At 69.8% G+C, this 46838-nt stretch carries 36 protein-coding genes and 1 CRISPR repeat array (1 of these 37 cut by a window edge); of the genes, 18 read left to right on the top strand and 18 right to left on the bottom strand.

Translation table 11 applies throughout. From position 1 onward, the window contains the following. Positions 1 to 43 precede the first annotated feature (43 nt). Positions 44 to 4553: a CRISPR direct-repeat array (repeat unit 37 nt; unit sequence GTTTCAACCCACGCTCCCCGCGTTCACGAGGAGCGAC). 182 nt (positions 4554 to 4735) lie between these two features. The 7 genes from cas2 to F8M74_RS13060 are packed head-to-tail and all read right to left on the bottom strand — an operon-like array spanning position 4736 to position 12336. After that, positions 4736 to 5035, bottom strand: coding sequence for a CRISPR-associated endonuclease Cas2 (gene cas2, locus F8M74_RS13090; protein WP_228559436.1), 300 nt, complete (start codon positions 5033 to 5035; stop codon positions 4736 to 4738). Then, positions 5035 to 6063: a type I-C CRISPR-associated endonuclease Cas1c gene (cas1c, locus tag F8M74_RS13085; RefSeq protein WP_141258607.1), complete on the bottom strand. Its 1029-nt coding sequence runs from the start codon at positions 6061 to 6063 to the stop codon at positions 5035 to 5037. Before cas1c ends, cas2 begins: the two co-directional genes overlap by 1 nt. Positions 6064 to 6075: 12 nt before the next feature. Next, entirely contained in the window at positions 6076 to 6717 is a 642-nt protein-coding gene (gene cas4 / locus F8M74_RS13080; RefSeq protein ID WP_141258606.1) for a CRISPR-associated protein Cas4, read from the bottom strand. Continuing rightward, a complete protein-coding gene (gene cas7c / locus F8M74_RS13075) occupies positions 6714 to 7628 on the bottom strand; it encodes a type I-C CRISPR-associated protein Cas7/Csd2 (RefSeq protein WP_141258605.1) in 915 nt (304 codons plus the stop codon). Before cas7c ends, cas4 begins: the two co-directional genes overlap by 4 nt. Before the next feature lie 38 nt (positions 7629 to 7666). Further along, on the bottom strand, positions 7667 to 9412 hold the full coding sequence (gene cas8c / locus F8M74_RS13070; RefSeq protein WP_141258604.1) for a type I-C CRISPR-associated protein Cas8c/Csd1: 1746 nt from the start codon (positions 9410 to 9412) through the stop codon (positions 7667 to 7669). Beyond that, positions 9409 to 10068, bottom strand: coding sequence for a type I-C CRISPR-associated protein Cas5c (gene cas5c / locus F8M74_RS13065; RefSeq protein WP_171410097.1), 660 nt, complete (start codon positions 10066 to 10068; stop codon positions 9409 to 9411). Before cas5c ends, cas8c begins: the two co-directional genes overlap by 4 nt. A 21-nt stretch (positions 10069 to 10089) precedes the next feature. Next, entirely contained in the window at positions 10090 to 12336 is a 2247-nt protein-coding gene (locus F8M74_RS13060) for a CRISPR-associated endonuclease Cas3'' (protein ID WP_228559438.1), read from the bottom strand. Positions 12337 to 12822: 486 nt separating this feature from the next. On the opposite strand from F8M74_RS13060, the gene F8M74_RS13055 reads away from it, so the two are divergent. Next, on the top strand, positions 12823 to 13536 hold the full coding sequence (locus F8M74_RS13055) for an esterase family protein (RefSeq protein ID WP_141258601.1): 714 nt from the start codon (positions 12823 to 12825) through the stop codon (positions 13534 to 13536). Positions 13537 to 13549: 13 nt separating this feature from the next. Here the strand turns inward: F8M74_RS13055 and F8M74_RS13050 are convergent, their stop codons facing one another. The 4 genes from F8M74_RS13050 to F8M74_RS13035 all read right to left on the bottom strand — a co-directional run bounded on the left by F8M74_RS13050 (position 13550) and on the right by F8M74_RS13035 (position 20430). Next, positions 13550 to 14944 (bottom strand): MATE family efflux transporter, encoded by a 1395-nt coding sequence (locus F8M74_RS13050; RefSeq protein ID WP_141279441.1) that lies wholly within the window; start codon positions 14942 to 14944, stop codon positions 13550 to 13552. 156 nt (positions 14945 to 15100) lie between these two features. Continuing rightward, positions 15101 to 17293 (bottom strand): beta-propeller domain-containing protein, encoded by a 2193-nt coding sequence (locus F8M74_RS13045; protein ID WP_141255679.1) that lies wholly within the window; start codon positions 17291 to 17293, stop codon positions 15101 to 15103. Positions 17294 to 17369: 76 nt separating this feature from the next. Beyond that, complete coding sequence (locus F8M74_RS13040) at positions 17370 to 18533, bottom strand: TIGR02266 family protein (protein WP_141255673.1); 1164 nt, start codon at positions 18531 to 18533, stop codon at positions 17370 to 17372. A gap of 70 nt (positions 18534 to 18603) precedes the next feature. Beyond that, positions 18604 to 20430 carry an Hsp70 family protein gene (locus F8M74_RS13035; protein ID WP_141255672.1) on the bottom strand — a complete coding sequence of 609 codons (1827 nt, stop codon included), beginning with the start codon at positions 20428 to 20430 and terminating at the stop codon, positions 18604 to 18606. 191 nt (positions 20431 to 20621) lie between these two features. Here F8M74_RS13035 and atpH point away from each other — a divergent pair, with 191 nt between their 5' ends. The 3 genes from atpH to atpA all read left to right on the top strand — a co-directional run bounded on the left by atpH (position 20622) and on the right by atpA (position 24593). Then, positions 20622 to 21170, top strand: a complete 549-nt coding sequence (gene atpH / locus F8M74_RS13030) for an ATP synthase F1 subunit delta (protein WP_011556945.1) — start codon at positions 20622 to 20624, stop codon at positions 21168 to 21170. A gap of 146 nt (positions 21171 to 21316) precedes the next feature. Further along, on the top strand, positions 21317 to 22795 hold the full coding sequence (locus F8M74_RS13025; protein WP_141255671.1) for a PAS domain-containing protein: 1479 nt from the start codon (positions 21317 to 21319) through the stop codon (positions 22793 to 22795). 250 nt (positions 22796 to 23045) lie between these two features. Continuing rightward, entirely contained in the window at positions 23046 to 24593 is a 1548-nt protein-coding gene (gene atpA / locus F8M74_RS13020; RefSeq protein WP_141255670.1) for a F0F1 ATP synthase subunit alpha, read from the top strand. Between the two features lie 78 nt (positions 24594 to 24671). Here the strand turns inward: atpA and F8M74_RS13015 are convergent, their stop codons facing one another. Further along, the gene (locus F8M74_RS13015) at positions 24672 to 25520 is read right to left on the bottom strand and encodes an HAD family hydrolase (RefSeq protein ID WP_141255669.1); all 849 of its coding nucleotides are present in this window, start codon (positions 25518 to 25520) and stop codon (positions 24672 to 24674) included. Positions 25521 to 25715: 195 nt separating this feature from the next. Between F8M74_RS13015 and F8M74_RS13010 the strand changes: the two genes are divergently transcribed. The 4 genes from F8M74_RS13010 to F8M74_RS12995 all read left to right on the top strand — a co-directional run bounded on the left by F8M74_RS13010 (position 25716) and on the right by F8M74_RS12995 (position 28882). Beyond that, on the top strand, positions 25716 to 25859 hold the full coding sequence (locus tag F8M74_RS13010) for a HAMP domain-containing histidine kinase (RefSeq protein WP_194857002.1): 144 nt from the start codon (positions 25716 to 25718) through the stop codon (positions 25857 to 25859). Between the two features lie 43 nt (positions 25860 to 25902). Continuing rightward, positions 25903 to 26265, top strand: a complete 363-nt coding sequence (locus F8M74_RS13005; protein ID WP_228559440.1) for a hypothetical protein — start codon at positions 25903 to 25905, stop codon at positions 26263 to 26265. 159 nt (positions 26266 to 26424) lie between these two features. Then, a complete protein-coding gene (locus F8M74_RS13000) occupies positions 26425 to 27936 on the top strand; it encodes a hypothetical protein (protein ID WP_216619671.1) in 1512 nt (503 codons plus the stop codon). A gap of 79 nt (positions 27937 to 28015) precedes the next feature. After that, positions 28016 to 28882 (top strand): hypothetical protein, encoded by an 867-nt coding sequence (locus tag F8M74_RS12995; RefSeq protein WP_141255666.1) that lies wholly within the window; start codon positions 28016 to 28018, stop codon positions 28880 to 28882. A 43-nt stretch (positions 28883 to 28925) separates the two neighbouring features. Here F8M74_RS12995 and F8M74_RS12990 read toward each other — a convergent pair whose 3' ends face one another. Next, a complete protein-coding gene (locus F8M74_RS12990) occupies positions 28926 to 29330 on the bottom strand; it encodes a response regulator (protein WP_140869163.1) in 405 nt (134 codons plus the stop codon). A gap of 332 nt (positions 29331 to 29662) precedes the next feature. Between F8M74_RS12990 and F8M74_RS12985 the strand changes: the two genes are divergently transcribed. Then, positions 29663 to 30598: a hypothetical protein gene (locus tag F8M74_RS12985; protein WP_216619670.1), complete on the top strand. Its 936-nt coding sequence runs from the start codon at positions 29663 to 29665 to the stop codon at positions 30596 to 30598. Positions 30599 to 30661: 63 nt separating this feature from the next. On the opposite strand, the gene F8M74_RS12980 is transcribed toward F8M74_RS12985, so the two are convergent. Beyond that, positions 30662 to 31351 carry an NTP transferase domain-containing protein gene (locus F8M74_RS12980; RefSeq protein ID WP_163884419.1) on the bottom strand — a complete coding sequence of 230 codons (690 nt, stop codon included), beginning with the start codon at positions 31349 to 31351 and terminating at the stop codon, positions 30662 to 30664. A gap of 513 nt (positions 31352 to 31864) precedes the next feature. Here F8M74_RS12980 and F8M74_RS12975 point away from each other — a divergent pair. Next, positions 31865 to 32752 carry an OmpA family protein gene (locus tag F8M74_RS12975; protein WP_141255664.1) on the top strand — a complete coding sequence of 296 codons (888 nt, stop codon included), beginning with the start codon at positions 31865 to 31867 and terminating at the stop codon, positions 32750 to 32752. A gap of 15 nt (positions 32753 to 32767) precedes the next feature. Here F8M74_RS12975 and F8M74_RS12970 read toward each other — a convergent pair whose 3' ends face one another. Beyond that, positions 32768 to 33295 carry a hypothetical protein gene (locus tag F8M74_RS12970; protein ID WP_225888313.1) on the bottom strand — a complete coding sequence of 176 codons (528 nt, stop codon included), beginning with the start codon at positions 33293 to 33295 and terminating at the stop codon, positions 32768 to 32770. Positions 33296 to 33486: 191 nt separating this feature from the next. On the opposite strand from F8M74_RS12970, the gene F8M74_RS12965 reads away from it, so the two are divergent. Further along, positions 33487 to 36462, top strand: a complete 2976-nt coding sequence (locus tag F8M74_RS12965; protein ID WP_216619669.1) for a hypothetical protein — start codon at positions 33487 to 33489, stop codon at positions 36460 to 36462. Between the two features lie 27 nt (positions 36463 to 36489). Beyond that, positions 36490 to 37683, top strand: coding sequence for an OmpP1/FadL family transporter (locus tag F8M74_RS12960; RefSeq protein ID WP_141255661.1), 1194 nt, complete (start codon positions 36490 to 36492; stop codon positions 37681 to 37683). A gap of 84 nt (positions 37684 to 37767) precedes the next feature. Here the strand turns inward: F8M74_RS12960 and F8M74_RS12955 are convergent, their stop codons facing one another. Genes F8M74_RS12955 through F8M74_RS12945 form a run of 3 tightly spaced genes read right to left on the bottom strand, consistent with a single transcriptional unit; the run spans position 37768 to position 41375 of the window. Continuing rightward, positions 37768 to 38985 carry a cyclic nucleotide-binding domain-containing protein gene (locus tag F8M74_RS12955; protein ID WP_141255660.1) on the bottom strand — a complete coding sequence of 406 codons (1218 nt, stop codon included), beginning with the start codon at positions 38983 to 38985 and terminating at the stop codon, positions 37768 to 37770. A 14-nt stretch (positions 38986 to 38999) separates the two neighbouring features. Beyond that, entirely contained in the window at positions 39000 to 40310 is a 1311-nt protein-coding gene (locus F8M74_RS12950; RefSeq protein ID WP_141255659.1) for a cyclic nucleotide-binding domain-containing protein, read from the bottom strand. A 24-nt stretch (positions 40311 to 40334) separates the two neighbouring features. After that, positions 40335 to 41375, bottom strand: coding sequence for an aldo/keto reductase (locus F8M74_RS12945; protein ID WP_141255678.1), 1041 nt, complete (start codon positions 41373 to 41375; stop codon positions 40335 to 40337). A gap of 142 nt (positions 41376 to 41517) precedes the next feature. On the opposite strand from F8M74_RS12945, the gene F8M74_RS12940 reads away from it, so the two are divergent. From F8M74_RS12940 to F8M74_RS12915, 6 genes are all read left to right on the top strand, one after another. Beyond that, positions 41518 to 42852: a sialidase family protein gene (locus F8M74_RS12940; protein ID WP_141255658.1), complete on the top strand. Its 1335-nt coding sequence runs from the start codon at positions 41518 to 41520 to the stop codon at positions 42850 to 42852. Between the two features lie 7 nt (positions 42853 to 42859). Further along, a complete protein-coding gene (locus F8M74_RS12935) occupies positions 42860 to 43468 on the top strand; it encodes a hypothetical protein (RefSeq protein WP_171410096.1) in 609 nt (202 codons plus the stop codon). Beyond that, entirely contained in the window at positions 43465 to 44718 is a 1254-nt protein-coding gene (locus tag F8M74_RS12930) for a YncE family protein (RefSeq protein WP_141255656.1), read from the top strand. The genes F8M74_RS12935 and F8M74_RS12930 overlap by 4 nt, the downstream gene beginning before the upstream one ends. Then, the gene (locus F8M74_RS12925; RefSeq protein WP_141255655.1) at positions 44715 to 45434 is read left to right on the top strand and encodes a c-type cytochrome; all 720 of its coding nucleotides are present in this window, start codon (positions 44715 to 44717) and stop codon (positions 45432 to 45434) included. Before F8M74_RS12930 ends, F8M74_RS12925 begins: the two co-directional genes overlap by 4 nt. 76 nt (positions 45435 to 45510) lie before the next feature. Continuing rightward, on the top strand, positions 45511 to 46812 hold the full coding sequence (locus F8M74_RS12920; RefSeq protein ID WP_228559442.1) for a DUF1444 family protein: 1302 nt from the start codon (positions 45511 to 45513) through the stop codon (positions 46810 to 46812). Between the two features lie 17 nt (positions 46813 to 46829). Beyond that, a protein-coding gene (locus tag F8M74_RS12915; RefSeq protein ID WP_140800352.1) for an endonuclease V crosses the window boundary here: on the top strand, positions 46830 to 46838 show its start. 486 nt of this gene lie beyond the right edge of the window; 9 of the gene's 495 nt are visible here — the first part of the coding sequence; the start codon lies at positions 46830 to 46832; its stop codon lies off the right edge, out of view.

The raw sequence follows: 46838 nt of genomic DNA, 5'->3' as shown, positions 1-46838 counted from the left end.
AGGAGCGACTGAAGCCCGACAACTCCTTCATGTCGAGCGACATGTTTCAACCCACGCTCCTCGCGTTCACGAGGAGCGACCAGCGCGTCGTAGACGGGCTCGCGCTTCTGCGTGTTTCAACCCACGCTCCTCGCGTTCACGAGGAGCGACCAGCGGCATCAACACGGTGGCCAACGTCGGGAAGTTTCAACCCACGCTCCCCGCGTTCACGAGGAGCGACCGCGGGGCCGGAGAGGTTGTCCACCAAGCGGGAGTAGTTTCAACCCATGCTCCCCGCGTTCACGAGGAGCGACTTGAGCTTGAGTTCGCAGTCCAGCAACTACTCACGGGTTTCAACCCACGCTCCCCGCGTTCACGAGGAGCGACCTTGTTCGGGTCCACCCCGGAGTTGCGCTCCACGCTGTTTCAACCCACGCTCCCCGCGTTCACGAGGAGCGACATGGGCCGATGCACGGGCGCTGCCACTGCTCGGTTTCAACCCACGCTCCCCGCGTTCACGAGGAGCGACCCGAGCTCGCCGAAGCCCTCGCGGAAGCGCCCGGTGTTTCAACCCACGCTCCCCGCGTTCACGAGGAGCGACGTGCCCTGCCCGTGCTTCCCCAGCTCTACGCCGGTGTTTCAACCCACGCTCCCCGCGTTCACGAGGAGCGACCCTGGTCGAGCGCGCCGCGTTGCATGTCGCGTAAGTTTCAACCCACGCTCCCCGCGTTCACGAGGAGCGACCAAGGCTGCGGAGGTTGAGAACGCGGACCCCAAGTTTCAACCCACGCTCCCCGCGTTCACGAGGAGCAACAGTCGAAGTTGGAACTCGTGCTGGAGCTGGCGGAGTTTCAACCCACGCTCCCCGCGTTCACGAGGAGCGACGCCGCCGTGGCGCTCTGCTCCTGCCCCTCCGAACGGTTTCAACCCACGCTCCCTGCGTTCACGAGGAGCGACCGGCATCGAACACCGTGGCGACCTCGGACTCCTTGTTTCAACCCACGCTCCCCGCGTTCACGAGGAGCGACGCCGGCCCCACCGGTCGAGCTCTGGACTCTGGCTGTTTCAACCCACGCTCCCCGCGTTCACGAGGAGCGACCACGTGATCATGGACGGCAACGACTTCAAGTCCGTGTTTCAACCCACGCTCCCCGCGTTCACGAGGAGCGACCAGCCCCCGCCCGCCCCGGCGCAGGGGGTGGTGGTTTCAACCCACGCTCCCCGCGTTCACGAGGAGCGACTGACCCCCGACGACGCGGACGACTGGCACAACAGGTTTCAACCCACGCTCCCCGCGTTCACGAGGAGCGACACGACGTCCTGGCGTGGCTGCGCGCGGGGATGCCGTTTCAACCCACGCTCCCCGCGTTCACGAGGAGCGACCCTCCGCCGGTACGCCGAGGCGACGGGCCAGGCGAAGTTTCAACCCACGCTCCCCGCGTTCACGAGGAGCGACACCAAGGCGCATGACGCCATCCGCGCGGACTTCGGTTTCAACCCACGCTCCCCGCGTTCACGAGGAGCGACGACACGTGGATGATGCGGATTTATGACAAGGTTAGAGTTTCAACCCACGCTCCCCGCGTTCACGAGGAGCGACCCAGGACGCCGGCCCCCATGCGGCCAGTCCACGTTTCAACCCACGCTCCCCGCGTTCACGAGGAGCGACGCTTGGCCGGCTTCTTCGCCTCGACGGCGTCGACGTTTCAACCCACGCTCCCCGCGTTCACGAGGAGCGACAGTAGCGGCCCTTCAAGTCCTTCACCCAGCGCCCGTTTCAACCCACGCTCCCCGCGTTCACGAGGAGCGACCGCCGGCCTCGCGTCAGCGCGGCCGACAGACTCCGTTTCAACCCACGCTCCCCGCGTTCACGAGGAGCGACTGACAACGTCCGCTCGATAGTCGAGCGTAACGCCGTTTCAACCCACGCTCCCCGCGTTCACGAGGAGCGACGGGCAAGCCGAAACCGGGCCCCGTGCATCTGCATGTTTCAACCCACGCTCCCCGCGTTCACGAGGAGCGACCGCGTCCTGGAAGCATCCCGCCAGCCCAGGCCGGTGTTTCAACCCACGCTCCCCGCGTTCACGAGGAGCGACCGCGTCCGACTTCGCGTTGTTCCGGCGGTTGGAGTTTCAACCCACGCTCCCCGCGTTCACGAGGAGCGACCCGAGCGGAGCCACCACCCGTCAGCCTGGAGCGCGTTTCAACCCACGCTCCCCGCGTTCACGAGGAGCGACCAGGCGCGTCAGGCACTGCCGGGCGGGGCGTAGTGGTTTCAACCCACGCTCCCCGCGTTCACGAGGAGCGACACCGGGCCCAGCGTAGTCGCGCGGCATCGGGCTGTTTCAACCCACGCTCCCCGCGTTCACGAGGAGCGACCCCAGGCTGCAAATCTCGTCCCCGACGCCATCACCGTTTCAACCCACGCTCCCCGCGTTCACGAGGAGCGACGCGCATCGGGATTGACCGCGGGGCCCGTGTCCACGTTTCAACCCACGCTCCCCGCGTTCACGAGGAGCGACGACCTGCCGCTGGACCTCATCTTCTCGCCTGACGTGTTTCAACCCACGCTCCCCGCGTTCACGAGGAGCGACACCGAGGGTCGACCGCAGATTGGGGAGCCGGGCGGTTTCAACCCACGCTCCCCGCGTTCACGAGGAGCGACCGCCTCGCCGTGCGAAGAGCACACCCCGCTGTAGTTTCAACCCACGCTCCCCGCGTTCACGAGGAGCGACTTCCCGTGCTTCTTCACGCCCCGCTTGAGCGCCTGTTTCAACCCACGCTCCCCGCGTTCACGAGGAGCGACTCTTGTGCGGGTGTCGGGGTGAGGTGGGCGAGTCGTTTCAACCCACGCTCCCCGCGTTCACGAGGAGCGACGTGGGGGTGGAAAAAGGAGCCCGGGGGCCGCAAGCGTTTCAACCCACGCTCCCCGCGTTCACGAGGAGCGACCGGGCGCTCGTGGTGAGTGTCAGCAGTGGAGAGTTTCAACCCACGCTCCCCGCGTTCACGAGGAGCGACTTTCGACGAGTTCCAGACGTCCGTTGCGCGGATGGTTTCAACCCACGCTCCCCGCGTTCACGAGGAGCGACTGGCTGCCCAAGACCGACCAGGCCAAGCGCGAAGAGTTTCAACCCACGCTCCCCGCGTTCACGAGGAGCGACTCGCCGTTATGGAGCGGCCCGGCGAGAGGTTCATCGTTTCAACCCACGCTCCCCGCGTTCACGAGGAGCGACTCTCCTTGGATGCGGCGCTCACGTGAGCGCCTGGTTGTTTCAACCCACGCTCCCCGCGTTCACGAGGAGCGACGGGCCGCTGGAGTAGGGCGGGCCCGGCAGTGAGTTTCAACCCACGCTCCCCGCGTTCACGAGGAGCGACCTCGCCATGGAGCACGTGGCGCCAGCGCCTTGTCATGTTTCAACCCACGCTCCCCGCGTTCACGAGGAGCGACCATCGTCGCAGCCAGCGGCGAGGTGGTGTTCACCGGTTTCAACCCACGCTCCCCGCGTTCACGAGGAGCGACCATCGCCGCCCAGGCCGCGCGGGTGCCGGGGCTGTTTCAACCCACGCTCCCCGCGTTCACGAGGAGCGACCCTGCGCAGGCGAGCCAGACAGCGACGGCAACTGTTTCAACCCACGCTCCCCGCGTTCACGAGGAGCGACGGCCAGTGCTCCGCTGGCAACGCGACGAAGCAGAGTTTCAACCCACGCTCCCCGCGTTCACGAGGAGCGACCAGATGACGCGTCAGACAGCCGCCACTCACCAGAGGTTTCAACCCACGCTCCCCGCGTTCACGAGGAGCGACGACGCACCACCATGCGTCGGGCGCGTTGAATGGGTTTCAACCCACGCTCCCCGCGTTCACGAGGAGCGACCACGAGCTCCACGCGCTCGTCCGTCCAGCCGTCAGAGTTTCAACCCACGCTCCCCGCGTTCACGAGGAGCGACTCCGTCTGTGACAAGGCGCTGGGTGGATGCGGGTTTCAACCCACGCTCCCCGCGTTCACGAGGAGCGACTTCGGCAGCCAAATCTCCGGGTCCTCAAGCGAGGTTTCAACCCACGCTCCCCGCGTTCACGAGGAGCGACCAAAAGTCCTCAGAATCGAGGAGTTTGCCCGTGTTTCAACCCACGCTCCCCGCGTTCACGAGGAGCGACGTCGGCGCGGTACGCCCATTCCAGGTTCACGCCGTTTCAACCCACGCTCCCCGCGTTCACGAGGAGCGACACAGCCCCCAGGAGAAGAGGCGCTCAGGCCGCGTTTCAACCCACGCTCCCCGCGTTCACGAGGAGCGACTTCGAGCGATCCACCAGCTGCTCCAGAGGCATCGTTTCAACCCACGCTCCCCGCGTTCACGAGGAGCGACAACCCGGAAGGTAATGGTGTTGCTGCCGGTCACGTTTCAACCCACGCTCCCCGCGTTCACGAGGAGCGACTGACTACGCGTTTCGTGCGAGTCGTCGAGCATGAGGTTTCAACCCACGCTCCCCGCGTTCACGAGGAGCGACGATCGAACGGGGCCAGCGTCTGCCGCACCTGGGTTTCAACCCACGCTCCCCGCGTTCACGAGGAGCGACCCTGCCCTTCCAACATACTGTTCTGACTACGGAATCCGGCCGAATTTCGCGAACCGGCCCGCGGGGCAACGAAAGCGCCCCGCCGTTCCTGCCCCGCACTCACCCAACTCCATGATTCTATTCGGGATTTCAATGAGCGCGAACCCTCGGCGGAGCGTACACCGGGATAGGTTCGCGGAGGCCTACAGGACCAGCGGCCCCTCGACGTCCAGGGGTGCCCTGGCGCCATGATGCTCCGTCTTTCGGGCATCGTCTTCCGACAGGAAGTAGAAGCGCAGGCTGTCGCATTCCGAATCGAATGCGCCGAGCAGGCGGGCGCGCAGGACGATCCAGTCCTTGGGCTCCAGGACACACTCGAAGACGGAGTATTGCACTCGCACGCCATGGTCTCTGCAAGCCCGCGCAATCTTGCGCAGGCGCCGAGGCCCCTGGGGGTCCGACACCCGCACGTCGTAACAAATCAACACGGTCAATCTACGCATCAGCGCATCACGAAGGGAGGGTAGCCGTCCAGTTCCCCTCGGAGGTGGCGTGCCAACAGCAGCGCTTGCAGGTGAGGCGCCATGCCCCAGGTCGTCTCCTGCCCCAGGAACGCGTGCCGCACCCCCACCTGCTTCGCCTCCTGGTACGCCACGAGGAACGTCTTGCGCGCATCATCCTTCAGCAACACGGCCCCCGCCGACTCCGTGCGGAAGTCCCCGGGCTTCAGTTGCCCCCGGTTCACCAGCGAGAAGACGAGCCGGTCCACCACCGGCGCACGGAACTCCTCCATCAAATCCAGCGCCAGCGACAGGCGCCCAGGGCGGTCCTCGTGCAGGAACCCCACGGCGGGGTCGAGCCCAACACCCGCGAGCGCTCCCGCGCAGTCCTGCGCCAGCAGCGCATAGCCAAACGAGAGCATCGCGTTCAGCGGATTCCTCGGTGGCCGGCGGTTGCGGCCATCGAACTCGAAGCCCTGGGCACTCTTCTTCAGCAGCGCGGGAAAGGACTCGAAGTAGTCGCGCGCCGCGATGCCTTCCAGCCCTCGCACCTGCTCCAGGTCCTCCACGCGGGTCAGCGCGCGCAGGTGCTCCGACAGCCGCCGCGCCGTCTCCGACAGGGCCTCCTGTCGCTCGGGCGCCGCGTCACGCCGCGCATGCAACACGAACTGCCGCGCGTTCCCGAGCTTCCCCACCACCAATGCCCGGGAGACGGCCACCGAGCGAGCGATGTCATCCGCCGCCCGGTACTGCTGCCGCCGCAACAGGACGTTGCCGCCCGGCACGCCCTCCACCCTCGCCAGGAAGCGCCCCGTCATCCCGAAGAAGGAGACATGGATGCCCGCCTCCAGACAGCTCTCCATCAACTCCGGCGTCAGCCACGCGCGCGTCAGGCACACCACCGAGCGTAGGTGCCGCAGGGGAACCTCCGCCTTCTTCTGGTCTTGAACCGTCACCACCACGCACTCGCCTTCCTTGTTCAGGCGAGTCCCTTCCGCGGTGATGAACAGCGTGTTCAGCGCGGTCGTCATGCGCTCCTCCGTTCAGCCGTCTTCGTCCATCCACCGCGCCAGGAAGTCCCGGGCGCTCCGCTGCCCCGCCGTCACTCCAGGGAGGCACAGCGGCTCCAGCGAGCACTTGTCACATCGTGGCGCGCGCGCCACGACAGGGACCTCCTGCCGGCGCAGCACCTCGTGCATGCGCGCGATGGCGTCCTCGGTCCGCTGGCGCAGCGCCGCGTCGAAGCGCACCGCCTCACGCTTGTGCTCCACGCCGTAGAAGAGCGCCCCCTCAGGGACGTCCACGCCGTGCATCTCCTCCAGGCACAGCGCCTGCGCGCAGAGCTGCACGCGGTCCGCCTCACCCGCCTTGCGCCGGCCGCGCTTCACCTCCACCGGGAAGGGCCGCCAGCCCGCCCCCTTCGCGTCCCGCTGGTACTCGACCAGGTCCGCGCGCCCGGACACGCGCAGCCGCTGCGAGCCCAGCAACACGGCCCGCTCCACCCGCCGTCCCCCCCGCGCGTCATGTCCCGGCAGGTCCACGCGCTCGTGCAGCAATCTGCCGGAGGCGGTGTTGACGTCCTCGCGCCATTGCCGCTCGACGTGGATGAGCGCAGCCTGCCGCTCGCAGTACAGCAGGTGCTGGAGCGCCGACAGCGCCACCCACGTCTCGCGGTCCGCGCTCATCCCGCCAACTCCAGCACCTCGATACCCTGGGGCAGCCCGGCCTTGTCCACACGCACCTTGTAGTCGGAGAAGCTCCGAGCTGGCTTCTCCGGCTGGGCGCGCTCCGCATGGACGCGGTCGAACAGCGCGTGGGCCGGCGCGTTGCCCAGCTCCGAACCATGCTTGAACACCACCACCTTGCGCATGGACATCAGCCCCCGCGCGGCGCTGCGGTCCAGTTCGAACATGTGCGTGAAGGACTGGAAGAGCAGCTCCAGGTCCGCCGTGCCAAACCCCGTCTGCTTCGCCAGGTGCGGCGAGACGAAGCCGTGCGCCCGGTAGAGCCCGTAGGGCACGGTGTTCTTCCGTCCCATGGTGCGGTTGTCACCGCCCTGTTTCTCGGCCTCGGCCTCCGTCGCCACGGCCATGCGGGTGATGGAGTGCTCCTGGGACACGATGGGGTCCACCGAGCGCGCGAACGTGAGCTGCACCGGCCCGCGCACCTGGCCCGCGTTGGGCCCCGTGGACATCACGGCGCCGAAGGTGCGGACGTCGAAGAACGTCTTGCACATCCACGCGCGGCCCTTGTCCACCTCGGAGCCCTGAGCGAACCCCTTGTCGTTGCGCTTCTTCCCGTCCTCGGCGCGCGCGGGCTTCTCGTTCAAGTCGATGCCCAGGCTCTTGTACGCGTCCGAGATGCGGTTGTTCAGGATGGCCTTCTCCTTCACGAAGATGTCCAGCCCCGGCTTGCCCTCCTGCGTGAGCAGGATGAAGTTGCGCACCTTGCGCTTGAGGCTCACGTCCGTCACCAGCCCGTGGCCTGTCTCCGCGTCGATGCGGGGCAGGTTGCCGGCGTCGGGGTCTCCATTGGGGTTTCCATCCAGCACGTCGAAGAACAGGACGAAGTCGTGGCGCTGCTTGAGGTCGGTCATGGCGCTTTCTCTGGGAATGAGGTGACGACAGTGGAACGTCAGGAGGTGGATGCGTCGGACTCACCTGGAGCCGACGCCTCGCGCTTCGTGAAGAACGCCTCGCGTTGGTGGTAGTAGCCGACGGCGAAGAGGCCCTGCGCTTCCAGGTCAAGCACTGGCGGGAACGGCCGCTGTGAAGGAAGCAGCGACATCACCTCTCCCTTCGCCCGCTCCAGCCACCTGCCATTCTCCGCTGCCTTGGAGGCGTGGTGGACGGAGAGCTGAAGCAACCGGGGAAAGACGGTGACGGGATTGCGAGACGCAGCGCCGAAGTAACGGTCGCGGATGGTGGCGTTGAGGTCCTTCAGCGCCGCGCCCTGCAGCCGCTCCAGCACGGCAAAGAGGCGGCCGAGCACATAGGGCTGTGAGGCGTTGTTCTTGTCCAGTGACACGGTGATCTCCAGGGGAATGGTTCCACTTCGAGGGAGTCGCAGCAGGGTGGCCTTGATGAGCGCGACGCGGAGCCGCAGCTGTTCGCGCTCGAACCTGTCATCGGCGGGTGGCAGCCGCAGCCGGTCCAGCGCGGAGGTCAGGAGTTGACGCGGAAAGGGCTGTCCTCGCAGCGCCGCGCCCAGCATCCGCGTGGCGACGTCCGGCGACAGGCCACGCCCCGAGGGCGCCTCCACGGCCTTGAGCAGGCGATAGACGGGGATCGGCTGCGCGGGTGCCTGCCCGACGCGCAGATCATCGAAGTAGCGCCGGATGTTCCGCTTCACCTCGCCCACGCGCGACTCGAACCAGTCACGCACCGCGACGCGACCCGCGTTCCCCGTCAGCGTCACGGAATAGAAGGCCCGGTCATCCAGCGCCCCCGGCTGCAGCCCGTTCAACGGCGACTCGGTGAAGCGCTGGAGGTCCTCCTCGGTCGGGTCCATCCACGACAACAGGAGGCTCTCCTCGGAAGGTGAAGCGCGCGTCCAGAAGACCAGCACCGAGCCATCCCCCAGTTGGATGCCCTGCCGGAAGCGGCGCTGCTCCGTCCTCCGGAGCATGTCGTTGAGCGCCAGCACGTAACCCAGCGCCGCCTCCTGGGAGATGGGGGCATTGTCCCCCTGCTCCAGACCGTGTGACGAAAACGCGGGCGCGTTGAAGGACACCAGTGATGCTCCCGACGACTGGGCTTCCGGGACGTTCTTCAACTTGGGATGCGTGAGGGCCACCACCCCTTCCTGACCTGTCACCAGGCACCGTGCCGTCCGTCCCAGCGCGCGCTTCTCGCCGGAGCGCCGCTCCCAGCAGGCGCGAATGGCCGGGTTTTGATGCACGGGCGCCGTGGCATCGCCGACGACGAAGGCGAGCAACTCAGAGCCCGTCCATTCATCCGCGTCGCGAGCCGCCAGCACCTTGCGCCGCTCGGCCTCGCTCGTGAGGAAGGACTCCACGGCCCGGGCCTCCGGGTCCTTCGTCTCCGCGGCGACCTCGCGCACCGGTTTCAAGAAGGCGTCCAGCCGGGCCACGCGCTTCTCCACGCCCCCCGCCTTTGCCTTGGGCGCGTCCTTTTCGTAAGCAAGGACGTACTTCGGGTTGTCCGCGAAGAAACCGGCGGCGATGTTTGATGCCCGCTGCGGCAGCCTAGGAATCGAGAGGGGTTTTCCCCGTCCGTCCTCTCCCGCTGTGCTCTCCAGCGAGACGAACTTCCCCGCCGCGCTGATGCGGATGAAGAAGTCCACGGGCTTCACTTCATAGAGCGGGTCGTCCGTGAGCCCTCGCTCACGGGCGAAGTCGTTCAGTGCCGTCAGCATCATGAGGCACCTCCCCCCAGCACTTGGGCCCGAGGCGGCACGCGCAGCACGCCATCCTCCAGGAACGCCTGGAAGAACTCGGGGCGCACAGGCGCTCCGGGCGCGTCGAAGACGAAGTCGTAGAACATGAGCCCCAATGGCCGCCGCCCGTTGCCCGCTTCGTGAGGCAGCAGGCCGTCCTCGGCGGGCTCTACCCGGGCCGCGAACTCACGGCAGCCCAGGTAGGGCGCATGGAAGAACTGGCCCCGATCCAGGCGCCGCTCGAACATGTCCTCGAACTTGCGCGCGTTGTCCTCGGGCCCCGCCTTCCCGGGCACCAGCGTGAAGGACGCGGTGATGACGTAGTCCACATCGCGCAGTGCCACCGTGTTGCGCTGAGCCCGGTCCTCGTCCGCCGCGTAGTCGAACCTGCCTACCGTGGCGCGGCTGTTGACCTCGTTTCGGCGGAAGCTGGTCCACTTCACCGGCGCGAGCACGGCGATCTCATGGATGTGCCAGCGGATGGCCGGCTTCCACAGGATGGCCTCCAGCACGCCGCGCGCAGCCGAGGGGGTCATCACCTCGTAGCTGACGCGCTCCGCTTTCATCTCGGGTCGCGTGAAGCACGCCACGGGCCCCCGGGCCCTCACGCGAAACCGCCTGTCTGCCGTCGATGTCATCCACACCTCCTGATGCGTGTCTCAGCCGGGAATGAGGAAGGACGGGTCGAGGATGCCGACCCGGTCCAGAAGAAGGCCGAAGCGCTCGTGGTACGCGGACGTGTGCTCCGGCCCCAGGTACGCCACCGTCTCCGCCGCGAGCCGGGCCAACTCCCGAGCCAGCCAGGCCTCCCGAACCTTGCGGGGGACCGTCACCGTGAAGCGTTGCAGCGCACGCAGGCGCTCTCGTGAGGGGCCCCGCTCACGCAGCACATCGAGGAGCGCCTCGCGGTTCGCGTAAGGCACCACCACCGACGCGCTCCAGTCGTCCTCCACGAGCTTGAAGGCCTTGGACACCGCTTCGAATTGGAGCTTCGCCCGCAGGTCCTGGATGCCCTTCCCGTCCAGCTTGCGGGTGGCATAGAGCCGCTCGAAGTACCGTTGGAAACTCGCGGGCGCGAACAGGTCCAGGTCGGGCGCCTGCTCCAGCAGACCGCGAGTCACGTCCTGGGCGGCGCGCGGAACGCCTCGGGGTGGCTGGGTCTCCGGTTCGTAGACGCGCAGCTCGCCGAGCCCGTCCAGCAACCCCTCCCGGTTGCACCGGCCCGCGGCCTGGGCCAGCGAATCCAGCCCTCCCAATCCACGGAAGACGACGCGGAAGTCCAGGTCCACACCCGCCTCGACGAGCTGTGTGGCCACCAGTCGCACCGGCTCCCCACGCCTCTTGCGGGCCTTGATGTCCGCGAGCACCTCCGAGCGATGCTCCGGGCACATCAGCGCGGACAGGTGCAGCGTCTCCTGGTGCCCCAGCCGTTCATCCACGAGTTCGCAGAGCCGCCGTGCATCGTCCCGAAGGTGCACCACCGCGAGGACGTCCCGCTCGGCCGCCACGGCGTCGGCCAGTTCGGTGTAGGGGAGCTTGCGTCCCAGGGTGGGCCACTGCACCCGCACCCGGCGCAGCCGCTCGAAGGCGAGCACCGAGGCTGGAACGATTTCGCGCGCGTCCGGCAGGCCCTCCTGAAAGTCCGGGCGGCGGCCCAGCGCGGGCTGCGTGGCGGTACAGATGACCACGGAGCAGCCATAGTCCTTCACCAGCGCGCCCAGGCCATCCAGGATGGGCGCCAGCAGCGACGGAGGCAGGGTCTGCGCCTCGTCGAGCACGATGACGCTCCGGGCCACCCGATGCAGCTTGCGGCACGCCGACGGGCGGCGGGCGAAGAGGCTCTCCAGGAGCTGCACCGTGGTGGTGACGATGACGGGCGCATCCCAGTTCTCACTGGCGACGCGGTTGAGCGCCGTCTCCTTCTGGGGATCGACGGCGGAGTGATGTTCGATGACGGCGTGCTCCAGCCCCTGGAAAGCCTGGCGGTACACGTCCGCGCTCTGCTCGATGATGGACGTATAGGGAATGGCGACGATGACGCGCTGGAGTCCATGCCGCCGCGCGTGCTCGAGCGCGAAGGCCATGGACGTCAGTGTCTTGCCCCCGCCCGTGGGCACCGTGAGACTGAAGACGCCTGGATGCAGGGACGCTGCCTCCACCGCGGCCGAGAGCACCTCGCGCCGCACCCGGTTGACCTCTGTGTCCGGGGCGACGCGCTGCTTCTCATCCAAGAAGCCACGGAGGCGTTCGGCGAGCCGGGACAGCGTCACCGGCACCTCGCGCTCCGCGCCCCGGCTCGCATCGAAGAAGGCTTCCGTGTCCAGGAAGTCCGCGTCGCACAGGAGCGAGAAGAGCATCCGCGTCCAAAGCTCCAAGCGGAGCGGCTCGAGCCGCAGCAGCGCGTCCGGCTCGAAGCCGAGCGGACCGTCCAGCAGGGCGGGGACATCACACCGGGCCCTCGCGTCCGCGAGCAACGCCTGCTTCTCCTTGCGCCCCAGGCGCTCCTTGAACGCCGCCAGGTCCGGCAGCCCCGCGTGGTGCCCGGCGATCGCCAGGGCCAGCGGGAGCAAGCGGCGATCCCGACTCAGCGACCAGAGCGCACCGGCCGTCGAGTGGTCGCGCTCCAGCGCGCCCTCTTTCTCCAGGTGCGCCTCGAAGCCATTCTCCGCGCGGATGCGGTACCAGAAGTCCTGTGTGTACTTGCCCAGGTCATGCCAGCGCCCGGTGGCCAGCGCGGGCGCACGCAAATCCTCTCGCGGCGCCAGCCTCGCGGCCCACTGCCCCACGGCCTCCAAGTGCTCGCGCAGCAGATGAGCCCGGCCGTCTTCTGCAACGTGAGCCAATGGCTCCGCCGTGACCACGCGTGGCACGGCGGGCTGCTCCGGAAGCCCGAGGTCCTTCTTCATGGCACTCCCCCCACCGCCCACGTGTCTGGCCGCACAAGCGAGCACGTGCGTCTGCATTCTCGTTTCCGTCTGGTGACCGGCACAAGATGCCTTGTCCTACGAATGCTCGGAACGCGCGCTCCCCCCGGGGTGGTATGCCCAAGAGCGAGGAATGCGGGCAGGCTTCTGGCCACACAGGCAGCAACCCATGCGTGCCCGACGGCTGACTCCACCGCGACGTACCAACCGATGAAGTGCTCAGCGCCGCTGCGCCATCACCTTGGCCTGGCTGCCTCTCCTCCCCTGGCAATGCACGCGCACGAATGGCCTGGAAGCCTCGCGTTCAAAGCTCGACACCGTCAGTGGGAGCCACAACGGATACCCAGGCGGGTAGCCGCCGACTCGGCAAAGTCAGACATCCACCCAGGTGTTCACTCCCGGCAGTCCGGCGGGAGGCCATCGCACTCCAGTCGCGGCCTTTGACGCATTGCGATTAAATTGCGCGCCATGAACCGCGAATACCACCGCTGGTACAGCGAGCGACTGCACCGCGACATGGAGTTGCTCATCTTCGGCCACTCGGGCGAGCCCGTGCTCCTGCTGCCAACCAGCAAGGGCCGCTTCTTCCAGGCCGAGGACTTCGGCCTCATCGGTGCCATCGCCGACCGCGTCCAGTCCGGCCGGTACATCGTGATGTGCCCGGACTCGGTGGACGAGGAGTCCTGGTTCAACACCGCCATCCACCCGCGTGACCGCGTCGTCCGCCACCAGCAGTGGGAGGACTACCTCCTCCACGAGGTGGTGCCCCTGCTCAAGAGCCGCAGCACCGGCGGGCGCCTCACCCTGGCCGGGTGCAGCTTCGGCGGCTTCCACTCGTACAACATCGGCCTGCGGCACCCGCACGTCTTCCGGCGCCTGCTGTCCATGGGCGGCAAGTTCGAGACGGACGAGTTCCTCGACGGACACCACGACTCAGACGTCTACTTCCATTCGTGCACGGAGTGGCTGCCGAACCTCACGGACCCCGCGCAGCTCTCCGCCCTCCAGCGCGTGGAGATGGTGCTGGCGGTGGGCGAGCACGACTTCTGCCGCCCCTCCAACGAGCACCTCTCCAACCTGCTGTGGAAGAAGGACATCGGCAACCACCTGTCCGTGTGGCAGGGCGGCACGCACGACTGGCCCGTGTGGCGGCAGATGATTCAGCAGTACCTGCCCTGGTAGCCGCCGCGCGCCGCTACGCTTCGACCGGACGCAGCGTGCCCGCGCTCATCCGGTTGAAGCGCCACACCAGCGCCACCGCCACGCTGATGAGGCCCGCGCACAGGCCCCACCAGATGCCCACCACGCCCAGGCCCAGCTTGAAGGCCAGCAGCAGCGTCACCGGCAGGCCAATGGCGTAGTGCCCCACCATGTTCGCCAGGAAGGTGAAGCGCGTGTCGCCCGCGCCGCGCAACACACCCGCGCCCACGCCCTGCGCCCCGTCGAACACCTGGAAGATGGCGCTCACCATCAGCAGCGGAATCAGGAGCGGCAGCACGTCCGCGGGCGCCCCCGCCAGCTTCGCCAGCGTGTGAGGGAACAGCGCGAATACCAGGCCACTCAGCGCCATGAAGCCCGCGCCGCCCGCCAGCGCCATGAAGCCGCTGAGCCGCGCCTGCGGCGTGTTGTGCGCGCCCACCGCCCAACCCACCCGCACGCTGCCCGCGTTGCCAATGCCCATGGCCACGGTGAAGGAGACGCTCGCGAAGGAGATGGCAATCTGGTGCGCGCCCACGCTCGCCGGCCCCAGCCCCGCCGCCAGCACGCCCGCCAGCGCGAACACACCGACCTCCGCGCAGATGTGCAGACCAATGGGGAGGCCCAGCCGGATGGCTCGCGAGAGGTCCGCCCACACCGGCAGGCGCCGCGCGGGCTCCCCTTCCACCTTACGGCTGCGAATGAACAGCACCGCGATGAGGAGCTCGATGCCGATGCTCGCCGACGTCGCCATCGCGGAGCCCGCCACGCCCAGGGCCGGCACCGACCGCAGCGGGCCGAACCAGGCCGGCAGATTGGCGCCACCGAAGACGAGCAGCAGGTTGCCCAGCAGGTTGAGAATGTTGGCCACCACCGTCGCGATCACCAGCGGCCGCGTGAAGGCGGTGGCCTGGAGATAGGAGCGCATGGTGAGGAACATCAGCATCAGCGGCATGCCGGGTGCGCGCCACGTCAGGTACTCGCTGGCGCCCGCGGCCTCCGTCTCGCTGATGCCCGCCAGCGGCAGCAGCCGCGGCGCCAACGTCATCAGCGTGGCCAGCATCGCCCCCGCGCAGAACGCCATCCACGCGCCCTGCCACAGCAGCGCCCGCGCCCGGGTGAACTGCCGCGCGCCAATGGCCTGGGAAATCATGGGGTCGAACCCCATCATCAAGCCCATGCCGAAGGAGCTGACCGCGAAGTAGAGGCCGTTGCCCAGGCCCACCGCCGCCAGTGCGGACGTCCCCACGCGGCCCACCACCAGCGTATCCACCAACCCCATGAGCGCCTGTCCGCCCTGGGCGATGGCGATGGGAACCGCCAAGCGGGCCAGCGCCCGAAGCTCGGTGCGGGGAGAATTCACGGAGGACGTTGGCAACACGGCGGTGGACATGGGGAGTGCGCCTATAGCGCCTTCCGGAAGGGAATGCGCTGCCCACATCCGACGCGCCACGCCCCCTCGCCTGACGAGGAGGCTCGGCCACACACCCGTGATACGTCCCCCTGGGACACCCGGCGTCCCAGGGGGCAAGCCCGCGTCAGCCCTGCGTCACGGCAGCATGGGCGGATGGAAGGGCGCGGTGACCAGCGGCGTCTGGAGGCTGTCCACGTGGGACACGCGCAGCCCCGCGTCGGAGATGGTGTAGACGTAGTCGTCCGCCATGATGCTGCGGCGCACCGTGGGCTGCCAGTACCAGCTCCAGTTCCGGAAGTTGAACGACTGGTACATGTCCCGCATGGAGACGGTGCCTACCGGCGAGAAGCCCGTGGCCGTGTCCACGCGGAAGACGCGCAGCTCGCTGCGGAAGCCGGACCAGTAGTCGTAGGCGTTGTAGTCCCAGTCCGTGAAGGGCAGGGCCAGCAATCCCTTGGCGGGGAAGTAGGTGAAGGCCTTGTGCTCGTAGAGCGCCTCGCTGTGGCTGCCCATCGAGCCCAACTGGTGCGTGAAGGTCTCCTTGGGCTGCGCCAGGTCACTCACGTCGAAGAGCGACAGCTTGAGGGCGCGGTCCTGCCAGGTGCCGTCCTCGTTGCGGTGCTCGCCGAAGGTGAGCAGGTGCGTGTCACCCAGCGGGTGGATGTACGTGGAGAAGCCCGGAATCTTCAGCTCGCCCACCTTGCGCGGGTTCGCCGGGTCGCTCAGGTCAAAGGTGAAGAGCGGGTCCACCTGCCGGAAGGTGACGACGTAGCCGCGCGTGCCCATGAAGCGCGCGCTGAAGATGCGCTCACCCCGGGCCAGGTCCTCGCTGCGGCCCAGCCCCTTCAGGCGCCCGCCCTGCTCATGCAGCGTCACCACGCGGTTGACCGTCTCCGGAGGCGTCCACACGGTGTCCCCGCCGTTCCCGGTCCCCGGGTTCTCCGGTGGGAGCTCCACGGTGGTGGCCACCCGCAGCACGCCCTCGCGCTCGTCCATGGCGAACTGGTTGACGATGTATCCCTCCACCGTGCCGCTGCCCACGTAGGTGGCCTGGTCCGGGTCGCGGATGTCGAACTTGTGGAGGTACGTGTGCGTCGTCTGGCCGGGCTCCGGCCACCACCACCAGTGGCGAGACGCCACGTAGAGCGCCTCATGAGACGCATACACCTCGCCGGGCGTGCCCACCACGCTGGTCCGGCTGGGCGACGAATCCTCCGCGTCCAGGTTCAGCGACAGCACCGACACCAGGCCCAGCCCGGTGGGCCCATTGGCGCGGTAGAACGACGTGCAGTCATACGCGAGCGGCTTCACCTCGCCGTCCGCCGTCACGCGCCGGCCCTTCGGCAGCCAGTGCTCCAGCGACTGCGCGCGGATGCGCTGCTCGTTCTGCTTGATGAGCGCGTCGATGGACGCGACCAGCCGGCCTCGGTTATCGAAGAGCCCCGGCGAGTACTCGGGATAGAGGCGCACGTCCGCCGGCCAGCGGAACCCGTCCGAGAACACCAGCCGCACCGCGCTGTCCACGCGCCGGGCGTTGATGTAGTCGCCGGGCAGGTAGAGCTGCTCCAGTACCCGAGGCGCCTCCAGGTCCGCCACGTCCACCACCGTCACCTTCACGGTGTTGCTGTACGCATAGCCGCAACCGAAGCCGGCGCAGTCGATGACCGGCATGTCGTCCATGCCGCGGCCCCCCGCCACCGCCCCGGGCCGGTCCTCGGCCACCCCCGAGGTGATGACCAGCCGGTTGCGCTCGGCGTCGAGCAGCATCTCGCGCGGCCAGCCCTCCACCTCCAGCACGGCCGTCCGCGTGAGCTGCTCCGCGGGCCACGAACGGTGGATGTAGAGCCGGGGGCCCGACAGCACGAAGATGCGCGTGCCGTCGTTCTGCACGAAGTCGGCCTCGTGCACGCCGGCCACCTGGTTGTTCGTGCCCGTGTAGTCGTTGGGCCTGCCGCCGCCTCCGGAGGAGTCCTCCTGCGGCGCGCCCGTCGTGGGCGGCGCCACGCCCCCATCCCCATGGCCGCCTCCGTAGGCGTACTGCTTGTAGCTCTCCAGCGCCGCGCGCATCTGCTTCGTCGCCGTGTCCTCGATGTGCTGCTCCAGGGCCTCACAGCCAGGGAAGCTCTCCAGCCGGGCCTCCTGCTGCACGGGCTCGTTGTCGACCGGGGACAACGGCTTGTTGCCCTCGTCACACCCCACCGCGACGACCGCCACCACTCCGGCCCAGCTCCAGCGTTTCCACTGCTGCATTCGACCCTCCCATTGCACGTCGGCCCCACTGAGGGCCCCCGGACCTCGCCGGTGCCACACCAGCGGCGGCCGAGGAATATTGCCACCGGCGTGCCAGGGCACTGTCCCCCTGGGAAACCCAGGCCCCGCCACCCGTTGCGGGCGCCCTCGCCTCTCAAAAACCTGAGGCGCGCGGCGAACCTGGAGCCGGAAAACCGAGACCCCGGGGCACGAAGCGGACGAACTGCTGGGTGAGCACCGGGTCCATGTGCTCCAGCCGCAGCCCCATGCCCACCGAGGACCGGAAGACGCCCTGCGGCAGGGGCGGGTTGGACCACGCCACCGTCGCCTCGGCGGTGCAGGGCGCGCGCTGGCCCGCGAGCAACACCTTCAACGTCAGCCGGGTGCCCTCGCGCGCCGGCGTCAGGGTGCGCACGAAGAGCGCGCCCGGCCCCGCGTCATGGCTGAAGCCCGACAGCGTTGTCCCGTTGGGCGTGGTGAACTCCACCACCGTGAAGAAGGGCACGCGCTCCGCGGCGCGCAACGGGGCGTGGCCTGGAACCAGTCGCCCCAGAACACAGCCGAGCAGCTCGTCCGCGCCCATGTGACGCTTCTCCAGGAGCGGCGCGCCACCCAGCGCCTGCGCCCGGGCGAGCACCTCCTGCGACTCCTCCGCGCGCGACAGCAGCACCAGCGGCTTGCGCGGGTGCGCGTCGTGGAGCTTCGTGGCCAGGGCCAGCGCCTCGCGCGGCGTGCGCGACACGTCCACCACGAAGCCATCCAGTTGCGCGCCGTGCTCCGCCGCCAGGTTCGCCGCGTCCCCCATGTCCCGCGCATAGAGGACGTGGAGGCCCTCCTGCTCCAACGAGCCGCCCAGGAAGGTGTGCAGGAAACGCCCGCCCTCCACCAGCAGCACCCGGCGCCCACGCGGCAGGCCCTCGCGGACACGCTCCCGGGCCTGGCGCACCGCGGCCAGCTTCGCCTCCAGGGCGCCCAGCGCCACCGGCTTGGGCAGGAAGTCGTCGGCGCCCGCGCGCCAGCAGTGCATCACCTCGTGGGGCTCGCCGCCGGAGGTGAACATGATGACGGGCACGTTGCGCCCCGCGGCGTGTGCCTTCACCAGCCGGCACACCTCGTCACCCTGCATGCGCTCCATGCGCAGGTCCAACAGGATGAGCGCCGGGGTGCGCCGGGCCAGCTCGGCCATGCACGCCTCGCCGCCCTCCATCGCCACCGCCTCGCAGCCCAGCCGTGTCAGGTGCAGGCGCACCACCTCCCGGGCGGTACGGGAGTCATCCACCACGAACACGGTGTCACGCGCGTTGGGAGGAGGGCTCATACGTTCACGGATAGGTGGAAAGGGGCGCCAAGGCCACCGGCGCCCGGGGCCACCGTTCGGGGATGGACGCTCAGGCGCGAGGCTCCTGGCGACCGGACAACAGCCGCGTGAGCTGCTTGGCAATGGTGGCGCACTGCGCCGCGTTGCCACTGTCGAGGGCAGAGCGGCCACCATCCAACAGACGCTGCACCGTGCCCAGGGTGGCCTGCGCCTCCGGGCTGGGGTTCTCCTGCGCGCTGCGCTGGAGCAGCCGCGCCAGCTTCTCCCCGCGCTCCAGCAGCTTGCGGAACAACTCCTCCGCGCGCTTCGCGTCCACCACGCCCTGCGAGCGCGCGTAGTGGGCCTGCTCCGCACCCAGCTTCTCCGCCTCGCCCTGCGGCAGCCCCGCACGGGCCTCCAGCCGCACGGCCTCCATGTTGCCGGTGGTCAGGTCCGTGGCCTTGACGGACAGGATGGCCTCGCTGGACAGCTCGAAGACGACCTCCAGCGGCACGTCGCCGCGCGCGGCGACGTGGAGGCGCTTCAGCACCACCTCGCCCAGCTTGTAGTTCTCGTCCTGGAACTCGCTCTCGCCCTGATACACGGGGATGCGCGCTTCCTGCTGGCCGGAGCTGCCCGGATAGAAGATGTCCCGCGCCACCACCGGCACGCCGGTGTTCTTCGGGATGAGCCGCCTCACGCGCCCACCCATGACGCCCACGCCCAGGCTCTGGGCGGCGACATCCAGCAGCAGCGCCTGGCCGGACTGGCGGATGAGCTCGTCGGCCTGCACCGCGGCGCCCAGCGCGACGGCCTCCTCCGGGTGCACGTCCGTGGAGGCCGCGCGGCCGAAGAAGTCCGCCACCAACCGCCGCACCAGCGGCACGCGCGTCATGCCGCCCACCAGCAGCACCACGTCCACCGCGTGGGGGTCCATCTTCGCCTCGCGCATCACCGACTCGCAGACATCGAGGCAGCGGCGCGACAGCGGCTCGGACAGCGTTTCGAAGAAGGAGCGCGTCAGCACCGTCTCCAGCTCCGCCATCCGCTTGCCGGGCGCCGAGTGGTCGCCCAACCCTGCGACGTAGATGGACGCCTCTTCCTTCTCGGTGAGCTCGCGCTTGGCGGACTCCGCGGCCACCTTCAGCCGGCGCAGGCTCTGCGCGTCCTGCGACACCACGTGCCGCAGCTCATCGTCCACCTGTGCCAGGAGCCACTGGACGATGCGCTGGTCGAAGTCCTCGCCGCCCAGCCGAGGATCGCCGCCGGTGGCGCGCACCTCGAAGACACCGGACTTCACCTCGAGGATGGACACATCGAAGGTGCCACCGCCCAGGTCGAACACCAGCGCGTTGCCTTCGAAGCCGCGTGACAGGCCATACGCCAGCGCCGCGGCGGTGGGCTCGTTCACCAGCCGCACCACGTCCAGCCCGGCGATGCTGGCCGCCTCGCGCGTGGCCTGCCGCTGGTTGTCGTCGAAGTTGGCCGGAACCGTGATGACGCACTTGGTGACGGGGCGGCCGAAGTGCGCCTGCGCGTCCAGGGCCAGCTCGCCCAGAATCATCGCGGACACCTGCGTGACGGGCATCACCCGCCCGGCGAGCCGCACGCGCACGTCGCCAGAGGGCCCGGCCACCAGCGGATACGGCACCAGCGCCTTCGCCTCCTGAACCAGCTCCGGCGTGTAGCGGCGCCCCAGGAAACGCTTGGTGGCCCACACCACGGAGTCCGGGTGCTCCTCGCCCAGGGATTGTGCCGCGACGCCCACCACGCGCTCGCCAGCTTTGTTCACGCCCAGCGTGGACGGCGTCAACCGGCCACCCGCGCGCGCGGGAATCATGCGCGGGCGTCCGTCTTCCACGGTCGCCACGGCGCTGTTGGTAGTACCCAGGTCGATGCCGATGACGGGGTCATGCATGGGGGGCCGAGAGGACTCCACCCTACGGGTGTTCGCGCCAGCTCGCCAAGCCCCCTTCCCTCGCCTGCCCGCCGATAAGCGGCGCTTTCCCACGCCACGGCCCGGGCCAGCAAGCGTGCCCCCGGTGACAGGGCTTCACGATGCCAGGGACGTTGCCCGGGGGAAATCCTCGTGCTAAGGGCGCGACCGCCATGGTGAACGTGTCGATCGCCCGCCGCTACGCCCGCGCCCTCCTCGATGTCGCTTCGGAGGCGGGCCGCACTGACGCCGTCGCCGAGCAGCTCACCGCCTTCGCCGACGTCATCGCGAAGAACGCCGAGCTGACGGATGTGCTCGTCAACCCTGCCTACACCCGCGAGCAGCGCCTGCGGGTGGTGGAGTCGGTGATGCAGGCCATCCCCGGCGGCGTGGAGGCCACGCTGGCCAACACCCTCCGCCTGCTGGTGGACCGCAACCGCCTGGGCTACCTGGCGGACATCGCCCGCCTCTTCCGCGACATGGCGGACGCCCGTGCCGGCCGCGTCCGGGGCCACGTCACCAGCGCCGCGCCGCTTCCGGCCGACGCCCTTGCCCAGCTCCAGCAGACCCTGCAGCAGCTGACCCAGCGCAACGTCCTTCTGGAGACGCGCGTGGACCCCAGCCTGTTGGGTGGTGTCTCCGCCCAGGTGGGCAGCATCCTCTACGACGGCAGCATCCGGACCCAGCTCGAAGAGATGCGCCGCGAACTGAAGCAGCGCTGAAGCCCGCCCGCTCGCCGGGCAACCAACGTTCCAGGTCGTCTTCATCACCCCGCAGTCCAGGGCTAACCGGTATTTCCAGCGGGCCCTGACAGCGGTATACTCGCAGGCGGTACGGGACAGACCCGCGCCGCCTGGACGACCTGACCATGCCGCAGTCCCTACTCCACCGGTATTCCGAAGGTCCGTCCACGCTGGCGGCGCCCGAGGAGGCTCGGCCCTTTCTGGGGGCCCTCCTGAGCGCGGCGGGTTGTGGGGTGGCCCTGCTGGACCGGGAGCTGCGTCCGGTGTGGGTGAATGCCACGCTGGCGGCGCTGTCCGGCCTGGAGCCGCGCGCGCACGTGGGCCGTCCTCTGGCGGAGCTGTGGCCGCAGGTGGCGCAGGCACTGTCACCGCTGCTGGCCCGGGCGCTCTCCGGAGAGGACGTCACGGATGCCCCTGTGCGGGGCGTGCTGGCCCCCGCCGCGGGTGAGCGGCACCTGCGGGTGGGCCTGTCCCCGGCGCTGCAGGGCGGCGCGCTGGCGGGGGTGGCGTTGTGGGTGCGCGACGAGACGGAGCGCTTCCTCGAGGAGCAGCGGCTGCGCGCGCGGGAGTCTCACATGCGCAGCCTGGCGGACGTGGCCTGTGACGGGCACTTCCTGCATGACAACGGCATCGTGATGGACGCCAACCGCGCGATGTCGCAGCTGCTGGGCTACGCGTCACCCTCAGAGATGATCGGCCGGCATCTGGCGGATTACGTCGCCCCGGAGTTCCGCTCGCAGGTGGGGCTGGTGCTCAGCCGCGGGCTGGAGACCCCCTATGAGGTGGTCGTCCTCCGCCGGGATGGCCAGCGGCTGCCCCTGGAGGTGCTGGGGCGCTACGTGACGTGGGAAGGCCGGCAGGTGCGGTTGGTCGCCGTCTGGGACATCAGCAGCCGCAAGGCCACGGAGGAGCTCTCCGCGAACACCGAGCAGTTCCGGCACCAGATGCTGGGCGTGGTGGACGTGGAGCTGCGAGCGCCTCTGCAATCGCTGCGGGAAGGCACGCGCTCCCTTCAGCGGCTGGACGGGCTGGAGGAACCGCAGCGCACCCTGGTGAGCCAGGTGGCCCGGTCCGCTCGGCGCATGGAGCGGATGCTCCAGGAGCTGATGGACTTCACCCGCACGCGGCTGGCGGGCGGACTGGCGCTGCGGCCAGAGCCCGCAGTGCTGGACGCGGTGGTGGCGCGCGTCGTGGAGGAGCGCCGCCGTGAGCATCCTCGGCGAACCCTCCACCTGGAGACGGAAGGCGACCTGCGCGGCCACTGGGACACCCACCGGCTGGCGCAACTGGCCGACAACCTCCTGGGCAGCGTGCTCCATCAAGGGGCCGAGGATTCGCCGGTCACCTTGCGCGCGGTGGGCGCGGTGGGTGGCGTCACGCTCTGTGTGAAGAGCCCCGGACTCACGGTGGCGGCGGAGGAGCGCCCCTCCCTCTTCGAGCCCTTCCGTAGGGAGCGCGGCGCCACGCCAGAGGGTCTGGGCCTGGGGCTCTACATCGCCAGGCAGATCGCCGTGGCCCACGGCGGGAAGCTGGCGGTGGAGTCCTGCTCCGGAGGCGGCGTGAGCTTCACCGCCTGGCTGCCCCGCGAGGGGCCGGGGCATTGAAGGCCTCTACGCCTGGCGCCGCCTCAACGGCGGCTGATGCACCAGAGTAGCCGGGCGCGGTTTTGGCCCACCTTTGGAGCGCCTTTGCGCAGCCGCCTGTCCCACTCCTGAACGGGCGTCCTCTCCTACCCCGTGGCGGGTGGCGCGGACCGCATTGCAGCGGGTGGGTGTGCGTGGTAAGGGGCCCCGACTTCAAGGTTTCGGCGGCCTGCTCCACGTCGGCCGCCCCTGCGCAAGGACGCATACGCTCATGGAAATCCGCGCCGACGAGATCAGCAGAATCATCCGGGAGCAGATCAAGGACTACGGGAAGAAGGTCACCGTCGCGGAGACGGGTACCGTGCTGTCCGTCGGTGACGGTATCGCGCGCATCTACGGCCTCGAGGGCGCGCTCGCCGGTGAGCTCGTGGAGTTCACCAACGGCGTGCAGGGCCTCGTCCTCAACCTTGAAGAGGACAACGTCGGCGTCGCCATCATGGGCGACTTCCAGGCCATCCGCGAAGGCGACACCGTCAAGCGCACCCAGCAGATTGCCTCCGTGCCCGTGGGCAAGGAGCTGCTCGGCCGCGTGGTGGACCCGCTCGGCAAGCCGCTGGACGGCAAGGGCCCCATCACCGCCACCGAGACGCGCCGCCTGGAAGTGAAGGCGCCCGGCATCGTGTCCCGCAAGAGCGTGCACGAGCCCCTGCAGACGGGCATCAAGGCGCTGGACGCGCTGGTGCCGGTGGGTCGTGGTCAGCGCGAGCTCATCATCGGTGACCGCCAGACGGGCAAGACGGCCGTCGCCATCGACACCATCATCAACCAGAAGGGCCTGAACGTTTACTGCATCTACGTGGCCATCGGCCAGAAGCAGTCGACGGTGGCCCAGGTGGTGGAGAAGCTGAACCGCTTCGGCGCCATGGAGTACACCACGGTGGTGGCGTCCAACGCCTCCGACCCGGCCCCCATGCAGTTCTTCGCGCCGTACGCCGGCGTGGCCATGGGCGAGTACTTCCGCGACAACAAGATGCACGCGCTCATCGTGTACGACGACCTGTCCAAGCAGGCCGTGGCGTACCGCCAGCTGTCGCTGCTGCTCCGCCGTCCGCCGGGACGCGAGGCCTACCCCGGCGACGTGTTCTACGTGCACAGCCGCCTGCTGGAGCGCGCCGCCAAGCTGTCCGACGAGGAGGGCGCCGGTTCGCTCACCGCGCTCCCCATCATCGAGACGCAGGCCGGTGACGTGTCGGCGTACATCCCGACGAACGTCATCTCCATCACCGACGGGCAGATCTTCCTCGAGACGGACCTCTTCTTCGCCGGCGTCCGCCCGGCCATCAACGTGGGCCTCTCCGTGTCCCGCGTCGGTTCGGCCGCGCAGATCAAGGCCATGAAGCAGGTTGCCGGCACCATGAAGCTGGAGCTCGCGCAGTACCGCGAGCTGGCCGCCTTCGCCCAGTTCGGCTCCGACCTCGACAAGGCCACCCAGGAGACGCTGGCGCGCGGCGCCCGCATGGTGGAGCTGCTCAAGCAGGGCCAGTACGAGCCCATGCCCGTCGAGAAGCAGGTCATGCAGATCTACGCCGCCACCAACCGCGACGACCCCAAGAAGCGCGGCTGGATTCGCGACATCCCGGTGGCCGACGTGGTGCGCTGGATGCGTGAGTTCCTGGAGTTCGCCGACGGCAAGCACCCGAACGTCGCCAAGGACCTGGCGTCGAAGCGCGAGCTGACCGCCGACATCAAGACGGCGCTGAGCAAGGCCATCACCGAGTTCAACGAGGTCTTCCAGCCGACGCCGGGCGCCAAGGCTTAACGCCCTCGCCGGTTGTGACCCACGAGCCCCGCGCTCCCTTCACCGGGAGGCGGGGCTTCGTGTTTGCGGGCCCGGCCGTCAGCGAAGGCGGGGCAGCACGCCGTGCAGGCTGCGGTCCACGCCGCCGCGCGCGCCCAGCAGCTCCATGGCCTTCAGCTCGTAGGGCAGCACGTTGTCGCGGGCCACCAGCTGCACGTGCGCGCCCAGCGCGGCGGGCAGCGCCAGGTCCAGTTCGTAGATGTCACCGGCCACCAGCGTCTGCTCTGGCGTGGTGCCCGTGGTCTCCCAGACGCGCTTGAGGGCCTCGAAGTACCGGCCCCGGCGCAGGTAGACGGGGCGGCGCAGCACACCGTCCAGCGACTGCGTCTCCGGCACCGCGGTGAAGCGGGCATCCGGCGCGTCCGGCGGGTCCAGGAGGAACTTGCGCGCGTCCCCGGACACCGTGAGCTTCTCGCGCCCCTTGGGCGCCAGCTGGTCCAGCTTCTTCTCCACCAGGTCGGTGTGCGCGTTGGTCACCACCGTCACCGGCAGGCCCGTGGCCACCAGCGCCTCCAGCACCTCCTTCGCCTCCGGCTTGAAGGCCGTGGCCGAGTGCGCGTAGGCCTCGCGGTAGAGCTTCTGCACCACGTCGGAGCGGCGGGCCTCGTCCTGGCCCTGCCCGAAGCGCTGCATGAGGCGGTGGGCCGCGCAGGTGGCCGTCAGGTACGGGTCCGCCGTGGCGGGCGCCACCACCCGGCCGCCCAAATCCCAACCCAGCGCGTCCGCGCCCGCGCGCAACGCGGCGACTTCCTCCTCCCACGCGGCCTCCAAATCCTCGCCCAACGCCGCCGCCAAGCCCTGCCGGAAATGCTGGAGGAAGGGGGCGCTCTCCGCCGCCACGTCCGTGAAGGTTCCGTCGAAATCCAGCACCACGCACGCAATCGCCATCAGACCACCAGCTCCCGAAGATGAAGAAAGGGGCCGGATGAGGCCTCACCCACGGGCCTCGAATCAAGCCCGCCCGCATCAACAGGCGGCCGGGCGGACACTGCCCCCGGGAGCCTCACCCCGAGGACGTTTCCCCTGCACCCCGGGTTCTCATCCAGCCACGGAACGGCCCGACGTACAGCCCAGGCCACACCCGTGGCCTGTCGCCACGTCCGCCAGATTGCCCGCGCCCACGGCGGCGAGCTGACGGTGGAAGCGCCTCCCCTGGGCCCCGGCGCGCGCTTCGTGCTGCGCCTGCCCATGGCGCAGGTGCCGCAGGCTCCCACGTCCTCCCCTTGAAGCCTACCCCGCCCAGGCCGCTAACCTCACGGGCATGGAAGCGATGCAGCGAAACGAATCGGCGCCCCCGCGCCGGGCGTGGCTGCCCTGGGGCCTGCTGGTGAGCGCGGTGCTGCTCGCCGCGAGAGGGGCCTGGGCGGGTTCGCGCTCCATCTCCGCCCTGGTGGAACGCAACGACGCGCTGACACGCGAGGCCGCCGAGTCCGAGGCCCGTGTGGCCGAGCTCCAGGCCCTGCGCGAGGCCATGTCGCGCCGGCTGCGCACGCTGGAGCAGCAGCATCACGCCGCCTATGCCGCCGCGGTGACGGCCACCGCCGCGTGCACCACGGCGCTCCAGCCGCCGCCCGCGCCGGGCAAGCCCGAACCCCGGCGCCTGGCCAAGGCCAAGAAGCAGGGCCGGCGCTGACAGCGCGTGGCCTCCAGGTCCACACCCCCTGAGAGGGTGTGGATACCCAGGCAACAGGGCCCACCGCCAACCCCGCGAAACCGCGTGCCTGAGTGCCCGGCCCGCTACGTGCTACCGCCGGAGCCACCGAGTCCCTTTTCGCTCCGAGGTCCACGCTCCATGTCGCCCTTCGCGATTCGCCCCTCCTCGCGCTCCCTGCGGGCCGCGCTCCTATTCCTGACCGCGCTGCTGCTTCCCCAGGCCCCGGCCCGGGCGGAGCCCGGCATCCGCATCCTGAACTCGCTCCGCGCCGAGGAACTGGCCTTCAACGCGCTCACCAGCAACCGGGCCGCGCTGGAGGCCCTCACCGAGATGCCGCTGCACTCGAAGACGTTCGTCCTCGACGGCCGGCTCAAGCACGCGCTGGAGCACCCACCTGCCCGGAACGTGATGGCGTACCTCACCGAGTGCGCGCTGCCGCCCGGCGCCGCCGTGGAGTGGACCAGCCGCGCCGGCGATACGTACACCTTCAAGGGCGAGGTGGGGCTGTGCCCAGAGTGGGAGAATGACAAGCCGAGCCAGGCCTGCCTGGGCTACGTGACGGCCTGTCTCCTGGCGCGCAACAACGCCTTCGGCCGCCGCGTGATGGTGTCCATGCGCGGCGAGGACCCGAGCGAGCCCCGGCGCTTCAACCCCTCGGGCGCCCGCCAGGAGTGGAGCCCCATGTTCCTGCCCTGCGCGTCGGGTGAGGCGGGCCTCCATGCCGAGTGCGGCTGGCTGGGGGAGAACGTGGGCACCTGCACCCCGGGCGACAAGGTGACGGTGGCCGCGGGCGCGCCCCACCCGGACACGTGCACGGGCCAGTTGGGCCGCATCTTCGGAGACCGGGTGCTGCGCGTGTGCGAGGACCCACGGGGCTGCGCCTGGGAGGACCGTCTGGCGGACACGCTCGGCAACCCCTGCGGCGGAATCGAGCCCAGCGTCGAGTTCAAGTGCCCCGCGAGCGGCCGCTACAGCGTCATGTCCGCGCCCTACAGCCGCGCCGCGATTCCGGGCTCGTGGGTGGCCCCGGTGGCCACCTCCGGCACCTACCCGGCCGAGCCCTTCGGCGCGTACACGTTCCGGGAGGGCGCCTTCTACGGGAACATGTTCGACTCGCGCGGCCTGACGGTGGAGGTCGTCCTCAATCAGGACAACTTCCAACCCAAGCTCGTCAACCTGCGCTTCAAGGGCGTGGTCCACGATAACGTCCACGCCTGCCACGGCCGGGACTGGGTGGACGGCGACAGCCACCTGCGCTCGCGCATCTGCGCCAACGCCGACATCGGCGGCGAGCGCATCGCCGGCTGCATGGCCTACGCGGCGGGCCCCTGCGAACCGGGCAGCTACAACCCCCGCTCCGCCCGCTGCAAGGTGAACGACGGCACCGCAGTGTGGGGGGACGGCGACTTCGAGGGATGCATGGACGAGGCCGGCTTCCAGCACCCCGAGCCCATCACCGTGTACCTGCGCTCGCCCTGCGAGGTGATTTCCCCCAAGACGCAGACCACCTGTGGGGTGACGTGTGACTACTCCGAGTTCCCTCCCAAGTGCTCGGACACGTGCAAGCTCAAGAAGTCCCCGGGCCAGTGCCTCCAGACGGACGCGTGCCTGACCAACCCCAAGAACTGCCCGGCGCCACCGCAACAGTGAGGCGGATTGAATAAAGCAGGCCGCCAGGCGTCCAGGTCTCCGGCGGCCGCATCCCCGGCCCATCGTCAGGAGCTGACCCGTGTTCCCAATCCGGACCCTGCTGTGTGCCCTTCTCGCGCTCGCGCTGGGCCTGGGTCCCACGGCGGCGGAGGCCCGCTTCGGCAAGCGCTCGCGGCCGTCCCAGAGCGACTCGAACCGGGACAGGGATGACAAGGAGCACGGGGCCTCCGCCATCGGCTCGGACGACGACGACGACGACGACGACGACGCGCCCCGCCGCTCCTCCCGGCGGCGCTCCTCCAGCAACCGGCGGCACGTGAGTGGCGGCTCCAGCACGGTGACGGTGAGCTGGCTCTCCTACCTCTTCATCACCGGCAACCATCGGATGGGCGTGTCGCCGGAGCTGCGCGGGGAGCGCCACGCGGCGGCGCTGTCCTTCCGCGTGGGCATCCAGGGAGGGCCGCTCAATGAAGGGGGCGGCGGCGCCGACCTGTTCCTCGGGCTGGAGGGCCGGCGCTTCGGCGTGGACCTGCGGCTGACGGGCCTGGGCCTGCCCACGGATGACGGGACGAGCGGTTCGGACTCCATCACCCTGACGCAGTCGCACCTCACCTGGGCGCTCATCTCCCACGAGCGCGCCCGCCTGCGCGCGGAGGCCGGTGTCAGCACCGCGCACGCGCCGGACATCACCTTCGTCGGCCCCAGCTTCGGCGCCTCCCTGGAGGCCTGCATCATCGGCCCCCTGGACCTGGAGGCGCGCCTGCAGGTGACGCCCTTTCCCTACCGGCAGGTGGACGCGAACGCCGCGCTGGCGTTGAAGCTGGGCGCGGTGGTGCTGCGCGGCGGCTACCGCGGCATGGTGCTGGACGACGCCGGCTACGTGGATGGCGTCTCCCACGTCGACACCTTCCACGGCCCCTTCCTGGGCCTGGGCCTCACCTACTGACGTCCTCTGAAGTCCTCACGCCCGCGTCAGCGCGCAGCCGCGCTCACGCGGGCGTCTTCACCGCGCCGCTGGCCACCGGGCAGTGCCGCCGCGTCGCCTCCAGCAGCATCTCCAGTCTCACGGGCTTGCGCAGCACCCCCGCCGCGCCAGGCGGCAACGGCCCGGCCTCCGCCGTCATCACCACCACCCGCGTCCCGGCGAAGCGCTCATCGGACCGCAGCCGCTCGAGCAGACCTCGCCCGTCCACGCGCGGAATCTCCCAGTCGAGCAGCACCAGGCAGGCGGACTCCAACGCCGCGAGCACGCGAAGCGCCTCCACGGCGTTAATTGCCATGGACACCTCGAAGCCCTCGTCGTGCAGCGCTTCCGCCATGGCCCCCCGAACGTCCGGGTCATCCTCCACAATCAGGACCTGCGGCTGCACCACGGGATGAGTCACACCCGGCACCCTAGTCCCTCCTTCGCGCCCAGGCACGAGCGACTTCGCCGCATTCCGCTCTCTGTCAAAGCATGAGCATCTGCCGGGCCCGCGCATGCAGATATTACAGCATGGGGAAGGCCCCGCGGCCCCTCCGGCACCGCGCGCCACACGGCCTCCCGGACAAGCGCGCGGCGTGAGCTTTCACCGGGTGGCATTCGCAGCGACGGCGAACCGGCGCGGTGTCTGGCGCCGCACAGCATGCGCTGGTGGACGACAGCTCGCGCCTGGAGGTCCATGGTCCCTGGGGAGGGAAGGCGATTGAATCCATCCGCCCCCGAAATCCCCACGAGGAGTGGACCTTGCCCGCATCCAAGGCCGTGCTGTGCGCCGCGCTCGCGGTCAGTGTCCTGCTGGGCACCTCCCCCGCGCAGGCGCGCTTCGGCAAGCGAGACACCTCCTCGTCTTCGTCCTCGTCACGGAGCACGTCCCGTCAGGCCTCCCCGTCCCAGGAGTCACGCGGCGCCCGAGCCCACCCCGCGTCTGCCATTGGCCAGCCCCGCGAGGGCTCGCGCGGCAACCGCCGAACGCACCCGGCCTCCGCCATTGGCCGCGAGCGCACGCCCCGGGGTGACGACGCGCCCCGGCGGCGCGTCACGCGCGCGCGCCGGCCGCCACCGGGCTCCATCGTCGCGGGGGCCGTCATCGGCGCAACCCGCCCGGGCTTCGCCTCCGTGCGGCCCGCCCAGCGGGTGATGCGCGAGCAAGAGGACACGGTGCCGCTGCTGGTGCGCATGGGCGTGCAGGGAGACTTGCTGGGCGACGCCGGGGCCATGGGGCTCTTCATGGCCATGGATGGCCGCCACCTGGGCCTGGACGCGCGCATCACCGGCATGTCGCTGCCCGCGACGGATGGCTCGGATGCCACCGACCGCATCACCCTGCTGAGCGCGCACGCCTCCGCGGCGCTGTGGGCGGGGGAGCGGGGCCGGCTGCGGCTGGAGGGCGGCGTCGCCAGCGCGCATGCGCCGGACATCATCTTCGTGGGCCCCAGTTTCGCCGCGTCCGTGGAAGCCTGCATTGGCCCCTCGCCGGTGGACCTCGAGGCCCGCATCCAGGCGGTGCCCTTCCCGCACCGTCAGGTGGATGCCCAGGCCGGCCTGGCCGTGCACGTGGGTTCGCTCCACCTGCGCGGCGGCTGGCGGGCCCTCTACCTCAACGACGCCGGGCACACGACCGGAGAGAAGCAAATCGAACGGCTCACCGGCCCGTACCTGGGGCTGGGCCTCACGTTCTGACGCCTCGGGTGTGCTGGCCGGAGCCCCTTCTCTCACAGGCCCCAGCCAGCCAGCCGTCGCGCGCTACTCCTCGGACGCGGCGGCCATGGGCGCCGAACCGCCGCCCAGCTCCGCCACGTTGGACGTCGCAGGCGCGGTGCCACGCTTGGCACCGCGCCGCTTGGGCGGAGGCGCCAGCCGTGGCTGCGTGCCGAACAGGCGCTCGTACGTCTCCGGCGTGTTGATGTTCACCACCACGCCGGGGTCCTTCACCGGCACGCGGCGCACCTTCATCGTCGCCAGCGCGGGCTCCAGTTGCTGGCCCTCCGCGGCGCGCAGCCGCTCCGCCCCGCTCCGTGAGAGCACCAGTGGCCAGCCAGGCGCGCCCTCGAACTCCGGGCGCAGCAGCTCATCCGCGTCCCCCGCCATCTTCAGGAGCGACTTGAGCGTGGACGCGCGCAGCGCCGGCATGTCCACCGGATGCAGCAACACCACGTCCGCGCCCGCCTCCAGCGCGGCGTCCAGCCCCGCTTTTATCGACAGGAGGGGCCCTTCCTGCCACCGCTCTGCTTCCACCAGCTCCATCCCCGGATGCTGCTCGCGCACCGCCTCGGAGTCCTTCCCCACCACGCCAAGCACCATGGAACCCGCCTTGCCAAAGGTGGACGCCAGGGACTGGAGGAAGCTCTTGCCTCCCTCGTGCTCGATAAGCGCCTTGGGGTGGCCCATCCGCCGGGCCTCACCCGCAGCGAGGATGATCGCCACTGCCTTCATGCCAGCCTCCTCCGCCCCCATGAATGAACGCCGCAGGCCCGGGGGCCTCCTCTCAAAGGCTGTGGCGTCCGCGTGGGATTGCAGCCCACCCCTGGGTCCCAGCCGTCAGCCAGACGCCAGTCACTCCGGACGGGTGTTCGCTGGGTGAGCATCTGGCCAGGCGCTCCGTCCCCTATCCGCCATCCGAAACGCCGTGTCCTGTCGTGGGGCTCCCGCAAGAACTCGAAGCCGCAGAAGGGCTCCGGGTCGGAGCCGGGGCAGCCCTGGAAGGTCCCTTGGCGGATGCCTCCCCGCGCTCAACGTGGCCATCCTCGCCGCCAGGTGCACCATCTCCGGCGCGGGTTTCCGCTCCCAGGCCGTGTCCTCCGGACGCGGCGTGCGAAGCGGAGGGCGCCCTTCTGACACCGCTGCAACCTTGCACCGCCAGACACCTGCGCACACCGGGGCGCCTTGAGGCGCACCCTGGGCGTCTGGCTACGGTGGCCCCCGTTCAGCCACTCGGGAGGTCGCGACATGACGGAGTCCACGCAGCACGGCCAGGCACAGCACGGACGGCCCTGGGTGCCCTGGCTGGTGACGGCGTTGGTGGTGCTGATGTCGGGCGGCGTGATGTACCTGGCGCACCGCGGGACGAGCCAGGCCGAGGCGCTGGCGGAGCAGTCCCGCCAGTCCGCCGTGGACGCCGCCACGCGGGCGCGTGACGCGGAGGCCGCGCGGCTGCAGCTGGAGCAGAAGCTGGCGGCGCTGGAAGCCGAGCGCGCCCAGCTCGCCACGGAGAAGGAGCAGCTCAGCTCGGAGAAGGAACAGCTCAGCCAGACGGTGCAGGAACAGGAGGCGGAGCTGGCGAAGCTGAAGGCCACCTACGACGACCTGCAGGACAAGATGAAGGCGGAGATCGCCGAGGGCGCCATCCGCCTGTCCCATGCCGAGGGCCGCATCCAGGTGGACCTGGTGGACAAGGTGCTGTTCGATTCCGGCGACGCGAGCATCAGCGCGCGCGGCCAGGAGGTGCTGACGCGGCTGGGCAGCGTGCTGGCCAAGGTGGAGGACAAGTCCATCCAGGTGTCGGGCCACACGGATGACTCGCCCCCGTCGCAGAAGCTTCAGAGCACCTTCCCGTCCAACTGGGAGCTGTCCGTGGCGCGCGCGGTGAACGTGGTGCGCTTCCTCCAGGACACCGGCGGCGTGCCCGCGCGCCGACTGGTGGCTGCGGGCTACGGGCAGATGCGGCCAGTGTCCACCAACGCGACCCCGCTGGGCCGCGCGCGCAACCGGCGCATCGAGGTGCTCCTCATGCCGGACCTGCCCTCCAAGCGCACGCCGACCGCGGCCGTCCAGCGCGCGGTCGCGGGTGGCACCGCGACCAAGGCCCAGGCGAAGCCCGCGCGCGGGGCGAAGTAGCCCCGCGCCTTTCCGCTACTGCTTCTCCACCGACTCCAGCAGCTTGCGGAAGGACTTCTCCGAAGCGGCCACCGTCTTCTCCGGGCCCGTCAGCTTGAAGAAGACGGCGCCCTGGGCGCCCTCGACGATGGCGCCCAGCAGCCGGAAGCCGGGCTTGGGCGTCGAGGGGCCCATCATCGGCCCGCCGCCCGTGTACGTGCCCTTCACGTCCACCGTCGTCAACGTCATGCCGTTGACCTTCTCCGCCTTCGTCTTCGACTTCTCCTGGGGAATGGGCTTGCCGTCCGCCGTCTGGAACTGGCCCACCCAGCGCTTCACGTTGGCGTCCACCGCGCCGCCCTGGCCCTGACCGAAGTAGAAGACGGCCAGCTCCGCGCCCTCCGTGTCGCCCTTCGCCGCGGGAATCTTGTACGTCGCCGCGCGCATCGGCCGGGCTCCCTGCACCGCCCAGTCCGCGGGCGCCGTCCACTTCAGGCCCCCCGCATCCTCCGCATGCGCCACCACGGCAACGGCCACCACCAGCACACCCAATAGTCGGTTCATGCGCGGCAGCGTAACCGCCAGGGGCACACTGCGCAGCGTGTCAACGACCGCCCGTCTCACAACCCCGCACGCGCCATCACAAGTGACACGACGCGTCAAGTCCCTTGTCTTCCTGCCAACCCAGGGACGTGGTACGCCACGGACGTTTCCAGTCCAGTCATCCAACCCAGGACTTGGAGGGGGTTGTACCCATGAGAAAGGTGTTGTTCCTCGGGGCCTTTGCCCTGGGCGCCTCGGCCTGTACTCCCGATATCGCCCAGGACCCGCCGCGGAGCCCCGAAGACTCCGTCGTCGCGGAGTTCGATCCAACCGGGTCTCCACCCGTCGTCCCGTCGCCCAACGACCTGGCCATTGTCAACGGTCTGGTCAACGCGCCCATCAACCCGCAGGCGCCGGCGGCGGAGCAGGAGTTCACGCGCGACTACGTGAACACGCTCAACGGCTTCCCGACCACGGTCACCGCGACCACCCGCATCCGGGGCCTGGAGGCGGGAACGGTCAACACGAACACGGTGAAGATCATCGACGTGTACGCGGGTACGCCGCTGGCGAAGCCGGCGACGCCCAGCTACATCGGGTACAACGAGGAAACCAACCTCGTCACCATCATCCCCCCGCTCCCCGGAGGCTGGCCCAAGGGTGGCCGCTACGCGGTGGCCATCATCGGCGGTGAGAACGGCGTGAAGACGACGGCCGGCAAGCCGGTCATCCCGTCCGCCACGTGGGCCTTCGCCAGCTCCGCCGAATCGCTGGTCACCTGCGACGACCTGGCGGCGCCCAACTGCCAGACGGCCACCGAGCTCATCCCCTCCACGGTGACGGAGCCCGCCGCCCGCCTGGCGGACCAGACGGCCAGCGCCCTGCGGCTGGAGCAGCTGCGCCGCGGCTACGCGCCCATCCTGAAGCTGGTGTCCGAGAAGTTCAGCGTGAAGCGCGAGGACATCGTCCTCCTGTGGACCTTCTCCATCATGGACCACCCGGAGGCCACCTTCGATCCGGGCAACGGCGTCGTCCCCTTCCCCAATGACCTGCTGCGCAACCCCGAAACCGGGCTGCTGGCCCTGCCGGAGCCCACCGAGGCCGGCCCCGCGCAGATGCTCATCAAGGGCCTCAACACCCTGGACGGCTGGTCCACCACCGCGCCCATCGTGTCGGAGAACGGCGCGAAACGCGGCCCCATCGACACGGGTTCCCTGCTGGACGCGAACACCGTGCGCATGAAGATCGGCTTCACGCCGGACACCGAGGAGGAGCAGAAGACCACGCTGCGCTTCGTCAAGCTGACCAACCCCACCTCGGGCACCAACCCCCAGGTGAAGCTGTGCTTCAACTGCGAGCCCGTCGTGGAGGGCCTGACGCCGGCGCCGAACTCGCCGCAGCAGCTCCAGATTGTCCCGGAGGTGCCGCTGGACGAGGCCACCCAGTATGGCGTGGTGATGCTGCGTGGCATGAAGGACACGCTGGGCCGCACCGTGGCGCCCACCGCCGCGCAGGCGCTGATGCGCATGGCCAACCCGCTGGTGGACGCCAATGGCAAGAGCCAGGTGGCCGCCGTTCCTGACACGCTCGCCCGGGACCTGGAGCCGGTGCGTCTGGGTATGAAGCGGCTGTTCGACGGCCTGGAGGCCGCGGGCATCCCGCGCAAGGACATCAACCTGGCGTGGGCCTTCACCACCCAGAGCACCCGCTCCATCCTCGAGCGGCTGAACGCGGCCCCCACGCAGGTGCCGGCCGACCCCGTCTACCTGCTGGACCAGACGGCCACCATCAAGGGCACGATGGCCGCCCTGACGCTGGACAACGACGCGGTGGGCCGCGTCTTCATCGGCGCGTACCACTCGCCCTTCCTCCTGGATGACGCACAGGGCACGCTCAACCGCGCCACGCCGCGCATCGACCGCGTCCCGTTCATGCTCTTCACGCCCGCGGGCGCGGCGCCCGCGGACGGATACCCGGTGGTCATCTACGGCCATGGGCTGACGGGCAACCGCACCAACATCTTGACGGTGGCCAACAACTTCAACGCGGCGGGCTACGCCGTGGCGGCCATCGACACCGTGTTCCACGGTGAGCGCGCCAGCTGCGCCGGCATCAGCGAGCAGTCCCCGGTCATCATCGACGAGGACCGCAATGGCGTCCCCGAGCTCACCTTCACCACGCCGGATGAGGCCTGCGACGACGGCGACACCTGCGACGTGACGGCGGGCAGCGCCACCTTCGGCCGCTGCGTGTCGAACAACCAGCCGCCCTGCGACGTGGGGCCGACCGCGTCGCCGCACGGTGACGTGTTCTGCTCCAGCCAGGGCCTGGGCCGCTGCGTGGCCGCGCTTGGTAGCGCCACCGGCACTTGCGAGGGCGGCGACTTCGCCCGTCCGGGTCCCACCCAGCCGCCGTACGTCTCCGGCGCGGGCTTCCTGAACCTGGTCAACCTGTTCGCCACCCGCGACAACTTCCGCCACCACGTGGTGGACTTTGCCCAGTTGGTGCGTGCGCTGGACACCGACAGCCTCAACGGCCGCCTGGCTGGCGCGGGCGCCGGTACGCTGAACACCAGCCAGTTCAGCTACGTGGGCCAGAGCCTGGGCGGCATCCAGGGCGTCCTGTCCGCCTCCGTGTCCCCCGTCGTGGGCCGCACGGCGCTCAACACGGTGGGCGGTGACCTGGTGGACATCCTCCTGACGGCCACCGACCCGGCGTTCGTGCGGTACCGCTCGGGCTTCTTCCAGACCCTGGAAGGCATCGGCCGCGCCCCGGGCACGCCGGAGTTCTACGAGTTCATCACCCTGGCGCGCACCATCCTGGACCCGGCCTCGCCCCGTAACTACGGCAAGTACCTGGAGAACGCGCCGTCCGCGCCCGCCAACCGCGAGGCGTTCATCCAGTACATCGAGGGTGACATGGTCATCCCCAACACGGTGACCGAGGGCCTTATCAGCGCGGCCCACCACCCGCTGGTCAACGCCTCCACGCCCCGCACGGTGCAGACGTACCTGGCGGAGGACGGAATGGGCCTGCCGGCGGACGTGCGTCACGCGTTCTTCGGCATCGTGAACCCGTCGCTGGACCCCAGCTCGGCGACCAGCCAGTTCCTCCGGTCCGTGCGCAACACCGCGCAGAACCAGGTCATCCAGTTCCTGAAAACGGGCGTCGCGTCGCCCACCCCGTAACGGCCTCCAGAGAGAGAACGAACCAACATGAAGAAGACACTCTCCCTCATCACGTTGCTCGCCGCCGGGACGACCCAGGCCGCGGGCTTCCAGGTCAACACCCAGAGCGCACGCTCCTCGGGCATGGCCAACGCGGCGGCGGCGTGGCTGGATGACTCGTCCGCCATCTACTCCAACGCGGCCAACATCCTGGGCGTGGAGAAGCTGGACATCACCGCGGGCGTCACCGGCATCCTCCCCAGCCTGCAGTTCACCCCCACGGGTGGCTCGGTGCAGGGGCAGAAGACGACGCTGTCTCCGCCGCCGCACGTGTTCGCCGTGTACAAAATCACGGACTCGCTGGCGGCCGGCGTGGGCTTCTACACGCCGTTCGGCGCGAGCAGCCGGTGGAAAGACGACTTCGTGGGCCGCTTCCGCGCCCAGGAGTCCGGGCTGTCCATCTACAACATCAACCCCACGGTGGCGTACCAGGTGCACGACCGCTTCCGCGTGGGCGCGGGCCTGAACATCACCCGCGGCACGCTGGAGATTAAGCGCGCGCTGGGATTCGTCACCAGCGAAGGCCAGGTGCACCTGGGCGGCGCGGGCTGGGGCCTCGGCTTCAACGCCGGTGTCCAGGCCGTGGTGGTCCCCAAGCTCGTGACGTTGGGCGTGCAGTACCGCAGCCCCATCAGCATGACGTTCAAGGGCGACGCGGACTTCCGGGACGTGCCGCCGGCCTTCCAGGGCCGTCTGCCGGACACCCGCGTGGAGGGTGACGTCAAGTTGCCGCAGTCGGTGGTGGCGGGCATCGCCGTCACGCCGCTGGACCGCCTGACGCTTGCGTTCGACGCCAACTGGGTGGGCTGGTCCAGCTTCCCGGAGCTCGCCATCGAGTTCCCGGACAACCCGGCCATCAACAACCCGCTGCCGAAGAACTGGCGCTCGACGTGGAACTTCCACCTGGGCGGTGAGTACGGCATCACCGACGCGCTGCAGGTGCGCGCCGGCGTGCTGTGGGACCCGGCGCCCAGCCCGGATGAGACGCTGACGCCGGACCTGCCGGACGCGAACCGCTTCGGCGTGTCGGCGGGCGTAGGCTACAGCTTCGGCGCGGTGCGCGTCGACGCCGCCTACCAGTTCGTCAACCTGCTCGACAAGGACAGCACGGCGCCGGGCATGACGGGCGTCTACAACGGCACGGCCCAGGTGTTCGGCCTGACGCTCGGCTACTCCATGTAGTCTTCCGGCACCGTCCGGACCTCACCGCGCCCGGGTCTCCTCACGGAGGCCCGGGCGTTGTGTTTCCAGCGCCAGCCCTTCGCGTCATACGCGCAGGTCTCCGTCGTGCAACACCCGCCCGGAGGCCAGCGCCTGCGCCGTGCGCTGGAGCCGCTCCGTGCCCATGCGCATCAACTGGCCCTTGAGGCCTGGCTGACTGAGCAGGTGCTTCTGGAAGGCGTCGCGCTCCAGCCGCAGGACCACGCCCGCCACGTCCGCGCGCACCGTGGCGGACACCGGCTTGTCCAGCAGCAGGGAGATTTCACCGAAGACGTCGCCCTCGCGCAGCGCGGACAGCGCCACGCGCCGTCCATGAGGCTGCTCCAGCCACGGCGTGCAGCGCCCACGCAGCAGCACGTAGAAGGCGTCTCCCGTCTGGCCCTGCGTCATCAGCGCCTCGCCCGCGGCGAAGGAGCGCAGCTCGAAGTCGCGCGACACCGCGGCCTTCTGCGCGGGCGACAACTGATTGAAGAGCGGGTTGCTGCGCAGCAGGTTCTCCACCATCCGCCGCCGGTAGAAGGCGTCCACCACCGCCGTCACATCCGGGTGCCGCGCCGCCACCGCCTCCATGTGCTGGCGCGTGAGCTCCAGCAGCACCGCGCGCTCGGTGGCCACCACGGTGGCGAGCCTGGGCCCCTCGGAGATGAGCGCCAGCTCCCCGAAGAAGTCCCCGGGCGTCACGGTGCCCACGCTCCGCCGTTGGCCGTCCTCCAGCGCGCGCACCACGTCCGCGCGGCCCTCCACCAGGGCGAACATGGAGGCGCCCGGCGTCCCCTCCTCCACCACCGTCTGCCCCGGAAAGAAGGCGCGCACCTGGAGCACCTCGAGCAGCGCGACGAAGGTCTCCCGGCTCACCTGCGAGAGGATGGGCAGCCCGGTGGCGCCCTCCTCCGCGACATGCGCCCGGGTGGCCTCCACGGGCACCGCCGCGCCCGGCGGCAGGGCGAAGCGCTCCGCCAGCACGCGCGCGGTGCGCACGAGCGCGGCCTGGGGCGCGCCCAGCCGAGGCAAGGCCACGCACGCGGCCACCGCGCGCAGGGGCTGGCCCGCCTTCGTCCAAGCCAGCGCGGCCTCCTGGTACGCGGCGACAGCGTCCGCGGAACGGCCGAGCCACTCCAGCAGCTCCGCCACCTTCTGACGCACCTCCGCGTCGTCCGGCGCGTCCTTCACCACGCCCTGGTATTCCGCCAGGGCCTCCTCCAACCTGCCCTCGCTGGCGAGCTGGACGGCCCGCTGCCTGTCCGCGCCGTGCACGTGCGCCATGGCCGTCTCCCCTGCTATGCGCTGAGCGCGCGCACGCGCTCCGCGAGCTTTTCCGTGAAGAGGCGGAGGATGCGCAGCGCGGCCGCCTCGTGCGTGTCCAGGTAGTGCTGGAAGTCCACGCGCGTCACCCGCAGGGCCCGCACGTCCGTGCGCGCGCACACCTGCGCGGACGTGTCTCCGTCCAGGATGAGGGAGACTTCGCCGATGAAGGCTCCAGGCCCCAGCGTGTTGAGCAACCGGGCGCCGGGCGCCGGACCGACGAGCACGTCCACCGTCCCCTCCAACAGCACCAGCAGCCCCGAGCCGGGCGCGCCCTTCTCCAGCACCGTGGCCCCCTGCGCGAACTGCACCGGCCGCGCCAGCTGGTAGAGGTCCTTCATGTCCACCAGGGACAACTCGCCGAAGAGGGGAATGGCCTTGAGGTATTCGTAGCCGTCCGGCGGCGGCGGCAGTGGCGGCGCGCGGGCGGGCTCCACCGACGGACCGCCATTCAGGTTCAGGTGACGCAGCAGCCGCGTGTGCTCCGCCTGGAGCGCGATGTCACCCCGAAGCTCCGGCTCCTGGAGCGCATCCGCCAGCAGCACCAGCGCCCGCCACGACTCCCCCTGCGCGTCCAGCAGCGCGCTCATCCGCAGCACCGCCTCACGCCGCGCCACCGCGATGTCCGGAGACACGGCACGCAGGGACTCCAGCTCCGCGTGCGGGTTGCCCAGCTCGCGGTACACCGCAGCGGCCTCTATGGGACGGCGCAGCCGGGTGAGACAACGGGCCATGGCCTCGCGCGCCCGCAGCGACTCGTACAGCGACAGCGCCCGCTCCAGGGCGCCGCCGCGCTCGAAGGCCGCCGCCGCCCGGGCCGGTTCACCCGCGCGCAGCCACGCCTCCGCGGCCAGGAGCAGCGCACCCGCCTGCTCGTGGAGCTGTGCAACGTCGGCAGCGGCGCCATCCACCTCCAGCACCCGCGCGGCGCCAGCGAAGTCACGCGCCCGCCGCAGCACCGACACCAGTGTGGCGCGAGCGAACGCGGACGCACGCGAGGACTCCTCCAGCACGACGTCCCGCTGCGACGCCGCCAGGGCCTCATAGATGCGGACGGCCATGTCCACCGTCCCCTGCGCCACCGCCTCCCAGAAGGGCCGCGTGCCCGTACTGGCGGGCAGCTCGTCACCGTGTCCCGGCTCCACCGTGGAACGCGCCATGCCGTGAACTCCCCCAGGCACCCCTGGGCCCACCCCCTGGGCTCTCCACGTGCCGGACCAGGCGCCGTGCGTAGCAGACCCCATGAAGGGAGGCGAGCGTCCTCGCGAGGCAGACGTCTTCCACATGGAAGACGCCGCCCAAGGCCGCGTTCAGTCCACCTTCGTCGGGAATGGGTTGCGCTCGGCGAAGCCGAGCTGGTGCCAATACGGGTAGGTGGGCGTCACCGCGCTGGCCGCGTCGAGCCGGGCCACCTGGTCAGGGGTGAGGTTCCACCCCACCGCGCCCAGGTTCTGCCGGAGCTGCTCCTCGTTGCGCGCGCCGATGACGATGGTGGACACGGAGGGGCGCTGGAGCAGCCAGTTGATGGCGACCTGTGGCACCGTCTTCCCCGTCTCCGCGGCGACGGCATCGAGCGCGTCCACCACGCGGAAGAGGTACTCCTCGGAGAGAGGCGGCGCCCCCTGGGCGTTGAGCGAGGACTGCATGCGGGAGCCCTCGGGCCGGGGCTGTCCCCGGCGAATCCTTCCCGTCAGCCGTGCCCAGCCGAGCGGGCTCCACACGACGGTGCCCACCTTCTGGTCCAGGGCGAGGGGCATCAGCTCCCACTCGAACTCCCGGCTCACCAGCGAGTAGTAGGCCTGGTGCGCCACGTGCCGCGCGAGGCCGTACTTCTCCGAGGTGGCGAGCGACTTCATCAGGTGCCAGCCGGAGAAGTTCGACGCGCCGATGTAGCGAATCTTCCCGGCGCGCACGAGGTCGTCGAGCGCCCGCAGCGCCTCCTCGACGGGCGTGAGCGCGTCGAAGGCGTGCAGTTGGTAGAGGTCGATGTAGTCGGTGCCCAGCCGCTTCAGGCTGGCCTCCACCGCGCGGGTGATGTGGAAGCGCGAGGAGCCCACGTCGTTCGGTCCCTCCCCCGAGCGGAAGGTGCCCTTCGTGGAGAGGATGACCTTCTCCCGGCGGCCGGAGATGGCCTTGCCGAGAATCTCCTCCGCCAGGCCGCGCGAGTAGTTGTCCGCGCTGTCGAACATGTTCAGCCCGGCCTCCAGGCTGATGTCCACCAGACGCGTGGCCTCCTCGACCCCGCTGCTGCCCCACACCTTGAAGAAGTCCCCCTGGCCTCCAAAGGTTCCCGTCCCGAGCGTCAACACCGGAACCTTGAAGCCAGAGCCGCCGAGCTGCCGATATTCCATTCCCATAGAGGGGCCTCCTGGTAACGGGCGAGCCCCAGGCGCTCAATCGGAATGCGCGACCTGGGCAGCGATTCCCCCCGCTATGCTCCGGCGGGGCGAACGTTAACGTGGGGGCCGGCACGTTCTCCCGGAGTCCATTGGCATGAAGTCGCGCATCACGGTTGCCTTGAGCACCGTCGCTTCCCTCCTGGCCGTGCTGCCTGGAGCGGCGGCGCATGCCCACGCCGGCCTCCCGGAGACGTCCAACATCACCCTCCGCCGAGGCCACCCCCAGGACTTCTTCTCCGGGACGACGTTCGGCGCGGTCATCTCCCGCGACAGCGGCAAGACCTGGCGCTGGGTGTGTCCGGATGCCATGGGGTATGGCGGATGGCGCCCAGAGGCCTACCTCTGGCGGGAAACCGGCGACATCCTCGCCGCCACTGGCAGCGCCCTGCTGCACTCCCCGGACGAGGGCTGCTCCTGGCGCACGCATCCCTTCTTCAAGTCGACCTGGGTGACGGGGCTGGCGGCCCACCCCACCGATGACCGCGTCTTCCATGCCGTCACCGGACGGCCCGGTATCGCCAACGGCCTGTACCGCTCCGACGACGGCGGAGAGACGTGGACCGCCTCGCCGCTGCTGCGCACGGGGCTGGAGCTGAACGCGGTCCGCGTGTCCCCGGTGGACCCCCGCCGCCTCTATGTGTCGGGCGTCTCCAACAACCAGATGGTGGTGCTGCGCAGCGACGACGCGGGCGACACCTGGCAGGAGTTCCCGCATGCGCTCCCAGAGCTGCTGCGGCCCTACGCGCTGACCGTGGTGGCGGTGGACCCCGTCGCCGTGGACGTGGTGTGGGTGCGCGTCTCCGCGCAGGGCTACACGCACCTGTTGCGCAGCGATGACGGGGGCCGCACGCTGACGCAGGTGACCGTGTTGGATGACACGTTCATCAACATGGACCTGTCCTCCGATGGCGGCACCGCCTGGGTGGGCACCCTCAACTACTTCTTCATGGGCTCGAGCACCGGCCCGTTGGAGAAGCAACCCCTGCCCACCGGCAACGCGTGCGTGCTGCGCGACGGCGAGACGCTCTACGGCTGCGGCTCCACCTGGCTGCACGACTGGGCTCTGGCGCGCAGCACGGACCAGGGGCGCACCTGGGAACACATCTTCGCGCTGTACGAAATCCAGGGCACGCAGTTGTGCCCACGCGGAACCCCCGTGCGGGACCTCTGCCCGGCCCGCTGGCCGCAGCTCGCGGAGCAACTGGGCGCCCCGCTCTACCCGGATGGTGGCGTGGAGGAGCCGCCGCCGCCGGATGCGGGCACGCCCGACGCGGGCACCGCCGACGCGGGGCAACAGCCGCCCGAGCAGCGCCCACCCGAGCCGAAGTCCGGTGGCTGCGCCGCCGCGGCGGGCCCCGCCCTGCCCCTGCTGTTGCTGCTGTCCTCCCTCCTCCCGAGGCGCCGTGGCCCACGGCGTCCACATCGATAGGCTTCTGATGACACTCCCGATTCGAAAGTGGCGGTGGGCCCCCTGCGCGGCCGCGCTGCTGGTGCTGGGCACCGCCTGCGACGGCGAGGACGCGCCACGGAACGAAGCGTGCGGCGAACCGCTCTACGGCGGCGATGCCACCGATGAGGCGTGGCGCACCTTCGTCGACGCGCAAGGCCGGCCCACCGACAGCTCCCAGGCGGTGACGCTGGAGTCCCCCGTCCCGGGCCAGACCTATGCGATGGACGCGGCGCCGCCCACGTGGCGTTGGACGTCTCCGCTGGCCTCCCGGCTTCCATCGCGCGAGACGCCCCGCACCATGATGGCGTGGCTGGGCAACCTGCTGCTGCCGTCCGCCCAGGCGCATCTGCCGCCCGTCACCGGCGACCTCTACTGGGTGCAGGTCACCGTGCCCGGGCGGCGGTGTCCGGTGGAGTTGCTGACATCGAACATGGAGTGGCAGCTCGACGCGGCGACCTGGGACACGCTCCGTGCCGCCTCGGGTCAGGACCTCCGCGTCCAGGTGACCAGCGCCTACCTGGTCCAGAACCGGCTGCGTGAAGGTCCGTATCGCCTGGAGTCACCACGCACCATCCGCGTGGAGGATTCGCGATGAGCCACTGGACACCGTGGTGGATGCCCGCGCTGGCGCTGCTGATGGCCGGCTGTGATGAGAACTCGGCGCGGGTGGTGGGCGTGACGCCACCGGACGGGCTGGACTACGCGCACGAGGAGCCCTGGCGGGAAGGAACGTTCATTCCACCGCCGGGCCCCGGCGGACGCATCCTGGTCACCAACAGCTTGGATGACACCCTCAGCCTGGTGGAGCTGGCCACCGTGGGCACGCCGGACTTCCGCGAGCTGGCGCGCGTGCCAGTGGGGCTCAACCCGGTGGAGCTGGAGGGGCCGCACCACACCGCCGTGTCGCCCGCGGGGGACTTCTATTACGTCGGCATCTCCAACTACGTGCCAGGGGGTGGCTCGGGGCCGCATGGTGCCCACGGCACGGGCGCGGATGACGGTTACTGCCTGAAGCTGGACGCGCGCGACAACCGGCTCGTGGGCTCGGTGCGTGTGAACCCCAATCCCGGTGACGTCATCATCAGCGCGGATGGGAACACGCTGTACCAGACGCACTTCGACACGCTGAAGATTTCCGAGATGGCGCGCCAGAACCGCCCCTATTCGGACATGAACGCGAACCTGGCCATCATCGACGCGCGGACCATGACCCGGAAGGACATGGTGGAGGTGTGCCCGGCGCCTCACGCGGTGCGCCTGTCCGCGGACGAGCGCACGGCCTATATCGCCTGCTGGTCGGACGAGGTGGCCATCGTCGACCTCGCGGAGGCGAAACCCACGGTGACGCGGGTGAAGGTGGCGACGGACTCGGGCAGCCCGGTGGCGCCCCGGCACCAGCCCTACGCGCTGACACAATCCCCCACCACGGGCGAGGTCTGGGTCAGCTCCATGGCCAGCCGGCAGCTGCACGTGCTCAATCCCCAAACGCGCGCCATGATGCCCGAGCGCGCCGTGCCACCACTGCGCGGGCCCCCGATGTTCGGCGCCTTCACCTCGGACGGGCGCACGCTGTACATGCCCTACCAGTTGGTGGACGCACTGGCCGTCATCGACCCGGAGACGGGCAACGTGCTGCGCGAGGTGCAACTGGCGGACGCCGGCTGTCTCAACGTGCATCAAGTCACGCTGACACCCGACGAGCGCATCGGCCTGGTCGTCTGCGAAGGCGACCACGTGGGGCCGGGCACGTTGCACGCGGTGGACCTGACGGAAGGCACGGTGGTGGGCACGGTGGAGGTGGGCATCTTCCCGGACTCGGTGAGCATCCTGCGGGGGCAGCCATGAAGCGCGCGGCATGGGGTGTGGTGGCCCTGGCCCTGGCGCTGACCGGCTGCGACGACAGCGGCGATGGCCGCGTGCCGGCGGCGGAGTACGGCGAGGTGCTGTTCAACGACTCGCGGCTGTCGGAGAGCGGCTTCAACAGCTTCTCGTGCGCGACATGCCACGCGACGACGCCCACCGCGCCAGTGGGGCGGATGGACTCCGGCTACACGCTGTATGACTCGGCGTTCCGGGAGAGCTGGTGGGGCGGCTTCGAGACGCGCCTGCTGGACGCGGTGAACTTCTGCTACGTGAACTTCATGCGGGGTGTGACGCCGCTGCCGAAGGACTCGCCGCAGAGCCGGGCGCTGTACGAATACCTGGTGAGCATCAGCCCGAGCCCGTCCGCGCCGGCCCGTCCCTTCACGGTGGTGAAGGACATCCTCGAAGTCACGCGCGGTGACGTGACGCGCGGACAGCAGGTCTACGTGGAGGCCTGCCAGAGCTGCCACGGCGAGCCCCACACCGGCGCGGGCCGGTTGACCGAGCTGGCGTCGATTCTGCCGGAGGTGACGAACGACTACGACGCGCTGTTCCCCGGCGTGCCCAAGTCACTGGTCGTCATCGAGAAGGTGAGGCACGGCCAGTTCTTCGGTGTCGGGGGCAACATGCCGCTCTACAGCCTGGAGTCCCTGTCTGACGAGGACTTGGGCGCATTGCTGGCATTCCTGGCTTTGTGACGGGACCTGCGTGTTCCGGTGGAGCCCACGGGCCACCGGACATAACCTCGCCGCGGACACACACGTGGGAGCGAGAATGGGGTTCTGGGGCAGGCTTTTCGGGAGGAAGACACCAGCGGCCGGCGAGGTACCTCCCGGCCCCTCCAAGGCCTGGGCGGTGGAGCCGCGCGAAGCGCTGATGCGGCAGGTAGAGGCGCTGCTGCGCGCCGACCCGGCGGTGGAGAAGGTGGAGCGGCGCACGCAGGACTACGGCCTCGACATCACCCGCGCCGGAAGTGACGGCACCTTCTTCCTGGACAACCTCTTCGCGGACACGCGCGAGCTGCCGCCCGAGCAGCGCGTCCAACTCATCCAGCGCTACCTGCGCGCGCTGTGGCAGGAGTCGCCGGATTCGCTCCACTGGGAGCAGGCCCGCGAGTTGCTCTTGCCCGTGCTGCGCGCGTCCACCTTCGGCATGTCGCTGCAGAAGCCGGCGGAGGCGGACCGGGAGATGGTGGGGCGGCGGACACTGCCCTTCCTGCGCGAGCTGCTGGTGATGGACCTGCCGGAGTCCGCCATGTTCGTCCAGCGTCGGCACCTGGAGACCTGGGGCGTCACCGAGGACGAAGCCTTCACGGCGGCCCACGCGAACCTCGCCCGGCTCCCGGACGAAGGCGTGGAGCTCTACGACGAGGAGCACGGCCCGCTGTGGACGGTGGAGACGCGCGATACCTACGAGACGTCCCGGCTGCTGCGCCCGGGGTTCCTCGCGTCCTTCGCCGGTCGCGTGGAGGGCCGGCCCATCGCCATCCTCCCGGAGCGCTCCACGCTGCTCATCGGCGGCGACGCGCGTCCGGAGATGGTGGAACGGCTGAGCGAGAGCGCAGAGCGGGAGTACGCGGCTGCGTCCCGGTGCCTGACGCCCGCCCTGTACACGGTGGACGACGCGGGACGCGTGGTGCCCTACGTGCACCCCGGTCAGGACGTGCTGGCGAACCGGGTGCGGCTGGCCCACGTCCGCCTGGCGCTGGCGGAGTACAGCGCTCAGAAGGAGGAGCTCGACGCGCTTCATGAGGCGCAGGAGGTGGACCTGTTCGTCGCCAGCTACAGCGCGACGGCGCGCAAGCGGGACGAGTTCCCCATCTCCTGGTGTGTCTGGTCGCACGACGTGGACGCCCTGCTGCCGGAGGCGGACATGGTCGCCGTGCGTCCCGCGGCGGAAGGTGATGAGTTCTTCACCGTGCCGTGGCGGGAGGTGCAGCGCATCGCGGGCAGTTGTTTGACGCCAGTGCCAGAGCTGTGGCCGCCGCGCTACCGCACCACGGAAACACCGTCCCTGGAGATGGTGAAGCAACTTCGCGCCGCGCAGGTCACCTTCGAGGACTTCCAGTCGCCCTGAGTCAGGAGGACAGCACGATGCTCGCT

This window comes from Myxococcus sp. CA023 (genome assembly GCF_010998615.1).
Classification (GTDB): Bacteria; Myxococcota; Myxococcia; order Myxococcales; family Myxococcaceae; genus Myxococcus.
The sequence above is the reverse complement of the archived record's forward strand: the minus strand, read 5'-3'. Positions and strand labels throughout refer to the sequence as shown.

Excerpts from the sequence above, each read along its gene's own strand:
- F8M74_RS12960 (WP_141255661.1), top strand. The coding sequence starts at position 36,490 with ATGAAGAAGACACTCTCCCTCATCACGTTGCTCGCCGCCGGGACGACC.
- F8M74_RS12920 (WP_228559442.1), top strand. The coding sequence starts at position 45,511 with ATGGGGTTCTGGGGCAGGCTTTTCGGGAGGAAGACACCAGCGGCCGGC.
- F8M74_RS13060 (WP_228559438.1), bottom strand. The coding sequence starts at position 12,336 with ATGAAGAAGGACCTCGGGCTTCCGGAGCAGCCCGCCGTGCCACGCGTG.
- F8M74_RS13050 (WP_141279441.1), bottom strand. The coding sequence starts at position 14,944 with ATGTCCACCGCCGTGTTGCCAACGTCCTCCGTGAATTCTCCCCGCACC.
- F8M74_RS13000 (WP_216619671.1), top strand. The coding sequence starts at position 26,425 with ATGTCGCCCTTCGCGATTCGCCCCTCCTCGCGCTCCCTGCGGGCCGCG.
- cas2 (WP_228559436.1), bottom strand. The coding sequence starts at position 5,035 with ATGCGTAGATTGACCGTGTTGATTTGTTACGACGTGCGGGTGTCGGAC.
- F8M74_RS12955 (WP_141255660.1), bottom strand. The coding sequence starts at position 38,985 with ATGGCGCACGTGCACGGCGCGGACAGGCAGCGGGCCGTCCAGCTCGCC.
- F8M74_RS13055 (WP_141258601.1), top strand. The coding sequence starts at position 12,823 with ATGAACCGCGAATACCACCGCTGGTACAGCGAGCGACTGCACCGCGAC.
- F8M74_RS13035 (WP_141255672.1), bottom strand. The coding sequence starts at position 20,430 with ATGCATGACCCCGTCATCGGCATCGACCTGGGTACTACCAACAGCGCC.
- F8M74_RS12950 (WP_141255659.1), bottom strand. The coding sequence starts at position 40,310 with ATGTGGAAGACGTCTGCCTCGCGAGGACGCTCGCCTCCCTTCATGGGG.
- cas8c (WP_141258604.1), bottom strand. The coding sequence starts at position 9,412 with ATGATGCTGACGGCACTGAACGACTTCGCCCGTGAGCGAGGGCTCACG.
- F8M74_RS12925 (WP_141255655.1), top strand. The coding sequence starts at position 44,715 with ATGAAGCGCGCGGCATGGGGTGTGGTGGCCCTGGCCCTGGCGCTGACC.
- cas7c (WP_141258605.1), bottom strand. The coding sequence starts at position 7,628 with ATGACCGACCTCAAGCAGCGCCACGACTTCGTCCTGTTCTTCGACGTG.
- cas4 (WP_141258606.1), bottom strand. The coding sequence starts at position 6,717 with ATGAGCGCGGACCGCGAGACGTGGGTGGCGCTGTCGGCGCTCCAGCAC.
- F8M74_RS13015 (WP_141255669.1), bottom strand. The coding sequence starts at position 25,520 with ATGGCGATTGCGTGCGTGGTGCTGGATTTCGACGGAACCTTCACGGAC.
- atpA (WP_141255670.1), top strand. The coding sequence starts at position 23,046 with ATGGAAATCCGCGCCGACGAGATCAGCAGAATCATCCGGGAGCAGATC.
- F8M74_RS13040 (WP_141255673.1), bottom strand. The coding sequence starts at position 18,533 with ATGAGCCCTCCTCCCAACGCGCGTGACACCGTGTTCGTGGTGGATGAC.
- F8M74_RS12965 (WP_216619669.1), top strand. The coding sequence starts at position 33,487 with ATGAGAAAGGTGTTGTTCCTCGGGGCCTTTGCCCTGGGCGCCTCGGCC.
- cas5c (WP_171410097.1), bottom strand. The coding sequence starts at position 10,068 with ATGACATCGACGGCAGACAGGCGGTTTCGCGTGAGGGCCCGGGGGCCC.
- cas1c (WP_141258607.1), bottom strand. The coding sequence starts at position 6,063 with ATGACGACCGCGCTGAACACGCTGTTCATCACCGCGGAAGGGACTCGC.
- F8M74_RS12930 (WP_141255656.1), top strand. The coding sequence starts at position 43,465 with ATGAGCCACTGGACACCGTGGTGGATGCCCGCGCTGGCGCTGCTGATG.
- F8M74_RS12935 (WP_171410096.1), top strand. The coding sequence starts at position 42,860 with ATGACACTCCCGATTCGAAAGTGGCGGTGGGCCCCCTGCGCGGCCGCG.
- F8M74_RS12975 (WP_141255664.1), top strand. The coding sequence starts at position 31,865 with ATGACGGAGTCCACGCAGCACGGCCAGGCACAGCACGGACGGCCCTGG.
- F8M74_RS12970 (WP_225888313.1), bottom strand. The coding sequence starts at position 33,295 with ATGAACCGACTATTGGGTGTGCTGGTGGTGGCCGTTGCCGTGGTGGCG.
- atpH (WP_011556945.1), top strand. The coding sequence starts at position 20,622 with ATGGTGAACGTGTCGATCGCCCGCCGCTACGCCCGCGCCCTCCTCGAT.
- F8M74_RS12940 (WP_141255658.1), top strand. The coding sequence starts at position 41,518 with ATGAAGTCGCGCATCACGGTTGCCTTGAGCACCGTCGCTTCCCTCCTG.
- F8M74_RS13005 (WP_228559440.1), top strand. The coding sequence starts at position 25,903 with ATGCAGCGAAACGAATCGGCGCCCCCGCGCCGGGCGTGGCTGCCCTGG.
- F8M74_RS12945 (WP_141255678.1), bottom strand. The coding sequence starts at position 41,375 with ATGGAATATCGGCAGCTCGGCGGCTCTGGCTTCAAGGTTCCGGTGTTG.
- F8M74_RS12980 (WP_163884419.1), bottom strand. The coding sequence starts at position 31,351 with ATGAAGGCAGTGGCGATCATCCTCGCTGCGGGTGAGGCCCGGCGGATG.
- F8M74_RS13025 (WP_141255671.1), top strand. The coding sequence starts at position 21,317 with ATGCCGCAGTCCCTACTCCACCGGTATTCCGAAGGTCCGTCCACGCTG.